This window comes from Paenibacillus sp. JJ1722, assembly GCF_048282685.1.
Classification (GTDB): Bacteria; Bacillota; Bacilli; order Paenibacillales; family Paenibacillaceae; genus Paenibacillus; species Paenibacillus polymyxa_B.
In genome coordinates this window covers 2,358,327-2,415,997 of record NZ_CP182500.1, presented here as the reverse complement: position 1 = coordinate 2,415,997, position 57,671 = coordinate 2,358,327, and the positions used below count along the sequence as shown (strand labels likewise).

Here is a 57,671-nt window from a genome sequence, read left to right as displayed (position 1 = left end):
AGGAGCCGACCTTGTTGTCGATTGCTTGATCAAGCAAGGGGTTACCCATATTTTTGGCATTCCAGGTGCCAAGATCGATTCTGTTTTTGATGTTCTTCAAGATCGGGGGCCCGAATTGATCGTATGTCGTCATGAACAAAATGCCGCCTTTATGGCAGCGGCAGTCGGTCGATTAACCGGTAAACCGGGCGTATGCATTGTTACCTCAGGTCCAGGCGCATCTAACTTGGCGACAGGACTTGTCACCGCTAATGCAGAAAGTGATCCTGTCGTCGCCATTGCGGGTGCAGTCCCAAGATCCGAACGCTTGAAACGCACGCACCAATCTATGGATAACGCCGGACTATTCGAACCCATCACCAAATACAGTGTAGAAGTAGAACATCCTGATAATGTACCGGAAGCAATTGCTAATGCATTTCGAATTGCGACCTCAGCCCAGCCTGGAGCCACATTCGTCAGCCTGCCGCAGGACGTGTTGACTTCGTCATCTGAAGTAACAGTCATTGAGAAGGTTTCTCTTCCCCAACTCGGAACCGCACCCGCCGGACTCATCAAACAAGTCGCAGAGCAAATCAAAAAAGCCAAGCTGCCCGTACTTCTTCTCGGCATGAAAGCCAGCACGCCTGAAGCCACCGCAGCTATCCGTGCTCTCATCCGAGATACAGATCTGCCTGTTGTCGAAACCTTCCAGGCCGCTGGAGCCATCTCCCGTGAACTAGAAGACCACTATTTTGGAAGAGTGGGTCTGTTCCACAATCAACCGGGTGATATGCTTCTTGGAGCCGCAGATTTGGTACTGACGATTGGCTATGATCCTATCGAATACGATCCAAAAAACTGGAACATTCCGGCAAACCGAACACTCATTCATCTGGATGACCATCAAGCCGATATTGATCATGATTATCAACCGGACTACGAGCTAATCGGAAATATAGCCCTGATTGTGGGTAGCCTTGCAGAAGAATTACCTACCTTAAAGCTACCTAAATCCTCCTGCGACCAATTGAATCGTCTGCGCCATGATCTAAACGAGCAAGCGGCTGTTCCCGCACACAAGCATGATTTTCTGATTCATCCATTGCAATTTATTCGTACACTGCGCAGCCTGATTGATGATAACGTCACAGTCACCTGTGATGTCGGTTCACACTATATTTGGATGGCACGATATTTCCGTTCGTATGAACCGCGGCGCCTTCTATTCAGCAACGGAATGCAGACGCTAGGCGTAGCGCTGCCTTGGGGGATTGCTGCCACGCTCGTCAATCCCGGTCACAAAGTCGTTTCTATTTCTGGAGACGGAGGATTTCTTTTTTCATCCATGGAGCTCGAAACCGCCGTACGTCTTAACTCACCGTTGGTGCATATCGTATGGAGAGATGGTTCCTATGACATGGTCGCTTTTCAACAACAGATTAAATACGGAAGAACGTCTGGTGTAAAATTTGGAGATGTTGATGTAGTGAAATATGCTGAAAGCTTCGGCGCCACTGGATTACGCGTGCACTCTCCTGAAGAACTAGAAAGTGTATTGCAGCAGGCACTTCATACCGATGGTCCTGTGGTCGTCGATATTCCGATTGATTATCAGGATAACATCCAGTTGGGACGTAAACTGCTGCCTAACCAATTAAACTAACCTTAACCATGCCTCAGTCGTGACGGCTTTATGACAATTATGGAGTATAACGTTTTTTTAATGATTTTTTTGAGTTATTCATGTTATTTACTGAAATTTTACGTTTATTATTGAAAAAGAAAGAAAATAAATGCATACAATTATAAAAGGAAGTGTATTGCCATGACCGTTGCGCAATTGGAAACCAAGCAAGAAGCTGATCATGATATTTACCAAACATCCACTATGCTTGCTCTATTAGATGGTCTTTATGACGGAGTTGTTGCCTTTGAGGAGTTGCAAAAGCACGGGGATTTCGGAATTGGTACCTTTGATCAACTGAATGGCGAGATGATCGCGTTCGATGGTGAATTTTATCACTTGCTTCCAGACGGTACGGCCCATCTCGTAAAACCGGAAGAAACTACACCTTTTTCCACTGTCACCTTTTTCCAGGAAGATTTCACATATACTATTGACCGCCCTATGCATCGTGAAGAGCTGGAAGCTCTGCTGTTAACGTTGTTTCCAAGCCGTAATCTGTTCTATGCCTTCCGTATGGATGGCACTTTTCATGAAGTAAAGACACGGACCGTGCCTCACCAAGTTAAACCATACAAACCTTTTATCGAAGCGACCAAATCACAGCCTACCTTCACTTTTAATGAGGCTTCCGGCGTGATTACAGGTTTTTGGACACCTGCCTATGCTCAAGGTATTGGGGTAGCCGGATTTCATCTGCATTTTATTAACGATGAACGCACCGGAGGCGGGCATGTCTTTGATTTTATCGTCGAAAAGTGTACCATCCGCATTTGTCAAAAATCCAATCTGCACCTGGTCCTGCCCGATACGCCGGATTACTTGAAGGCCAACCTGTCCAGAGAAAACCTGGAGAAAGAAATTGCCGTTACTGAAGGTGCGCAGTAATCACAGTTATTTAACTCATCAAGTTACGGACCCTATAGCTAAACAATAAACAGTAAAAGATCACAGTCAGGGAAGAGAATTACTGCTCTCTGACTGTGATCTTTTTATGTACGAGCGTATATACACGTTACTGCTTATGCTCTCACTCCGGTTCACCTATGCCTCGATCTGATCCAGTTTATCTGCATAATATTGAATGGCACGTGAGTACTCCTGTGTAGATAAATCCGAGGTCGTCTCAGCCACCTCCATTAGCAGCTTCTGCATGGCTTTCCCGTATTCCCCCAGATTATACAACACCATCGCGTAAAATACCCGAAACGGTCTGTAATCCGGAAATTCGTTCATTCCTGTTTCCAACCACGCTTTCGCCTTGGCGTAATCTCCCAATACACGATATGTACTGCTTAGTCCCAGGATGGCTCCTTTTCTTGATTCTGCGGATAACGCCATACCTAGGCTTTTTTCATAATAGGCAACCGCTTCCCTCTCTAAGCCCAATGAATCATGCGTCCAAGCTGTCTGATACCACAATTCTGCATCATTTTGCTGCTGTTCTAATGCCTTTAAAAGAAGCTTACGTGCTTTCTCTGCTTGCCCTGTTCGTCTAAGCTCGTCAGCTTGCGCCATGATATCGTTCATATTCTCCTCCACTTCTGACTCATGCCTATCTTTGAGATATATGTTACCCGACATTTGAATGCAATGTAAATGGAGTTTTTCCTAAGATTTGAAATCCAAAAAAACGACCCTCCCTTTAGGAGAGCCGCTATATTTCCCAATTGAAGTTACGGTTTATTTAACCTTCAATGATCCTACAGTTAGTATTCCCGCTACACGCTGCGCGTCGAAAATACGAGAAAGCTCCTCCACTGCCGTCAAGTACAGTAGACCGTTGCCCTCCAGCTTAGGAGAATTGCCCAGTGGAATCGTGCGTTTGATGAGTTGTGCGTATAATTCCGGTTCGGTGAGATCACGCTCAAAGCTCGCATTCGCCAGCTGCTTAATCAACGCCAATGCACCTGCTACGTGCGGTGTAGCCATCGAAGTTCCGCTAAAGGTCGCATATTTGCCGCCCGGAACGGTGGACAAAATATCTTCTCCCGGTGCAACCAAATCCACCTCATTATTAGAATTACTAAATTCTGAGGTGTGCCTGTCAAAATTGATAGCACCTACGCTAATCACTTCATTATAACAGCCGGGGTAGCCAAGCTCGTCCGTTCTGTCGTCACCGTCTCCCTCATTTCCAGCTGCACAGATGACTAAGATTTGGCTAGCTACAGCCTTTTTTACTGCTTCATGAAGCTCTGGCACATCCTCAGGACCGCCAAGTGACATCGATATGATATCTGCCTTTTGCTCAATCGCATAATAGATGCCTTGAATAATCCAGTCATATTGACCGGAGCCCTGCTTGTTTAGCACTTTGATGATGAGTAGGTCTGCCTCTGGAGCAACACCCACGACACCATCCGCATTTTCTGCTGCCGCAATGGTTCCTGCCACATGCGTACCATGACCGTTGTAATCCTTGAAAATTTCCGGATCACCTTGATCATCATCCGTGAAATTCCGGCCGCCAATAATGCGCGCCTTCAAATCAGGATGGTCCGAATCACAGCCCGTGTCCAGCACCGCCACCTTCACGCCTCGGCCTCGAGTCTGGTTCCATACCGCAGGAGCCTGAATCAGCTCTACACCTCGCGGTATTTCATTCACTTGTTGCTCCTGCTTGATCACTTGGTAAGGAATGATATGCACTTTACGTTCCATCTTATTCCCTCCTTCATGGATTCAATCGGAAACCATCCGTCTTTGAAACTTTGAAAACCTCTACTACATTCGAGGTTACTATATTCTAGCAATTTTTGAAAAGTTTGAACATCCCCATTTTGCTTATTTTTGTAAAAAAAACAGACATCCTCCAATTCGCTTGAAGAATGTCTGTTGTAGAATCTCTTTCAGCCTTAGGCTGATTCCGCCTGAAGTTCAGCCTTAGATAACAGCGATTTGTGCTGCCATTTCCGCCCCTTCCAGCGTAAATAGTGGAAAATGCCTCGTACCCACTCATCGCAGGCATGTGCAATCCACACTCCCAGCACACCATATCCCATATGAATGCCCAGCACATATGCTAGCGGGATTTTAATCCCCCACATTGAAATAATGGCCATCATCAACGGGAACTGAACATCTCCCGCCGCTCGCAAGGAGTTAATGACAACATGATTAAACACTCGGCCCGGCTCCAGCAATATACAGAAGAGCAAAATTGCTGCCCCTAATTGAATGATCGCCGGCTCATCTGTAAAGATCGCCATCACTTCATATCGGAAAAAGGATACTACCACGATCACAGCAATCGTAATGACCAAAGACCATTTCAGGCTCCGTAAAAGTTGATGATAGGCCTTTTCCTTGTCTCCTGCTCCAATTAGGCGGGCAACAATAATTTCTGTCCCCTCACCTACAGCCATTCCAAATACCATAAAAAAGTACACAATTGTATTCGTATAAAAATGGGTTGCGATCGCCGTTGTACCCATAAAGCTGACAAACCGGGTCACCATCATTTGGCTAAGCTGATAAGACAACCATTCCAGCCCGGCAGGAATACCAATCTTCAGGATGGATACCAGCTTACTCCATTGAAGCTGTACATAATACCGGATGCGAATCGGCGCACTTACACGCTTGTACAGCAGTAGAAAAATCCAGACACACGCTACAGCACGGCTAATAACTGTTGAAATCGCTGCTCCCGCCACTCCCATCTGCGGCAGACCAAACCAGCCATAAATGAGCAACGCATTCCCCACGATATGCAATATATTCATACCAATGCCCACGATCATCGTATCTTTAGTAAAACCATGCGAGCGAATAACCGGACCTGCGGTTAGCATGAGCGCTTCCAGAAACAGCGAACCCCCTGCCAGCATCATATAGATTTCTGCATTTTCCTTAATCGTCGGGGTAATATGATAAAAGGATAGTAAAAAATCCCGGCTCACAATAAACATCAAACTCAGCGCCAGACCAAACACCAGATTAAAGGTTAGTGCCGAAGCCGTAACACGGCTTGCATCCACATGCTTTTGCGCCCCCAATAGCTGAGCAATGATCACACCTACACCAAGACCAAGCAGATTGAAAAGTATAATCGTAAATTCAATCAACTGTCTTGATACACCTACAGCCGATACAACCTCATCAGAAACATGGCTTAGCATGAACGTATCCACGCTACCCATCAAAATGTGAAACAACATCTCTATAAAGATCGGCCAAGTGATGGCAAAAACCGTCATCGTTTTAACGGCTTGTGCTTGCTTGGAACCGTTTTCCTGAGACAGTGACATCCTTCCGTATTCCTCCTAAATGCGACCCAATTATTACTAAATACCTACACGTCAATATCGATAACACTTACTCAATCATAAAAAGTCATATGCTTTTTATCGTTTCTATAATAGTCCAAGCGGTCCTGCAATTGTCCTGTGTGGAATTCAAACTTATGTCCGTCTGGATCTGTAAAATAGACCGACCTTTTGTCCTGTTCATTCCGCTCTCTTCCGGGCAAAATGGTGACATTAAAAGTTCTCAGCTTGTTAAGCATGCTCTCAAAATCCGCTTCCGCTACCGAAAATGCAATATGCGTATAGGATTGATGAATTTCATTTCTTGGGATATCCTCCTCCACATTGAGGGCCAGCCACATTCCCAAGCAGTCCAGGTAAGCCAACTTACGTCCTTTAACGAGCAGTTTTCCATCTAGTATATTCTGATAGAAATGTATAGACTTCTCCAAATCAGACACCGAAAAGCAAATATGATTCCACCCTTGTATGCTCATGTTCCCTATTCCTTTCAGCAAATCCTGTCTAGCCAATAGGTCCACGCTTCTATATATTGATCTAGATCTCCCGGATGATGCCGAATGCAGGTAGCAATACGAAAGTATAATCCTTGTAGTACCTCCCTGTTCAGCTCGTATTCCCCTGTCATCTCCGGCCCAAGCTTCTCTAAGGCAGGCAAAATAGTATCGACGGTCAGCCTATCGGGTGAAGAACAAAAGGCGTATATCAGATCATACAGAGGCTCTCCCACGACTGGGTCAGGATCAATAATGCCTGTCAACGTACCATTTTCGGCAAACACAAAATTATGTACTCCACAGTCACCATGAAGCAAATATTTAATATTCCGTTGCGGCGATCCGGCCACAAGGGTATGGACGAACCGATGATCCTCTGGGGGTAAAACGTCTTGTATGATCTTTTCAGATTCCTTCGTTCTGTGCAGCAGAAAATCTCTCCATTCCACAAACGGGTGGTCCGGATAACCATAACGACGTTCCTCACCAAAAGGCTTATAGTGCGAGATCACCTCCGTCGCCAGACGAAGTAACAAATCGCTTTTGTTTCGTCCATGATACTGTGTGAGCCCTGACCTAAACGTGTACACCAAATAACGGTGCAACGGATCTACATAAACCAAACGCGATAGCTTCTCAACCTGTACATAGGTATGTAAGAATTCTGCCTCGGCTTCTACGACAGCGGGATCATTTTGCTTAATCACGTATCGCGGCTTAGTTCCGTCCATGACAACAACCACTTTGCTCGAAGTTCCGCCGGTCAGCGGTTTGAGATTTCGCATATGGCTTTCAAGCACGCCCGTTTCGTGAAGCTCATTCAGGATCAGTTGAACATCCATCTTACGCCCTCCCCCCATGCGTCTGATCAACAATGCGGCTGGCGATTTGGATATTTCATTAAGATCCAACACGTTCGCCAGCCGCTCTTCTTTTAAAAATAAATCTTTTCATGCTCCGCATAGATTTCAAGCGCCCGCTCCATCTTATGCACATAGGTCTCATCCTGACTAGAACATAGAAATGTAATGTGTCCCTCCTGCGATGGACCGGATTTTGGCGAAGGCTCCAGCAAATTACGCTCAGACAACACCTGTTTCAACCGTCTAACTGTTCCCTGGCTCCCGTCAATTAACTGAATATGAGAAGGCAGTAGTTCCCTTAGAATCTCCTTATAAAAAGGATAATGAGTACACCCCAATACCACCGTACCGTATATGTCGAGATTGAACGAAGACAGCTCCCGGTTAAAATATTCGGACATTTCTGCCCGGTCAAAATTCAACTGTTCGCAATACTGTACTAACTCCGGCAGAGGTAGTGAGTCCACGCTCCCATGATCGTCAACTCTGGATACCAGCGCTGCATAACAGGATTGTTTCAAGGTCAATGGTGTGGCTAACACCAGAACTCTTTTACCATTGGATCGGTTCATCTCGACCGCTGGCTTCACTGCTGGCTCCATACCAATAATCGGAATAGGATATTCTTTCCTTAGCTCCGCAACCGCGATACTTGTAGCCGTATTGCAGGCAATTACCAATGCCTTAACATCTTCTTTTAGAATCGTTTGTACTGAAGCCTTGACATAACCAAGCACCTCTTGGGGAGTTTTCGTCCCGTAAGGCACATGAAGGGTATCCGCCATGTATACAAAATTTTCGTTTGGCAAACGTCTTAGTGCCTCGGACAATACTGTAATTCCACCCAATCCTGAATCAAAAAAACCTATCTTCAAGCTACTCACCTTTTTTCGTTCAACTATTGTGCTATATCTTGCTGGCACCATGTTCATTTTCTTCTTCGCCTACTCAAACCATTCTCTTCATTAAACTTTACATTTAAATTTTACCGCAAAACTGATATTTTGCAAAAGAAACACGTAAAATTTTCAGTGTAAAAAATAAAGTAGCTTTTCAAAGTAAATTTAATATAAAAGTGTTGACAGATATTATCTTTATATTGTAATATTACTTGGTAACTTACTAACTTAACTTACTTATTCAACTTACTTAGGGGGAAATAAATCATGTCTAAAGTATTATTTGTCAAAGCTAATGATCGTACAGCTGAAGAATCTGCAACAGTTAAATTGTATAACGCCTTCGTAGAAAGCTACAAGTCTTCCCACCCAACTGATGAAATCACTGAGCTGGACCTGTTCTCCGTCGAGCTTCCTTATTTGAACGCTAACATGATCAACGGCACGTTCAAATCCGCTAGAGGCATGGAGCTGAACGCAGAAGAAGCTCGCCTGGCAAACATTGCTAATGGCTACCTGGATCAATTCCTGGCAGCAGACAAAGTCGTATTTGCTTTCCCGCTCTGGAACATGACGATTCCAGCTGTACTGCATACGTACATTGACTATCTGAACCAAGCTGGTAAAACATTCAAATACACTGCTGAAGGTCCTGTTGGTCTCGTAACTGAAACTAAAGTAGCCCTGCTGAATGCAAGAGGCGGCGTTTATTCCGAAGGACCAGCTGCTGCAGCTGAAATGTCTTTGAACTTCATGAACAACATCTTATCCTTCTTCGGAGTGAAAGACATCGTGAAAGTTGTTCTGGAAGGACATAATCAATCTCCAGATCAAGCACAAGAAATCGTTGCTTCTGCTGTACAACGTGCAGTAGACACAGCAAAATCGTTCTAATCATATATTATGAAGAGAAGAGGATATCCGCGCCCTATATGGGCTGGATATCCTCTTTTTTTGTTATAAAGTATAAAAAAACACGTGCTCCCCTGATCTATAATCAAGTGAAAGCACGTGTTTGTGAAATGAGATTACTTCTATTTTAAGGAATGAATTGCTGCACGATTTTTATAACTTTACCCTCACGAAGCGTAATATGGTATGGAAATTGACTGAGGTCCAGAACGTCCTTTTTAGCAAAATCTTTCTCAAACTGTGCCAGAGGAATCGATTCGTTCCATTGCACGTCTGTATCTTCTATGTTACCCGTGTGATCATAAATCTGCACCTCTACTGAAGCATCTGGTGCAACCTGATACACGTCATTTTGCACGGAATTGTTTACGATGTAGTAGCCATCCGGAGCTCCATCCAATCCTGTATTTCCTTCATGCTCCACAAATGCTTTGTCAGCTGCCGCGCCTTCATACCATTCAATCGGGTCTGCCGACAAATAAATTTGTCCTTCACGAATCTCCATTTGGTTTATATATACGGTCTCCTGATTTTCAGCAGCTGCTACAGGCGTGTAGCCTTGCGCTGTTGCCCCTGCCGTCGTAATCAGCATCATCATTAAAGCCAATACGGTCCATTTCGAAGCTAGTTTCATCATGTCTGATCTCTCCTTGCCGTTTGGGTATGTACACGGTGTCTGTAAGCTTCATTACCCTTGTGTACTTATCATAAACGTTGCACGGTTAAAAAGTGTATCAGATACATAAAAAAGAAGTTACGATTTTTTAAGACTTGGTCTTAAAACTTGATAACATGTCCTATTTGTCTTTGCTATCTTAATAATCCGACCTGACGTGCCTGTTCTTCGGTGAGAATAAACTCTTCATTTTGCCATACTTCGTCCTCTTTGGTCACAGCAAACATCCCCATGATCTCTGTCCATATTCCTTTGTCGACGGCTTCCTTTTGCGTAATGATAATTTTCATTTCGTTTCCTCCTTTATATACTCTTATCGGTCTGTGAGGCCCACTTCGCGATCAGATGGTTTCTCCGATCGCTATATATTTTAATGGTTAAAATCAAGTTCCAAAGGCGAACGCTATCGCTTCTCCGAAATCCATCTGCCCGCTTCGTTACTCAGTTTATCCTTGCCATTGCTCATTTTTCATGAGTTTGCCTCTAAAAAAGCCAACGACCTAAACTAATACTTAGGCCAAATATAATACTTTTATTTTAAGCCTCTAACCCTTATATGGAACTCACAATGCTTGTCCTAGATTTGCATTATCGGATTGAGAGATTCTTGTCCCGCTTATAACATATGTACCCTTTTCCTGCCGAGATTATTCGTATCTTATTTGTAACCATAAAATTTTATATTATTTTTGTAGGTAGTGACTTCTTTTGAAATGACTAAGCCCTAAAATAAAAACGGCTGTAGGTTATCCTACGAGCCGTTTTCACTAAAAAATTTTCTATGCTTGGTTAATCTATCAGTACCATCAACATATACGTATTCATTTATTGTTTCTGCATAAAAAAATGGTCGCCAAAAGCACTAAAGCAGCGGAGAGGACGGAATTGTTCTGAAGAAGCGGAGCGTTCGCCTTTGTCCCCGGATTTCTACCCTTGAACATACAATCGAGAAATCCGGGGGCAACAGCGACCGGAAGAATGATCCGTTCTCGTAGCGGTCACAAGCCGCATACCGTTACTTAGTTACCCCTAATGTTTTCCTAATTTTTACACGGAAAAGTAAAAAGGCTGTACGCATACTGGCTTGGACACGGTTACTTGTTGCCCAGTGTAGGTCAAGCGTCCACTTGCCTTGTCCACTTTGAACGTAACAATGTTGTTGGTGTCGCGGTTGGCCACGAGCATATGGTCACCATTTGGAGTCAAAGCAAAATGGCGTGGATGCTCTCCTTCGGCAGATACATGCTCGACCAAGCTCAACTTGCCAGTTGCTCCGTCTACAGCGTATACCACAATGCTGTCATGCCCGCGGTTGGAACCGTACAGATAAGCTCCATCCCCCGAAATCGCAATTTCAGCAGTTGTGTTTTCACCTGTAAAGTCAGACGGCAATGTCGGTACGCTCTCAAGCTCAGTGAGCTTGCCAGCCTCTGCATCGTATGCAAAAGAAGTAATGGAAGAATCCACTTCGTTAATGACAAAAGCAAATTTACCATTCGGGTGGAACGTCAAATGACGTGGACCTGCACCTGCATGGGTTTTCGTTTCACCATGAAGCACCAGTTGTCCTTTGCTGTCATCAATGGTGTAAACGCGGATCAGATCCAGACCGAGATCTTGTACGAACAGGAAGCGGCCATCCGGACTAAAGAAACTGGAATGTGGATGTGGACGATCCTGACGTTCAGGATGTGCCCCTTTGCCCTCATGCTGTTTAACATCCAGCAACTCACCGATACGTCCGTCCTCGGTCAGAGATACCAGTCCCACCATACCTCCGTGGTAGCTGACTACAATAAGGTAACGATCAGATGGATCACGCTGAATGTGGCAAGTTGTTGCACCCACGTTTTCCGCACGATTCAGCAATGTAAATGTTCCTTTAACTGGGTCAATTTCGAAAGCAGAGGCTTCGCCTACTTTCGCTCCTGCAGCAGAAGTCGTCTCTCCAATGGAATACAGCTTCCGATTTTTGACGTCCACATTCAGGAATGTAGGATTTTTCAAGCCGGAGAACTCATCCTGTAGTGTAAGTGCTCCTGTCTGTTCATTAAAAGTGTACGAATAAACTCCGTTACCTTCCAATTCGGCGTAAGAGCCTGCGAATACGAGCAATTTTTGTTGTGCTGTCATGGTTGTGTCCTCCTTGGATTAAAAAAATGATGGGCAATTGGAATGATTGCTCCTGTTACAAATATCGCTTTAAGAGGCGCGCTCCACCACGGGCTCTGTGGACAACGCCACATTTCCCGCTACGGCACGCGAGATCATGCATGAGGTTTCTGCCTGCTCTGCCAGTCGCAATGCTTGTTCGATCTGCGATTCTGTCGCATCGGCGGCCAATTGAACCTGCGGACGATGCACAATTCGGCGATATGTAAAAATATTGTTCGTTACATCGACAATCCCTTCGGATTCCAGCGCCAGTGATGCCACCGGGAGACTCGCGCGCTCCATCATAGCCGCCAAAGTAATCAAATAGCAGGTAGCAGCGGCACCGAGCAGCATTTCATCTGGATTGGTGCCCACGCCAGGGCCCCCCATCTCAGCTGGGATCGAAATTGCAGTCCGCAACTGTCCAGCCTCAATACGGCCGTCGCTGTTGCGCCCCCCGTTCCAGTCTGCCTTGAGCAGAAAGGTATGCTCCATTTCAGGTCACTCCTCTCTCTTATATTATGAATCTTTACACAGGTGAATGTAAAGGTTAGTCAATCTCCTGGTTTTTGGTTTCCGTACCCAGCAACCATACAGCCGCTGCTCCGATCAAGATAGCTACGAAGAAAATCACAAAGATAGATGGTAACGCTACGCCTTGTCCTACGAGTATACCGACCGCAAAAGGCCCGATAACGCCTCCAATACGGCCAAACGCAGCCGCCATACCCACACCGGTAGAACGGACCGCTGTCGGGTACAATTCCGGAGTATAAGCGTACATGGCTCCCCAAGCACCGAGATTAAAAAAGGACAAGCAGATACCAGCAGCTAGCAGCATTCCCGCCGTTTCCGAGGTGCCGAACCAAAGGGCGGACACTGCTGTGAGCAGCAAGTAGATGATCAGTACGAATTTGCGCCCCAGCTTTTCAATTAGATAGGCGGCGGTAAAGTAACCTGGTAGTTGCGCAAGCGTCATGATCAGTACATATTCAAAGCTTTTAACCAGTTCGAAACCTTTCATAAACATAATGCTCGGTAGCCACAGGAACATGCCGTAGTATGAAAATACAACTGTGAACCATAAAATCCACAGCATCAGCGTAGACTTGCGATTGGGTCCCGACCAAATCGAAGCCAATCGTGCACGCAGCGGAAGTTTAACGCTTTGCTGCTTGTAACGCGGTGAATCATCAATAGCTCTGCGCAGATAAAGAGCGTACAGCGCAGGTACTGCGCCGAGAATAAATGCCATTTGCCAACCATACTTCGGAATAACAAAATAAGCAATAAGAGCCGAAAGGATCCAGCCTGCCGCCCAGAAGCTTTCCAGCAGGACAACCGCTCTTCCTCGTTCTTTTACAGGCACTGATTCTGACACCAGCGTCGAAGCAACAGGCAATTCCCCGCCCAAGCCTGCACCAGCAATAAAACGCAGCACCAGCAGCATTCCGAGTCCTGTTGCCAAAGCTGATAAGCCGCTGGCAATAGAAAAGATCAACAATGTCCACACTAATATGGCGCGTCTGCCGTAACGATCCGCCAAAATCCCCGCCAAAGCGGCTCCGAACACCATTCCTATCGAATTCATTGCAGTCAGCAGTCCAATTTGCTCAGATCCCAGATGCCACTCCTTTGCCAACGCTGCGACTATAAATGAAAGCAGCCCCACATCCATAGCATCAAACAACCAGCTGAGCCCTGCGCTAAACAGCAATTTTCTTTTTTTGGCTGGTGGTAATGAAGTTAATTCACTCATGATTCGCTCTCCCTTAAAAATATATCGTATGTAGACGTATATTCAGGTGTCTTGTCACCTGTAGCCTAGCATCTATTGTACCGTAAGCTTCCTTAATCTGCGAGCTTTTTAACACAGAAAAAAACGGAAGATTGCCTACGGCAATTCTCCCGCCTTCTGGAACCTGCCACTTACCGGTTTTGGACCAGACCGATGATCGTCACCATGAGCACTAGCAGCTGGATGAGTGTATCGTTACTCATTCCAATCGCCTCCATCCCACATGAGATACTCCTTCGGCCGTTTCCCCTCTCCCCGGATCATGACGCTTGTTCCCCAATACATACCTATGCAGGTGGCGGGAAGCTTATGATCAATCATGGATGAAAATCTCCATACGTTTAAGGTTTAATCCAGGACCACTGCAAATCCATTTCCTGAATACATTCACGGTTATCATGTTCATCATTGGCCACCAGTGGGGTCACTGGATAGATACTCATGTCTCCTTGCTCATACGTGCGCAGTAGAGGCAACAGCTCATCTATGTTCTGGACAGACGGGTCCAACCATGAATCTATATGATCAGCTTCCAAAATAGCCGGCATACGGGTATCGAATTCACGTATATCCGTATTGGCATGAACTGTCATCATCGTACAGGTGCGTAAAGGCTCCTTACGACTATCCTGCCATACTTCATATAGCCCCGCGACCGCAAACATCTTCTGTTCCGGCAGTACCACCCGTACAGCACACATGCGTTTACCCAATTTGCGCCAATAATAAAATCCATTGCATGGAATGATACAACGTCGGGTTTCCGCCATCTTGCGATAACTCGGATTTACCCGAACCGTATTCAAGTCTGCATTGACACAATCCTTGCCCCAGTAGGGAATAAATCCCCAGCGAAATTCATCAAGTACCCGTTCTCCATCCTGATGCAGCACAATTGGAACATGCTGAGTGGGACTCATGTTATAGCGTGTTTTGTAATAATACATCACCCGTTGTATACCAAAATGATCCCTAACCTCATTCAAATCAGCCGATAACGAAAACCTTTTGCACATATGCTATTCACCCTTCCGCCTTTTTCATCTATTGTGCGGATATACAAGGAAAAATATGCATATGCAGGTTTTGCAAACATCCAATAAACGACAAAACATATAGCAATATCCCCGCAGTTGTGAAGCTACGGGGATAGATACTAGCTTATATCGTTATTACTTCTTTTCTACCGCGTGACCGCCAAATTCATTGCGCAGCGCAGCAACCACTTTCCCGTTGAACGTGTCCGCATCAAGAGAACGGTAGCGCATCAGCAGGGACAAAGCAATGACTGGAGTTGCAGCCTGAATGTCCAGCGCTTCCTCAACCGTCCATTTTCCTTCACCAGAAGAGTGCATAACCCCACGGATTTCGTCCAGGTTTGCATCTTTGGAGAATGCCCGTTCAGTCAAGCCCATCAACCAAGAGCGAATAACAGAACCGTTGTTCCACACACGCGCTACTTGTTCATAATCAAAGTCAAAGCTGCTTTTTTCCAGCACTTCAAATCCTTCACCAATGGAAGCCATCATGCCGTATTCCACACCGTTATGAACCATTTTCAGAAAATGTCCGCTTCCGGATTTACCTGCATACAGATATCCGTTTTCCACTGCTGTGTCGCGGAAAATAGGCTCAACAACCGCCCAAGCTTCCGGATCGCCACCGATCATGTAACAAGCGCCATTGCGTGCGCCTTCCATCCCGCCTGAGGTTCCAGCATCCATGAAGCTGATACCATATTCTTGAAGACGGGCATGGCGAGCAATAGACTCTTTGTAATGAGAATTACCACCTTCAATAATGATGTCTCCTTTGGACAACATCGGTTGAAGCTGATCCAGCACAGAATCCACAATTTGGTGAGGAACCATAATCCACAATACTCTAGGGGATTGAGTTGCCTGTACAAGCTCTTCCAATGTGGAAGCACCTGTAGCTCCATAATCCTTCATTTCTTGGATGGCGGCTGCATTGACGTCGTAAGCCACAAGTTCATGCTTATGATCGATCAAATTTTTCCCGAGATTTAAGCCCATTTTTCCCAAACCAATTAATCCTACTTGCATTGTAAAGGCCTCCTGCCGTAGCAAACATATTTTGTATATACTTTCTTATTGATGTTAAGAACGAACGACTGCTTTTTCAGTGCTTTCGGACTTTTCGTCCAGCCACCATGTAAAGCCTTGCTCTTCCAACAATTGATCTGAAGCTTCTGGACCGTAAGAGCCTGCTGCATACGTATGAAGTGGAACCTCACCACGAGCAAAAGCTTCCAGTACAGGTTGAACCCACACCCATGAAAGCTCAACTTCGTTCCAATGAGCAAAAAAGGTGGAATCGCCGCGCAACGCATCAAAGATGAGGCGCTCATAGGCTTCTGGTACATCCTTGGCCTCGGAATGATAATTCATCAGAACCGTTTCCAGTTGACCAGCGTTTAACGGGTCTCTGCTATTCAGACGCAGCGTTACCTTTTCATCCGGGTTAACATGGATGATCAGCAAGTTCGGGTCAGTGGGTTGCCCTTGAGCGGCATAAGGATCTGTGCTGTCCTTTTTGAATTCCACAACGATACGAGTAGATTTTTCTTTCATGCGTTTGCCAGTACGAATATAGAAAGGTACACCCGACCATTGTTCGTTGTCAATCCATAGGCGAGCTGAAATGAAAGTATCATTTTGTGAATCAGGACCGATGTCCGGCTCTTCATTATAGGAAGGAACTGCTTTTCCGTTGATCTCACCGTTGGTATATTGGCCTCTAACCACGTTGGAAGCAATATCGGAAGGATCAAGTGCACGAAGCGCGTCCATCACCTTGCTTTTTTCATCACGCACCTGGTCAGCCGTGACATGTCCCGGCTTGTTCATAGCCGTCATCATCAACACCTGTAGCATGTGATTTTGTACCATATCACGAATAGCGCCAGAATGATCATAGTATCCTGCTCGCTCCTCCACCCCTACAGTCTCGGATGCGGTAATTTGCACATTGGCGATGTATTGATTGTTCCATATCCCTTGAAGCAATGGATTAGCAAATTTTAAGGCTTCCAGGTTTTGTACCATGGGCTTACCTAAGTAATGGTCAATACGATAAATCTCATCCTCAGCAAATGTTCTGCTCAGGCGATCATTCAGCTCACGTGCTGATTCCAGATCATGTCCAAATGGTTTTTCGATAATGAGCCGTTTCCAACCCTTTGTTTCAGCTAAACCACTCTCCCGAATATTGAGGGCAATCACATCAAAAAATTCCGGTGCCACCGATAAGTAAAACATGCGGTTCCCCGGAATTCCCAAGTCATTTTCACGTTGCTCAGCAAGCTGCAGCAGCTTTTTATAATCTTCCGGGTGGTTGACGTTCAATGCGCTGTAACGGAAAGCACTTAAGAACTGATCCATCTGTGCACGGTCTTCATTCACGTGTCTGGAAAAATCCTTAATGGATTGCTCTACATTACTTTGAAATTGCTCGTCCGCCACTTCACGACGCCCCATCCCAATTACAGAAAAGGAAGCCGGAATTTTACCTTCTACAAACAAATTATACAAGGCAGGGTAAATTTTGCGTTTCGCCAAATCCCCTGTCGCTCCAAATAAGACAAATGTCATTGAATCCATGAAATATTCCTTCTTCCCATTATAAAGATGAGGTTATTAAAAGTTACCTGAGGAATTAACGTAACCCATAATACACCCAAAATAAGGGGCAAGTCAATCAAATTTTAGCGAAATCGTGAACATTCGATATATCCTGTAATGATAACGTTTTCTGTGGTATGATTGACGAAAGGAAAGAGAAAAAACTGTTAAATATGTCACAGTTGATACAAAGCGTTATAGTTACTATTGGTATACAGAGTTACTTTTAGTATACTGTTTAAAACAACAATGAAATTGAGGGGATTCAGATGAGCGACGACAGGCAGCCTAAGCTTTTGTGCGGTAAGGTGGAACAGTCCTTTCAGATCATCAGCAAAAAATGGACCGCTCTCATCATTCATACTTTGATGGAACATCCCAAACGATTTAGTGAAATTCACGTCTCCATACCTGATCTTAGTAAACGCATGCTGAACGAACGCATCAAGGAACTAGAGCTTTCCGGCCTGATCCTTCGCAATGTCATCACAGAGCGGCCTGTGCGTACCGAGTATTCGCTGACACGCAAGGGTAAAGAGCTAGGTGATGCATTAAATGGTGTGGAGAGCTGGGCCGAGAGATGGCTTTAACCGCTAACAGGAGGTCGTCACACAGGGTCTCCTGTTATTGTGTTACCCCATGTGGATCATAATACAAACTATAGTACGAAAATAATGGAACAACCGCGCAACAGCTCATGATTTCAGAATGAGCCAAGGAAGGATGAGAACGATGGCATTTGGCATTACCCGGCAGGAGCTTATGGCCTGGAAAAGAGAGGTCAGTCGTGGTGAAATTGCTTTCCTGACACATTACTGGCTGGATGATCGCTTTCCAGGCATTACAACCGTCACCAAGGTGGGATGTTCTGATTTGGACAAGCTGCGCTTATGGTGCAACCATAACGGATTGAACCCCCAATATATTCATCAGCGTCAGCCCTATCCGCATTTTGATCTTATCGGCAACAAACAGACGGAAATTTTACGTAAGTACGGCATGAGCGATCAATTAAAACGCTTCGAACTTCAACTCCCAACGAGTACACACCCATCGTTCTAAACCGCAGCTCTCAGAGCTGCGGTTCTTTTGTTTTCATACCAGTTAATACCTTGTGTATCCAAATCGCTGACATAGCTCCTTCTCCCATCGCCACAGTCGCTTGCTCGGCATGAGCTCCTAAGTCCCCGGCTACCCATACATTTTCCACATTTGTCATTTTGCTGCGAGGATGAGTCTCAATATGCTTATTATGCAGCAGATGTACACCCAGTTGCTCCGCCAGCTCTGAATGAACGTGATTGCTGCCAAAGGCTAAAAAGCCCCGCTCTGCTCGAACCACATGTCCATCAGCCAGCCGCACTCCTTCAAAACAGCCCCATTCTCCGGTTATAATCTCTGAAATGGCTGCTTCCTTATAGCCAATCCCTTTTTCCCGCAGCTTTACGATCAGCTCGTCCGGCACCTCTGAACGCTCATGATTGACATAAACAAGTTGATCGGTGCGCGCTGATAAAGTCAGAGCCATGGAAGCTCCTGCTTTGCCTGCCCCCATAACGACCGTGCTGCGATCCTGAACCTCATAACCGTCACAATCCGGGCACACATATACACTGTTGCCCAAGCAGGCTTGTAACCCATCCAGCTTTGGAAAACGGTCCGTTAGCCCTGTCGCCAACAGCAGCGTTTTTGACGAATAGACGGATCCTGCATCCACTTGAATGTCAAAAAGCTCATCTCTTTTGGCGGCTTTTGCCGCCTTCCCTTCAACAAATTCAGTACCTAGTTTCGTGGCTTCACTACGTCCAAGCCGTCGCAGCTCTTCACCAGAAATTCCGTCAGGAAAGCCCAAAATATTATGATACTGGTGGCACAGCGTAGATCGACCATAGCCCGAATCTATCACTAGAACTCGATGACTGCTGTATCTCCCCAATTGAATCGCTGCTTGCAATCCGGCAATTCCCCCACCAACAATAATGCAATCATAGTTCATCACTTTTCCTCCTTTGAATGCGCGTTATCCTAGACATCTGCATAAAACCGCAATAACACCAATGTAAACTTCTCATCCAATTTTAAACATAATATCACCCACTAACGGATGAATTAACCCCTGTGTCCGTACATATCAAAGCTTATATGCCTTAAAAATGGAATGACAAAAAGCACTGTGGATACCCACAGTGCTTTACCAAGTCGAGCCTGAATCGTCATTTTATCGTGAAAATTATAATTATTTAAATGTTTTTACTCGTTCTTCAACAGGCTGGAATTCTTTTTCACCTGGTTGGAATGTCGGTTTACCAAATGGCATTTCAGCAATCAGTTTCCAATGCTCAGGAATGTTCCATTCGTTTTTCACTTTTTCATCAATCAATGGGTTGTAATGCTGAAGGGATGCCCCCAGTCCTTCTTGCTCCAGAGCCGTCCATACTACCAATTGCAACATACCATTAGATTGGTTGGACCAGATTGGGAAATTGTCCGCATAGGCTTCAAATTGTTGCTGCAGACCAGCTACCACGTTATTGTCTTCAAAGAACAAGACTGTTCCGTATCCGCTGCGGAAACCGTTCATTTTCTCGGCAGTAGACTTGAATTGCTCCTCATTGCCTACAACCTCACGCAAAATATCTTCTGTAATATTCCACAGTTTATCATGATGCTCTCCGAGCAACACTACAGCACGTGAAGTTTGGGAGTTGAAAGAGGTAGGTGTATACTTAACAGCTTCCTCTACAATCTCTTGAATCCGTTGGTCAGAAATGACCTGTTCTTTGCTAATACCATAATAGGAGCGTCTGTCTTTCAGAGCTGTGAAGAAGTCTTTAGCCATTTTGTTACCTCCTGAGAAAAATTAATTACTTTTCGTAACTTAATATACATTACATATATCTTAAAGTCAAGAGATTTCTTTTTAAATATTACCAGTTAGTTGATGATTATACGCCACCATTATATTTTTTCTCACTGGAAGAGGTGTGCTTGGTTGCATCCTTGTCTCTCTCCTCCTGCCTTTCCATCTTCAAATCCTCTACGGGAATGGCGTCTACCGTCTGCTCAATCTCAAAACGGTCAAACAAGCTTTCCTGCTCTGTCGGATACTGCTCTGCATGATCTCGATTGATCGACTGTTCCTGATGTTTAGACTCCGTTGTTCCTTTCCCCGTCTGTCCTTTCTGCTCATTCTGATCGTGCAGGTTATCTTCAAATGGGGCCATTTTACTTCCCTCCCTATCGGATTGGTGTTCACAGTATACTTTTACCTTTCACATCGAGGATTAAACGCAAAAAAGAGAAAATCTCCGCAAAGATTTTCTCTACTCATGTTCTTATAAATGGTTGATTGGATTATTCCGAGCTGGATTTACCTGTACACTCATGAAAAAGATGAGGTTCCAGCTTCTCTCCCGTTACGAGCTTCTGCACCAGTTGAGTCCCCGAGTCGGGGGTCATTTGACCATACCAGTCCCCTTGAGGATATACGATCACAACCGCAGCATCATGACAACGCCCATTACAGCGAGTTCTGGTCGTGTGAATATATGCTTCTGCATTTTGTTTACGAATTTCATCCCGAATTGCCTGTGTAACTTCTTCACCCTCATGTCGCATACATGTGCCTCCATTGCAGATCAACACATGATGCTTCATTGGTTCTAATTCAAAAATGGCCATAGCTTCCCCTTTAATCAACAGTTGTTGGTTTTAAATCAATGTTTATCTGGATAAAGAACAAGCTGTGCTTCCATCTGACCAGCTTCAATCGTCAGCACGATAAATGAATATTCGTCTTCGCCGCGTTTGTCCGTCGGAGACCCCGGATTAAGGACAAGCTGACCGTCAATCGTTTTGACCACCGGAATATGCGAATGTCCATAAATCAGGCAATCCAGCGTTTCTCCCTTAAACGTATTCAATGCGATATTTTCTGTCGTTCCTCGCCAGCCGTGACCGTGAACCATACCGATCCGCTTGCCTTCAACTTCAACGATTCGCTGATAGCCTAAACGCTCCACGATGTCCATTCCATCATTGTTTCCGGCAATGCCTTGCACAGGCGCAAATTCAGCTAGACATTCATATACGAACCAATCCGTCCAGTCTCCGGCATGGAGAATGAGGTCACTGCCTTTTAACTCCTGTACAAGCCGACTAGGCAACGCTTTGCTTCTATGCGGCATATGAGTGTCTGAAAGTACGATGATTTTCATATAAATTCTCCTTACCAGCGTCTTTACACGGATGAACTTTGTTGCCCCACGCGCTGCTGAAGTGCCTGCTCCAGATCTCGCAGCGTAACGGTCTCGAAAAACGCCTGTATTTTCTGCTCTGCCACGGTATATAAACCATCCAATAATGCGTCTATGTTCCTGCCTACCTCACAATTATGATTGCTGTCGGTATGGATGGCGAACAACGGACCTTCATCCTTGGTCGCCTCATAGATCATTTTCAGATTGATGTTTGAACTGGACATGCTTAGACGAAAGCCGCGTGCTCCAGGCGACGAATCCACCAAACCCGCTTGTTTGAGTCGGCTCATAATCCTTCTCACAACTACTGGGTTTGTATTGATGCTGGAAGCAATAAGTGACGATGTCATTCGCTCCGGTGCCCCTTCAGCCAGAAGAAGCAGACAATGGATACTAACGGAAAAATGGGTACTCATGTTAACCACCTTTATGTGTGTGCCTCATTAAATGTTTGGAAAAATGCTTGTTTCCATCATACCACAATAGAGGCACCAACACAGTGCTTACTGCACCTTACTCCGGAAAATAGTCATTTTCAGGACGTACTCGCACTTTTAATTGGCGTACACTATATTCCAACTGCTTAACGATATCCTCCAGTTGACGACGGTCCAGTCCATTAAGGTCGGCCGCAGGCTTGGGTGCATTTTTCAAATCACGTATGGTTGCCTGCTGCTCCTGCCACTTGTCCATCAGGTCGGCTATATTCGCATAAAAGCGTTCATAATCCTTGATCACTTCATCCAGAAAGGCATCCACCTCGTCCGGATCATAGCCGCGCATTTTATTCTTAAACTGTTTCTCATGAATGGAGAGCGCGTCCAGCTGAATGCCCAGTTGTTTAAACAACTGCTTTTGTTTATCCAGACGACGCTTCATATGTTCATCCATCGGTTATTCCCTCCTTAACACACTATTCTTTTTATATCACATTCTAGGCTGGGAATAAAAGTCTCTGCTGATTGCCCGGCCCTATGAACGGGTATAAAAGAGCATACGTGTCACTTATACAGACCACGAAGGGGAGAGATGATCATGAACCATTTGAACGATTCGCAGCTTGCAGAGCTGAAACATATGTTGCTGGAGCAGAAAAAGGATTTAGAAAAGCATTTTGAACAAAACGGTCAGGAAAACGCTCAATTGGGAGAAACACTGACAGATTCCACAGGTGAGCTCTCGTCCTATGATAACCACCCCGCTGATATAGGGACAGAAACCTTTGAACGGTCCCGTGATCTGGCGATTAATGATTCGCTGCAAGACGAGCTGGAGCAAGTCAATGCAGCACTTCAACGGATGAAGGATGGGACGTACGGAATATGTGTGGCGAGCGGGGAAGAAATTCCTTTTGAACGGTTGCAAGCCATTCCATATACAGCCTATACAGTCGAGCACACGCCAACTCGAGAATTATCGAATGACCGTCCTGTAGAGGAACAGGTCATGACTCCGCCGCCCAAGGGTGCAGGTGAGGTTCGCCAACGGAATGCAGAACGATTTGACGATGCGGGCGCATGGGACGCCATGGAGAAATACGGTACATCGAACTCGCCTGCAACTGCCGCCAAGCGTGATGTCACTGATTATGATGAAAATATGTAATGCTATATGCTTATGTATTCGTTCATCTAAAAAAGCAGCTTGTCCTTTGGACAGGCTGCTTTTTATGTCTTTACGGGAATACAGTGATCCCGTTATCCAATTTCTATCCGTTTCCGACTGCGAGCTGACTCAATACAAGCATCGATTACCTTCATATTGCTCACCGCATCTTCTGGCTCATACGGCAACGGGACACCGTCAAGCACCGCTTTAGCAAAAGCATCCGCTTGCAGTTCAAAGGAATTAAAACCTTTCAGACGTTCCTCACGCGTGACCGAACCGACGTGGACGAAAATTTGCGGTACAACAGACGTTCTTTCCCAACCGAACATTTTGGGCATCGCAATCGTACCCTTGCTACCGAGAATTTCCATGTTGGAACGATTAGCTGCCCACATGCCACAATCGAAAGTAAGGTTGACTCCACCCGGAAATTCCAGCAAACCGGAAGCCATCATATCGACGTTGTCATGCTCTGGGGAAAATAAGGCATGTACCGTCACTGCCTCCGGTTCCCGATCCAAATACATACGAGCGGCTGATATCGGATAGACGCCCACATCATATAGCGAGCCGCCGCCCATGTTTTTATTAAAGCGCACATTATCTGCCTGATCGGTATTGTTAAACGTAAACGTGCAATGAATGCCGCGAATGTCACCAATTTCCCCACTATTGATAATTTCCTTAATTCTTCGATGTTTGGGATGATAGCGATACATAAAAGCCTCTGCAAAGATCACTCCTGCATGTTGACATGCTTCGATCATGCGACTTGTCCCGGCCGAGCTAAGAGAAGATGGTTTTTCACACAAAACGTGCTTCCCAGCCTCCGCTGCCCGAATGGTCCACTCTTCATGCAGATGGTTCGGCAACGGAATGTACACCGCTCCGATTTCGGGATCAGCCAACAGTTCATCATAGCTTCCATAACTTTTCGGAATATCGAACTCCCGGGCGGCCTCAGCGGCTTTATCCGCATTACGACTAGCAATCCCAAGCACTTCTCCGCGTTCGGATTGCTGAATTGCCGGAATTACAGCGATTTGGGCGATCTCCGCAGTGCCTAAAATTCCCCATTTCAGCTTTCTACCCATCATTCTCATCCTTTCGTGGTTAGGAATAGTTGTCTTGTTCCGCTTTATGCAGCATACCTAAGCAACGGTCCAAATCGGCTTTGACCTGCTTCTTGTACAATCGGGCTTTCTCCTCCCCATCATCTGTAAAGTGATAGAGTACAATCTCCTGAAAATCCACGCGCGGGTCTGTTCCTTTCAATCGCTTGGTACGGTAAAAAACACCTTCCTGTACCAGCTCATGCAGCGCCCGGTAAACCTCGCTCTGAGGCGGAACATACCCAAAGCCACTAAACTCATCTTTCATCGATTCGAGCATCTGATATCCATAACCGCGATGCCTCTCCACCATTGTGATCAGATAAATTTTGATAAAAGCCCGCTGGGATATCATAAACGCCATTTCACAGCCTCCTCCACACCTTATTCGTGCACCTTATCTTCCATTATAAACCACTCTGCGTCCATACACTATTTCCTTTGATGATATGAGAGCGTATGAGAACCCTTCATCTCTTGTGACCTGTTTTAAGATGGCGAGAGATATAGAATGAGGCGATATAGAGTAGTGTGCGAAGCGCTGAGAAATGATTTTATTGTTTTTGCTATTATGAATTTTTCATATGTTGAAATAATATAACTAAAGCTAAAAAAATAGAGTTACAGATTACGAAGACTGGATTAATTGTTTTAAGGCCTCCGTATCGTTACTTGTCAAAACAGGAATATATTCTGTTATTTTTTGGATGTCCCAGTCCCACCATTTCAGGGTTTGGAGCATAGCTATAGTTTCCTCATCAAACCGATAACGAATTAACTTCGCAGGATTTCCTCCTACAATGGAATATGGCCGAACATCTTTAGTCACCACGGCGTTTGACGCAATGATCGCGCCATCACCAATTTGAACTCCGGGCATAATGGTAGCGTTGTAACCAATCCAAACATCATTTCCAACCACAGTGTCCCCTTTGTAGCCCCCACTTAAATTGGGTAAACCAACTTCCCAATCTCCGCCAAACGCTCCAAAAGGAAAAGTCGTAAATGCATTTGTATTATGATTAGCACCATTCATAATAAATTTGGCTTTGGCTGCAATCGCACAAAACTTACCAATCTTTAATTTGTCCCCTATAAAATCAAAATGATAAAGGACATTTTTCTCAAAATCCAAAGGGTTATCATTATCGTCATAATAGGTATAATCCCCGATTTCGATATATGGATTAACCACTACATTGTTCAAAAAACACAGACTTCTAATATTTTTCATCGGAAAAACGCTTCTTGTATCTGGACCACTCATTTTGCGACCCTCCCATATGGATGTTCCTTCACCTTACTGGTAAAGGAACATCCAGTCTATCAGTATGCATACTATTAAACAAATGTAGATAGAAAAGTATCCCTTGGCCTTAGTTCTTGGCTTTGGGATACTCTTGTGAACATATATGATTGGGTTATCAAATCAGGCTTGCTTTTGTAAGGCTGGCGGACCTCCAGTCGGGCGAGGACGAACCCGAAGCCCCACGATCCATTTGCCCAGAGGCAAGCGTGCCAGTAGCCATGTTCCGGCAACGGAAAAGATCATACAGAGAACGAACGAAGCCAGCGTACGAAGAACGTGGCTCCAGTCTGCAAAAAACGTCTCGTCAAAATAATAGGTCACACGCAGCATAAAGGCATGCATGAGATACGCTCCATAGGACAACGTTCCGATGGCCGTCAGCATACTCGCCGCACGTCCCCCCTTATGAGCAATCCACGTCGCTACCCGATAAGCTACAAAAATAGACGCGACGCAATATACAGCCATGACCGGACGCAGCAAAGACAAATAGTTAAAGGAAAGAACTGTACCTCGCGGCGTCTGGAACTGACCGATCATCTCGTACAGTAAGTAGCCTGTAATCACGATAAACAACGGCCAGTATATCATCTGTGCTTTGGTTACCCAAGCATTCCAACGCTTGACGTTCATCCCGGCTGCCGCTCCTAACACAAAATAAAAGAAAAAGTAGATCACATTCCGGTCAGCGTACAGGGTAAACCAAGAGGTAATGACCGGAAGCTGGAGCTTATCCATCGCTTGGTATACGGGTCCAACGGCGAACATGAGCAAAATATATAGCACGCCGAATCCAGCCAATGCAGCTGGTCGCCATTTTGACGGCAGTAGCGCAGACAAATGACGGACCGCATAACGAAACACGGGAAATAACACATAACATTGGATAATCATAACGATGTACCATAGATGATAGCTGCTTTTCCCGTTCAATAGCTTCTGGAAAAAATCCAGCGGGTGAATATATCCACCACTTTGGGCAAGCTGATTTCCCAATTCGTATAAAAGAGACCATATGATATACGGAACAATGATGTCCATGAATCTTTTACGTAAAAACGTTCCGTACTTTAAGACCCCATCATAATTGTAAAATAGCACCATGCCCGTGATAAACACAAACACCGGAACTGCAAATTTGGAACACAGCAGTAAAAGTGTCATCAAAACCCCGTCCTGGATGCGCGCCCCCTGCGCAACCGCATAATGTGCGACGGAATGCTGAAGAACAACGGCGGCAAAAGCCAACCCTCTTAGCAAAGCGACTTCGGAAATTCTCTCTTTTTGACTCATGTCACTCTCCTGTTACATCTAGCAATTTATAAATCCATGATTTTTCAAAATCCTCAAATCTATTATAACGACAATTCTGTAAAAATATATAGAAGGATAAACGTGCCAACAGCAAGCAAAGCATCATTTATCTCAGGTTTATTCTATGTTTCACTAACATGTAAAAGCAGCAGTCTTCCCTCTCGGGGAGACTGCTGCTGTAGAAACAACCTATATACAAAGGAGATAGGAAAGCCTGTTAAATCACGTTCTCAACTAGCCGTTAGTTGTTTACAGGTTCCTTCTAGTATCTGTGTACGCATCTGTCCGCGTATCCGCCACCGTATCATCATACGTTCTGTAACGATCCGCATTCAGCGAACGGTTGGTGCGGAAAATATCATAAACATCCCTGTGATGGTCAGCTGAATCCACCAGCACTAAAATCTTGCCCTGATCGACGTATGTCTCGTATTGACGTGCATCATCTTCTGGAATACCTAGCCCGACCAGTCCACCGACCAAGCCACCTGCTCCCGCACCGACAGCTGCTCCGGTAAGAGTAGCCGCGATAGGTCCAGCAGCGAGGATCGGTCCGATACCCGGAATAGCCAAGGCCCCGATGCCTGCCAGCAAGCCAGCAACGCCGCCTACAATACCGCCGGTAGCCGCACCTGTGGCCACACCCTCCGGTGCTTTGGTGCCTGTCTCTTCACTAATCGTCCTTAGCTCGTCACGGTCACGGGTGATCACAGAAATTTCACTGCTTGGGATTCCTTTGCTCTGCAATTGTCCTATCGCACGAGATGCTTCCTGCTCTGTATCAAAAACACCAACAATTTTCTTTTCATTATAATCGTTTAAGTTATTAGCCATAATAGTTACCTCCCAATATTTTGGTGTTGAGTGGTTCGTCTTTCATTACCCCGCTATTATGACGTTTAAACGATTTTACGAAAATTCAAAAGTCGATACCCTTCAATTTGAACCCATTCTATAAAAGTTACATATGGAGCCACTGCGCAGTCAGATGGTGCTTCCCATCGCTGTTGTCCCCAGATTTCCTGAATGAACGTGCAAGAGTAGAAACCTGGAGACAAAGGCGACCGCTTCCGCTTGTACAGCACCATTCTGCCTACTCCGTTTTTATGTGAATTTTTTGAATTCAGCTTACTACTTCTCACACCGTTCTGTCGCATAATAAGACAGCTACTGGTCAACGCTTTGGCTTTGCTCTGTTGGTCGCCACAGCTTCCAGTGGATCATCCGGCCAATAATGCTTGGGATATCTGCCCTTCAGGTCCTTTTTGACTTCAAAGTAAGCCTCGCTCCAGAAGCTGGACAAGTCGGACGTCACTTGGACAGGTCGCTGGGCAGGTGACAGTAAATGCAATACAATGGGTACGCGTCCGCGTCCAATACGAGGCGTATCCCTCATACCGAACAACTCTTGTAGTCGTACGGCCAGCGCTGGTGCCTCAGGATTCGAATAATCGACAGGAATGCGGGAACCGCTGGGTACGCGGATATGCGTCGGCGCTTCCTGATCAAGCTGCTGCCGCTGTTCCCAATCCAGCCTGCCAAGCAGCAATGCAGCACTGTCCAGCCGTTGCAAATCGGATACATTTTTGGCTCCTAGAGCAAAAGGCAACAGCCACGATTCCAATGAATCCAGCAATGCCGATTCCGTGCAGTCCGGCCAGTCCTCAGGCGCCGAGAAGTGCATAAAAATCAAACGAGCCTGCAACTGGAGGGTTTGCCGATTCCATGACAGTAGCTTCAGACCTCGTTCACGGACACCCTGCATCAAGGCGGCAGCTACTTCCTCTGCCGGAGGTCGCTCATAGGACGTTTCCTTTAAGACGAGTGAGCCCAGCCGCAGTACCTTGCGGGCTCTCACTGCTGAGGCGGAGCTATCCCAGTATACGCTGGCTTGTTCCAGCAGCAAATCGCTGCAATGCTGGATCAGCTCTTGCAGTTCAACCGGTGCCGCCAACTGAATGGCGCCATCTGCTCCCTCGTCGTCCACTTCGGCGGCGACGAGATAGGACGAACGCGACATCCACTCCACTTGTCGGAGTCGCGCCCCCCGACCGCCGCTAAGCAAAAAGCGGCCGTCCCCTCGGCCCTGCGCGATCCGATCCGGATACGCAAAGCCCAGCAGCAGCCCACAAGCCGCGGAGCCGTCAGGCTCGTCCTGCGCTGCGGCTGCTGTCGGCAGCGTGGCTAGCAGCTGCCGGCTCTCCTGCACGATACGGCGAATCACCGTATCGTCTACTGCCCGCAGCAGGCTGTGCGTACTGCGGGCATGGGCCGCCTCGCGCAGGGCATCCAGCCGCGGGCGCAAATCCGTTCCGCCATGTGCGCGGAACGGGTCCCGCTCTTGCAGCAGCGCAGCCAGACGGCTGGCAGTCGGGGCCAGGCCAAGGGCGGCTGCGCGCAACAGCATGTGCCCAAGGCGCGGGTGCGTGCCTAGGGCGGACACCTCGCGCCCATGCGCGGTGATGCCGCCTGTAGTGCCGTCGGCTGCTTCATCCAGGCAGCCGAGCTGGTGCAGCAGACCTGTGGCCTGGCGGTACGCGGCCTCAGGCGGGGCATCCAGCCAGGCCAGCTCGGCGGGCTCGCGCACGCCCCAGGCCGCCAGCTCCAGCGCGAGCGGGGCCAGATCCGCCGCGGCGATTTCCGGGCGACTGGCATCGGGGAGCGCGGCATGCTCCTGTGCGCTCCACAGCCGGTAGCATACGCCCGGCTGGAGACGGCCCGCCCGTCCGCGCCGCTGGTCGGCGGAGGCCTTGGACACCTTGACGGTGGTCAAACGGCTCATACCGGTTCGCGCGGAAAATACCGATTCCCGCGACAGTCCGCTATCGATCACCACCGTGATCCCGGCGATGGTCAAGCTGGACTCGGCAATCGAGGTGGCCAATACCACTTTTCGGCTGCCCAAAGCCGACGGGCGTATTGCCTCATCCTGCTGCTCCAGCTTCATGCTGCCGTACAACGGAATTACCTTGACGTGTGCTGGTAAATGCTTTGAAGCCAATTCTCGTTCCGTTCTATGAATTTCTCTAGCCCCTGGTAAAAACACCAGCAGATCGCCATCATGAGCATGAAGTGCCTTTTCTACCGTCTCAGCCGTAAAGGACTCTAATGAAGTTGACGAAGGTTTGGACATATGAAAGGTTTCTACCGGAAATACGGTGCCTGGACATTCCAGCAATGGCGCATCCCCTAATAGTCTGCATACAGGCTCTGCCTCCAGGGTGGCAGACATGATCAATATCTTCAAATCTGGTCGCAGCAGCGCCTGGCTTTGCAGGGTAAGTGCCAATCCCAAGTCTGCATGCAGGCTGCGTTCATGAAACTCATCAAACATAATCAGCCCGACTCCCTCCAATGCCTGATCATATTGCAGCATCCGGGTCAGTACGCCCTCCGTAACCACTTCAATCCGCGTGTTTGGTCCTACTTTTGTATCCATACGAACCCGATAACCCACGGTCTTCCCGGTGGGCTCTCCCAGCGCTTTCGCCATTTGCGCTGCTGCTGCACGTGCTGCCAAACGCCTCGGCTCCAGCATAATCATCTTTTGCCCTGCCAGCCACGGCTCATGCAGCAGCTCCAGCGGTGTTACCGTCGTTTTCCCCGCTCCCGGCTGTGCAATCAGTACCGCCGCCGAATGGGATTGCAGTGTATGTTTAAGCTCGGGGATCACTTGCATAATAGGCAGTTGTTTATCTGTCAATGAAATCTCTCCAATGATACGCTTGATGCGTAGAATCTAAGTTTTAATTCCTTTATTATTGTGAATTTTTCATTACCTGTAATTATTGAATATTGAATTAAAAATGTTAAGCTGCACTCTGGGACTTCTCTTCGGTCTGTCGTGCATAATTCTTCTAAATCTATTATACAGATATTTAAATTTCCCGTCTGGCCATCGCGGCTATGTATGCTTCGTGTTTAGCTTCTATACCTGTCGAGATGCACTCGCGGCAAGTTCGTTTTATAATATGGTTGATATGGATTGCTGAAGGACGGAATATAGAATCGAGGTCACTTTCGTATGGAATTACAGGCCCAACCCATCAGAGGGCGATTTGCCCCAACACCATCGGGATGGATACACTTAGGAAACGCTCGCACCGCCTTATTATCCTGGCTGCACGTTCGCTCCCTGGGTGGAACCTATATTTTGCGCATGGAAGATATCGATATGACGCGAGCTCGCAGCCAGTTGGCGCAAGGGATTATGGAAGATTTGCGCTGGATCGGGCTGGAATGGGACGAAGGACCCGACGTAGGCGGTCCCTACGGTCCCTACACTCAAAGCCAGCGGCTGGAACGCTTCCAATCTGCATTGGAGATACTACAGGAGCAAGATTTGCTGTATCCTTGTTTTTGTAGTCGGGCCGACATTGTGGCTGCCGCCCATGCTCCACATGGACTGTCTGGTGAAGGACCCGCATATTCAGGTGCATGTCGTAACCTTAGCTCTCAAGATGTCGTAGCCAAAGCACAACATAAACTCCCTTCACTTCGCTTTAAAGTACCGCAAAATCCAGATGCCTTTATTTCGTTTCATGATCAGGTAGCAGGCCATGTGACCTTCGGTGCGGCAGAGGGCGGCGATTTTATCGTCAAACGGGCGGACGGCATGTTTTCCTATCAGCTGGCTGTCGTTGTCGATGATGCAGATATGTATATGACCGACGTACTACGTGGGTATGATCTTCTCGATTCGACTCCCCGTCAGCTATTGCTGTACCAAGCTTTGGGGTTGCAGTCGCCACGTTTCGCACACGTTCCCCTTGTCCTGGGCCCTGATGGGCGAAGGCTGGCCAAACGACATGGTGGCGTAGCACTCCGAGCTATGCGCCGACAAGGTATCACACCGGAAGCAGTCATTGGCTGGCTCGCCTATTTTTCCGGGCTGCTGGATTCACCTGAGCCTGTGAAGGCTGTGGATTTAATCGATGACTTTCATTTGGACAAACTGCCCAAAGAACCCGTCATCCTGACGAAACAATGCCTCATGAGATTATCTGCACTGCAACATTAGTATTTCACCTAATCTAGAGTAAAACCCATCAACCAAAACGATTTCATCATCAGACATATGAAGAGAGCAAATTATTTGTATCTCTTCATAGACGATTAATACTAATCTTTTTCTTTGATGCGTCATCTTGAATACAATTCCGTGTTGCAAAAGAATTACATTGGATTTTTTAAACATTATATACACAACTTGACTTCTTTGATTGTTTTGTTTATCATTACATTTAGAAAATTTTCTAATTGTTTAAGGATTATCCAGAGGAGGCGTAATCACAGTGGCTGATTTATTCAAAGTAATATCCGATCAGTCCCGAAGAGAAATTCTTGCACTACTGAAAAATGGAAGAATGAGTGCTGGAGATATCTATTCACATTTTGAAATGACATCAGCCACAGTTTCTCATCACCTGTCTCTTCTGAAAGAGTCTGATCTTGTACGAACTGAAAAAGTAGGGAAATTTATTTTATACGAACTTAATTGCAGTGTACTGGACGAATTACTTTTGTGGATATTATCTCTCAAGGAGGGTAAATAATGAGAAACAAAGTTACTTTTTTCACATATTTATCTCTGCTAACCTCACTAATCCCATTTGGTATGTATTTATATTACTATAAACAAATCCCTGAAATAATACCAGTACATTTTAATGCATCTAATATAGCAGACCGTTTTGTTAATAAATCAAGTTTAGAGGTCATTTTAATCTGCAATTTAGGGTTGATTGGTTTTTTATTTATGTGGCTACTTGGAAAATGGATTGAACGAATGTCTGTTAAGGAACGTGAAGCAAATAGAGCAACAACTCATAAAATAATGAGTATTTCTACTTTCTTATTAACAATTTTATTTGATGGTATAAGTATTTACTATCTATTAGTCCTAACTGATACGATTACTTTTAAATCCATAGACATAGCTCGATTAGGGATGATTGTGGCAGGGCTTGTGTTTATTATTTCAGGAAATTATGTTCCTAAATTGAGACAAAATAAAATCTCTGGGGTCAGAACGAAAACAACGCTAAATAATGAAGAAGCTTGGTTTAAGGGACAACGCTATGCTTCAAAGGTATGGATTGTTGGTGGATTTCTACTTGTTTTTTCATCGTTTATTCCTAATAACTATTTATTTTTCATATTAAGTTTAATTATCTTCTGCTTGATGATAATATTACCTTTCTCATACTCAAGAAAACTGTAATTATATAAACCTTGCTTTATCGACCCTATGAAAGAATTTTTAAAAAGGCTTTTGAGGCTCAATTTTAAACTAACCCCAGAAAGTGAGAGACAGACAGACTTAAACTGCTACAGAGGACTTAATATGGTACAGTATTCTACCGGCTATAGTCCTCTGTGCTTTTGTTTCGTCTTCGATGGTTACAATAGTGTATAACCCTTGAATAAAATCCTCAATGAATTCAAATTCTTGTATATACAGAAGTTCCGTCTTTAGGATCTCAAAAAGATTCTCTATTACAAAGTTGTCCAAGTAGTTCCCTTTGCATGCCTCCTATCTCAGAGAAAATGTACTTCCCTCTGGCCTAGAGTGTAAAATTAGAATATGCTGCTTCAATAGCTTATTTAAGACTTTTTCCAGCATCTCTATGACCGTAGAATAGGTGAGGCTACTGATTATTGTGCAGTTGACAATTCCACGATTATACATCATGTTTCTTTCTATAATATAAAATAATGTAACCTAATTAAAAAATCCATTGTTTTGAAATTATTGCTCTATTTGACCATAAAGAAAATCCAACACTCTTCTTTTAAATGATTATATCATGTGTCTAAGGTTCGGGGCAGTCCAAATTGGTCATCAGCGCCAAGTATCATTGTTATCAAACAATAAGCTATTTTTATTAGCGCTGGCTCGTGTAGTTATCCTACACTGGCTGCATAAAATTCAATTTTTCTATAAGGAAGGCTCGCTTGAAAAATCATTATCAATATTTATTACATAATCAGCTGAACTAATTAATTCATTACTATGAGTAATAATGATTAAAATCTTATCTTTCTTTAACACTGATAAAAGCTCAATGATATCCGTCACAGTTATACTATCAATAGCTGATGTTGGTTCATCCATAATAATCACATCTGGCTCATTAAGTATAACTCTAAACAAAGCTATTCTTTGTTTTTCGCCTCCTGAGATATTATTACCATTTTCATTAACAACAGTGTGCAAGGTATTAGGAAGACGATCTACAAAACGCATAATTGTTAATTCTTCAAACATTTTATTTATTTTTTCAGCATTAATTGAGTTTAAATTATACGTCACATTGTTATAGATAGTATCATTAAATAACCTGGGCTCTTGTTCAACAATCATAATACGGCTATGTAAAGAGGATATTTCAAAATCATTTATATCAATATCATTGAAAAAAATAGTATCTTTTTCTACAGGATATACTCTCAATAATAAATTTGCTAAGGTAGTTTTGCCCCCTCCGCTTTTACCGGTAATTGCGTAAATATTATTTTTTTTGAATTTGAAACTAAACTTATTAATTAACACCCTATCATTAAAACCAAACTGTACTTCATTGAGCCGAATTGTGTTAATTTCATTTAGAACTAATCGTCCATTTTTCTCCTCTACAATTTCAAGAATTTCCTGCATTCTGAAAAGTGAAGCTGCACTTTCTTGATAATTTCCAGAAATAGTAGAAAAATGATAAATAGGATTAATGATATACTGCATACTAAGGTTAATAGCTACTAATCCACCTATTGTTAGCTTGCTATTACTTATTTCATAAATGCCCATAATAAGAACTATAATAGATGAAAGAAATGTAACCGAACTTGATATTGAAGTAAAAAAAGAGAAGGTTTTTATATATTTTAAATATTGCTCCCAGTAAAACTGAAAATTTTCATAGAACTTATTAATCTCCTTGATTTTCCATGAATTTTTCTTAATCAAATCAATTTTATTAAGACTTTCATTTGTCTTACTGTATAATTTATTAGTCGCTTCTTTTAAATCCAAACTAGAACTGTATATTTTTTTTTTGAAAATTTGATATAATAGAAAACTAAATGGCACGAGAAATAAAATGACATAACTAATTTTTGGACTCAGACTAAATAAAATAGCCACTCCAATCAAGAAAATTGCAATATCTTGAAGTGCATTGAATAAAATTCCTAATATAAATCCAACTAACTGATCCGAATCAGCAAAAATACGATTTAGAATATATGAAGAGTTAAATCCCTCCATTTTCTCAAGAGGGATATTAAATATTTTTTTTAATGTTTGATTTCTTAGGTTAAATAGTGTTAGTTGAATAAGCTTGTTATAAGAAATATTATAAAATATATTTATCAGAATCTGTAATATTCCAATTAATAATATTGCAATACTCAAAAAAGGTAAAGATCGGCTCTTGCCTATTATTAAGATGTTATCAATAATATATTGTTGTATAAGTGGCATAGGGAATGTAATTACTAATTTTAATAGCAACACAGCGTAACAAATTACCATTTTTCTTTTGATAATATTACTAAACACTAAGATGAACATCTTCTTAAAAGAATCCATTTCAACACCTCATTTTCAAGGAAAAAACCATGATATATATTATGGTTTTTTCCTTGAAATTAGTAAAATTTTTAATGAAAGCTATGACCAGTTTACATTAGTTGTGACATTGGCATTCGCAACAGCGTTAGCATTCGCAACTGCAGCAGCATTAGCAGCAGCTGCCCCATTAGCAACATACACTGCATTTGCAGCTAATACTACATTTGCCATAACAACAGGAGCAACTGCAAAAGGAACAGCAGCTCCTTCAGTGTGAACATCGCCACTATATACTGCGGGCTTAATGTAGGGTTTGGCTTCCAACTAAATCACCTCCTTTCTTTATAGCGCCTGTAAGATTCCTTTAGATTCAAGGATATTACAAGTAGCTAAAATTTGATCAGGGTTAAGGTTTTCATTAGTATTCTTTTCGACAATCTTCTTTATTTCTTCTATCGTCTTTTCCCCATCACAAAGTTGTAAAAATCTCTTTGCTTCCTCATCAATTAATACCGCCAATTCTTCTCCTATAAAAACATTCCATTTTTCTTTCTGTAGTTCATATCTAAGGGGATATGTCATTTTAGGGGTATGGTTTATTGTCCACTTGTTAAATAGATTGATTACTTCCAACCCTCCGCTTTCAGAATCGAGCTTCTTGGTTTTCAAGGAGAAGGTGTAGTAATAAGTAGCATTTAGTTTTCTATAGTTTTCTCTCCATATATTCTCAATTTCGGGAGACATAACCTTCGGATTCTTTCTCAAAAGAGTATTTAACGAGGAGACCGTTTTAATTTGTGATTCAATATGAATACGTCCAGATAGGAATAGCTTTGTATCAAAACATTTTCCTAATTCTTCTTCTAATAGTCTCGTTAAAAAAGGACCTTGTTCATTACCAATTGCCTCACCAATCATTACTCCATAACCATTAACATTTAAGTGTAATTTGTACCCCTTAATAATTTCTTTTACAATATTCAGCCCATCATTTCCACCATCACCAGCTAATGAAAACTCCAGATTGTCAGGGACGGGGATAAAGGGAGGGTTAGAAGTAATTAAGTCAAATGTCATTCCCTTTAGAGGTTCATATAAATTCCCTTCTTTAATTTCAATTTTTTCTTCCAAATCGTTTAACATAACATTTAGGCGAGTAACTGGTACTGCCAGAGGGTTTATTTCTACTCCTACAGATTTCCTAGAAAAGTTTGCTCCTAAAATAGCCTGTATTCCGCTTCCAGAACAGAGATCAACCATAGACTCGACACTTTTGGAAGGAATGATTCTGGATAATTTATAAGTGTCGGGACCAATGTAAACATCTGGATCCTTATTAATGCAAGTAGGGTAGTAATAAGGTAATCCGACAAACAAGTATCTATCGCAGATTGACAGTAATGAATATCCATCTGTTTGAATTGTTCCATCTTCTTCTCTCTTTAAAACTCCAATATCAAGTAAATCATCTTTTATTTTCACACCGAGACAAATATCAGATTCTTCTTCCGATATATTCTCTCCTAAAAGCAATAACTTATAAACATCTGATCTAGTTTTATTCTCTAGCGTGCTTAAACCGTATTTCAAAGTTTCGAATGTTTGCCAAGGATTAAAAAAATAGTTACTTTCTCCACTCAAGAATTGATAAGTAATATCATAGCAAAAGTCATCTAAAAAACGTCTAAATCTTCTGATTTTATTTTTATCTAATTTGATCATGATTACATCTCCTTATTGTATTATCTTTTTGTATATCAATAGATCTGATCCGTTTACCTCTTTCTCTAAATTAGCTTCAAATTCATAGCCTATAGCACAAAATAATTCAATGAGCCCCTCGTTAAAGTTATTAGCGATAAGATTTAGTTTAATTTTTTTCTTTTCATTATTTTTCAATAGTTCCTCGATGCCTAACAAATTAATTTTCAAATATTCCATGTTTATTTTTTCACAAATAACTACGCCTATATTAACTGTTTGTAGGGAAGAATCAAAACCAATGATACTAACTAATGACGTAATCTGATTGTTTTTTTTTGTAAAAAAATGAATTTCATTAAGATTAAATTGTCTTGTTCTTAAAGAAATATCTGTATAGTAGGACTTATTTCCAATAGGAATATTAACTAAATAATTATTATTCAGATTATTTTTATAATTTCTTAGTATATACTTACTTATCATGGAGTAATCCCGTTCTCCCGCTACTTCTACAGCTAGAGATGAAACCGAAGTGTTTGTGTTCATTTCTGATCCATCCTTCCAATTAATAAATTTCATAGTTTTTAGGGAATACAAACAATTTAATGTGTCATTAGTCAAAGTCATATCATCAACTGTTGGATAAATCGATTTCATATGTTCAACTATATCTTCAAAGGTATTAATTCCATTTATATTTTCAAAAATATAGCCGGAAACAGAATTTAAAAATCTCAATCCACTACGATCAGAATAAAGTGTGGTCAGATCGTTATTTTCAATTCTAATAAATACTTTTTTTGTTTTATAAGGAATAAAATTCACATAAATCCTCCTCTATAAATTTAAAATATCTATAGAAAAATGTTGATCAGTCCATGTTTTAAGTTGCATTTCTTTAAAATCATATAACGTTCGAATTTTCTTAGCTATCTTTTTGACAGCATCATGATCCCAAATACGGTTATAACCTCCATCCCAGTAGTCTTTAAGAGTTGCTTTACGGATGTTTCCAACTACAATTGGCAGATAGATAGATACCCCTAAGTCCCCATTAGCCCTAATTTCCATTTGAATTGGAGTTGCGCGTTTATACTCAAGAGCTAGATAAATGTGTTCCAATGGGTCTCCCCATTCTATAATCATTCCTCTACTTGAATATTGTGATCTCTTTTTTTGAATAGAGACGCAAAATTTGAAATATTCCTCCTTCGTAGGTTCTAATTCATGGAAATTGTTCAAACCTCTTCCCATTGGAAGTAATGGCATCATTCGGATATGCTTACAACCAGCATTGAATACAAAATCAACATATTCTTCAAAATCATTTATTGCAAATTTATTTGGAACAAACGAAGCAGCAGTTTTAACCCCAGCGTTCTTCAATAGTGTCAAAGCATTAAGAGCTTTTTCAAATGAACCTTGCTTATTTCTGAATCTATCATGATCTTCTGCCCTTAAACCATCTAAGGAGACTTGAACAAAGCTAACTCCAGCATTATACAGTTCATTTGCCTTCTTCTCATCCAAAAAGTACCCATTAGTCACCATATTTACGATAATATTAGCTTTTGATAGTTTACTTATTATTTTAATCAAATCTTTTCTTAAAAGCGTCTCTCCTCCACATATACACATTGTATAAGGTCTTAAATCTATAATTTGATTTACAACCTCCATTGCTTCATCCTCAGATAATTCATCACAAAAATTATGGACAGAACCTTCAGCACTATTGTTAAAGCAGTGCAAACATTTCAAATTGCATCTGTTAGTAACATCCCAAGAAATCATTAAAGGTCCATTTAATGATTTCAAAATATTCGAATTAAAGCTTTGTTGCGGAAGAGCGGACAAATTAATTTCGTCAAAATTGGAATATAAGGCTTGTTCCATTCTTTTTCCTCCCTTTTGTTTTTTGTCCTATTTTTGTAACAATAAGTATTATACTTCCATGGAAATAGTATGTGCCGACTAATAAAACTATAATATAACTTTTATCACTTTTTTATATAATATGATTCGACAATTCCTTACAATGAATATACTAGACTGGACCACAATTAGTTAGAGAAGAGATTGTCCTTCGTCAAACTGAAAAAAAGCGAAAGGCAAAGGGCATCCGCCCTTTGCTCCTCTCGCTTCTATTGCTCCAGTCGCTTACGCATAGCGGACTCATATTCATAAAATACAGACGACGTATTCAGCCCTCTTTCCTCCAGCAGCATACGGAGACGAAGTGATTTTTCAGTCAGCCTGCGACTGATCCGTTGTTGCTCTCCTGCCTCATGACAAGCGTGAAGCAAATCACGTAGCTGGACACATTCCTTTTGTAATTGAAGCTCTTCCGGTAAAATGCCTGCATTCCTCAACAGCTTGTACGACATCCGCAGCTCCTCTGGAACATGTGACAAATCCTCGATGACCAGTGGCTTGCCCGCTCCCGGTAAATGATCAAACTCACCTTTGGCCATCGCCTCAGCAATCTTCTGCTCTGCCATTCTGGAGAACATCCCCATCACTCCTTTCCACTCCTTGTAATAAACATCCTATGTACAATCTATATTAAAGAAACCTGGAGTCCTTTGTCACTGTAGCTTATATATCATTAGGATGCCCTGTTTCCATAAAGGAGAGAGGGGGTTATTCTTCGATCCCAAGCAATTGACATACTTGCACTCTATATTTTTTGGCCTTACGTGTTCCATGAATGAGATTGGACAAGCGGCTAGCAGGAATATGGTAGGTATCACAAAATGTTCTCTGATCCATTTGCCTCTCGACTAGCTTTTCTTTGATTTTCCAACCAAAAGGGGTTACAGGATTTCGTTTGTTCAACAACGTTACCACCTCTTCATAAGTATAGGATTTAGAATTTTGATTGGGGTTTGGAGATTGGAGATTGGATTTCACACTCTTCCTTTAGCAACATGTCATGAACTCATTTGTTAAGATTTCATTTTGTATATTTGGTATTGATTCAATAGTTCATCCAGTTTCATGGATTGTTCAATCACTTTGGGATGCGTTAAAAATCCGTATTTCTTCTGGACTTGGTACAGTCTTTTTCTGGCCCGTTCGACACGAAGTAAAGTCACACCTGGATTCATCAGCATGATTCCCCCTTCTGTGTCATATCCTAATGCAAAACGTAAATTTTTGGATTTTTTTAAAATACGCTTAACAAAAAAAAGTGCTTCTGGAATATTCCAGAGGCACTTTTTGTCGGTATATGTTTATTTAAACTTGGAATCACAATGCCCAAGAAATGTGAAGTAACCAATCGTTACTCCTTAACTTCCCTGATTAAGCACCTCCTATTGTTTCCTGAAGATGGATAATCTGGTTATGTGATTGAACAGGTACATACACGATAAACAAGAAGCTAGTTACGAAAATCAATAGAACCATTTTTTTTAACATTTTCTAACCACACTTTCTCAATAAAATTGTAAAATCCTGCTTTGATTTCAGGGACAGCGTAAGTCTTAAAATGTACGAATAGCCCCAAACAATTTTTAAAGCAAGTCACATTATTTAGTGTATTCGAGTTTTCCAATGAACAGAGCAAATGTTTAAAACCATCACTATACATACCTCGGTGCAAATAATAATAAGCTAGCTCATATCCAAAACGTGCATACTGATCCGGCACGACTCGCTGTGTGTACATATCAGTAGAAGCTTGCTGTTGAGCAAAAGAATTAATCTGTCTTTCAAAGCGCAAAAATATATCATTCACATCTAGCTGGAATTGATTAGCCGCAATTACAACGTTCATCAACTTAGCTATCATTTCCTTTTCTGATGTTTCCGATGAAGTGCAAATATACTCTAGGTAATAAGGAAGTAAGCTTACTTCCCCTGATAAAAGCTTATACACGTAAGTATTACCTTCTGCCCAATCTTGAAACTGTTTAATCCAATGCAGAGTATCCTCGTCCGTCTCTTTGACCCAATCTAAATTAGTGTAGGCGTATGTATATTGTAATGCCTGCTCATAATCGCCTTTGGCCTCATATACACTGGCACACAGTAAATCAGAATAGGTGATGTACACAAACAATGGACGGCTCAGCCTCTTTTCAAGTTCCGCTGGCTTTCGTTTTTTCTGCTGATGCTCTAATGTATATTGAATTTCCGCTCTAACTCTCATTTTTCGAGCGGTCACATCAAGCCTGTCCCATAAGCGTAAAGAACGAAACACATTCGCCAAATCTTTTAGCGCATCAAGTTGGTCTATTTCATCTAGACGTTCCACGAAGGGTTCAAATAGCGTTGCTGCCTTGAGATTACGGCTCTGATCGTCTCCAACTTGAATCGAGAATATACGATATTGACAGATGGCCAAGCGTTCAGAATGCTGATATTTCTCCACTTCTGCGACATTCTCATAGAGAGGCAACGCAGCAGCATGTCGTCCCTGTTCAAATAATGCTTCTGCAACATCAAATAGCCTTGACGCATACAGCGGATTATCCATGATATGTCCAATCATTCGACGGATTGCATCCAGCTTGTCCAGCTCCGCACAACGATACAATAATGGCTCGATTCGCCTAAAATTCGGGGAAAGGTCAATAATGTAATTTTCTATGTAAAGATCGTAAAAATAGCCCTCTGGCAAATCCATAGCCTCAGTAATTCGGTCTAGCTGCTGTACGGAAACAGGACGATGCTGAGTAATCCAATTACTAAGCGTTCTTTGATGAACCCCTGAATATTCGGCAAATTGACTCAATGTCATTTCATTTTGTTTTAGATAATCCTCAAACTCCGCTGAAATCGTAGGTGTATGCTTCAAGTCATAACCACCCTTCACATAAAAATTCCATTATTTTAAAAATCACCCTCTATTCTTCTTCATAATTAACCATCTGTCAATAAATTATGCAACTAATGTTTATAACGAAAATTCAGCATAACTTACACACAAGGGAAGATTGTGAAAATGAATAACAAAAGTGAAATTGGATTGCCGAAATAAAAGGTTTCACAGAGTTGACATGACTATTTCATTTCTCCATATTCTTTACTATTAGTAAATGATATAGAGTTCCCAGGTAATAACTCTGTTGAACCTTTTAATCAAATGAAAAATCCCCTGATTTTGATGTAATCAAGGGATACATAGGTTCATTTCTCTCGCTTTGATAATGCCAAGTTGATTATTTCTCCAGTCACAATTCCTGTCAGAATTGCATAGATTCCCATAGCGCTCATCTGATATCCCAAAGCGTAAAATACCCCTATAACTATTGCGTAGTTCAATAGAATCGTTGCATAACGCTTTAGAAACTTACTCATGGAAATCCCCATAAGCAGCAACTCCCACCTTAATTTATACTTCAACCATTGTAAATGTTAAGTAATTGTTGCATAAAAGTAAGGGGAAATTTGTCGAATGAGAAATCCGTTAAGAAGAAATTTGCACCTATTCACTGCTGGGCAGGCCACGAAACAAGCCTTCTTTTTCATACCATCCACGCACTCACATGGAGTGCGACACAGGTAGTGCTGGAACACTTAGCCCCATTGCGAGAATTTCAATCCACGCACTCACATGGAGTGCGACAGCGAAAATGCAGTAATTGATACCCTAATGATATCAATTCTACACATTGTCGCAAAAACTGATGTCAAATAAGCTTGGATCAACTATTGACTTTACGGATAAATAGCAATTTTAATACTTTTCGACAAATTTCGAGGTGCGAAGGACCCGGGGTTTTTATGTGAGCTTCACATTCGCACCTTATAAAATCAGTGGGCTTTCCATATTGTAAGCTTCCTTAGCCCCTATATGCTCTACTTTCTTTTTATAGCTATCTCCAAAGTTGTAGAAACGCAGGCTGTCTTCTTTTTTTGTCTATCAATTCTTCTAATTCATATTTTAAATCGGCGGAACTGGGGCGAATCCAAAATGCACTCAAACACGGAATTTTACACCCTTTGTCCGTGATCTACGCACCTTTTCACAACCTTTTCCAGTCTTTTTCTGCCTTCTCTATCTAATGTACTTACATCATACGTAATTTGTATTAACAAGATCAACCTACTTCCACAAAAATGGAGGGCACTCGTCCAGATCTCCACGAATATATCTAGCTAAGAGCAAAGCCCGTGAATAGGACACCAGCCCCCAAGACATTTTCTCATTCAAATAAGGATGAATCATTTTTTCATCATGACAGCCTCGTTTTCTTTTTTGTAAAATCCTTTGCCATGAATCATTTTTTGTTAATAATGTAAGAACAAAACGATCGGCATATACTCCTCTAAGCTCTTCCATCACATCCAGTGCCAATGAGGCTCGCCCTGGACGATCTCTATGCAGAAAACCTACATAAGCATCCAGGTCGACAGCTTCCAATGCCGATTTCATATCGTTGGACAGCATTGTATAGGCAAAAGATAATAGGGCATTCACATTATCTAACGGCGGGCGCTTATGGCGTCCATGAAAGTAAAATCATCTTTTTGCTGCAAGATCAGTTCATCCCACACGGAATTGTACTGAACCACCGCCGTCCCTCCAAACCGCGTAAAATCTCCAACTCCTCACTTCACGGACCTCTTCATGATTTCGGATAAAGAGGCGCTCTCCACTCGTACGACCAAGTGGCGGCTGCTCCGTCATGATCCACGCACTCATATAGAGTGCGACTTTGTTCCAACATACGATCAACCTTTAACTTGGTAAATTCAATCCACGCACTCATATAGAGTGCGACAGCGAAAATGGGTCAAATGCCTCCTATTTAAGTACCATTCTAGCGTTATTTTGGCAAAAACGCATCTAATATTACCTCATCCTCTTGCGATCGTTTAAAACTTGTTCACATTCGATGTAATTCGACAAAATCTGAGGTGCGAATCTCTCGGAGAATTCATGTGAGCTTCACATTCGCACCTGGACAGACTCGCTTTTTGGCTTAGCAACAAATACCTGCCTGGACTTATTTCACCTCTGCCAGTTCTGCCACCTGTGAAGGAGTAAGCGCACATTCGAATATATTTAATTCATCGATAGCGCATTTAAAAGCAGGGCTCCACCAGTTAACACCAAAGCTGAACGTTCTGGCTTTGGGTAAATACATCCGGAAATATCGACTACATTGATCAGAAAAATACCTTTATGTTTTCGAAAATCATAAAGGTATTTGTAAAATATTTTATGAAGACGTTCGGCAAAAGTTGAGTTATTAACCCTGTTCATCATACCGGCTGCATTACCTGCATAAACCTTCCCATCCGTTCCAGCGCCTTCTCCAAATCGACGAGCGAGGCTGCATATGAGCAGCGAATAAAGCCCTCTCCGCCTGATCCGAATACATGTCCCGGTACGACCGCCACCTTCGCTTCCTTCAGCATACGAAGTGCAAACTGCTCAGATGACATGCCAGTAGAAGTAATTGAAGGGAAGGCATAGAAAGCCCCCTCAGGCTCATGACAAGCAAGCCCGATTGCATTCAAGCCGGCCACAAATAGCTTGCGACGTTCATTGTAGCTCGCCATCATCTCATCCTTGGCAGCCAAGCCATGGCGCAATGATTCCAGCGCGGCAATCTGTGCAATGGTGGGCGCACACATGGCTGTGTACTGGTGGATTTTCAGCATGCTGGCAATCAGCTCATGCGGACCGCACGCATAGCCTACCCGCCAGCCTGTCATCGCAAATGCTTTGGAAAAACCACTGATGACAATCGTACGCTCCTTCATGCCCGGCAAAGAGGCGATACTGACATGCTTTCTCCCGTAAGTCAGTTCGGCATACACTTCATCCGAAATGACGACCAGATTATGTTTGATAATGAGCTCTGTCATCGGCAGCCAATCCTGCTCCGTCATAACTGTTCCAGTCGGATTACAGGGATAATTGATCATTAAAACCTTTGAATGAGGTGTAATTGCCGCTTGCAGCGCTTGCGGGGTCAGCTTGAATTGCTCCTCTGCCGTAGCCGCCACCTCTACAATTTTACCGCCATGCAGATGGGTAATGGGTTCATAGGCAATATAGCTTGGTGCCGGAATTAGCACCTCGTCACCTGGATCGATCACTGCTCGCAGCGCCAGGTCGACGGCTTCACTGCTCCCCACCGTCACAATCAATTCGTGCTCAGGATCATAGGAAAGCGCGAAGCTGCCGGAAAAATAAGCAGAGATCTCCTCCCGCAGCTCCATCAAGCCGGCATTCGAAGTATATTTCGTCTGTCCTTCACGCAATGCCTGAATGCAAGCTTCACGTACCTTTTCCGGTGTAACGAAATCAGGCTCTCCGACCCCAAGGGCGATTGTACCTCCGCCTGCTGCATTCAGATCAAAAAAAGCGCGAATTCCCGATGGCCGAATATCCCGTACACGCGAGGATACAAACCGCCCTGTCCCCTTTTCACTAAACATATTACGCCATCCCCCATTCCTGTTTCCGCTCATGGAGCGAGCTGGCAATAATATGGTCCAGTAGCTGTGTAAAGGTTATACCCGCAGCTGCCGCACTCTTCGGAAGCAGGCTGTTGGCGGTCATTCCCGGTAATGTGTTCACTTCCAGCACGTAAGGTCTATCCTGACACAAAATCATATCGACCCTTGCATAGACCTTACATTGCAGCAGCCGGTAGCTGGCCAGTGCCGCCTCGCGCACACGCTGCTCAATAACGGGGGGAAGCTCGACCACCTTCTCCTCAGCGCCGCCGACCTCGTATTTTGCTTTGTAGTCGAACCACTTCGAATGAGCGGAGCTAATGCTAATAATCGGGAATACCTCGCCATCCAAGATCGAGCAGGTAATCTCCGTCCCTTTATAAAAGGGCTCAATCAAGATCGCTTGATCCAAGCTGCAAGCCTCCTGAACAGCTGGTAGCAGCTCCTTCTCATTTTGTACAAGCTGGATGCCAATGCTGGATCCCCCCGTATTCGGCTTCACAATTACCGGGTAGCCCAAACGCTCCACCACCTGCGGATCATAATCGTCCATCCCCTGGCAGTAAAGACCTGAAGGCGTATGCACACCCGCTGCCTTCAACAGCATCTTGGACAACTGCTTATTCATGCATAAGCTGCTTGCCAGGACACCGCTGCCTGTGTAGGGAATGCCCAGCGTCTCCAGCGCTCCCTGCACCGTGCCGTCCTCGCCATACTGACCATGCAGTGCCAACAGCGCGATATCGATGCCTGTCTGCTGGACCTGCGCGATTAAATCCGCTCGCTGCTCGATCACCATTGGAACCACTTCATAACGGCTGCGATCCAAATGATTGATCATCTCTTGACCTGTCTGCAGAGAAATCTCACGCTCAGAGGAAATACCGCCCATAATAACGCCAATTTTCATCATGACACCTCATTTTTCTTCAAAATCTTTATGTGGCTACGGATGTTCATCCGATCGCTATTGCTTCTTCAGAACAATATTCCGTCTCTATAGCTCTTTTCTTAATCCTTATGCCTTAAGAAAGTTACACGTCTGTTTACCGATTATTTGAATACCCCGTTCGATATTTTCATCTGTTACTCGTGAAAACCCAAGCCGCAATGTATTCGTCCCTTCTCCTTCTTGAATAAAAAACTTGTCTCCCGGTGTGAAAATGACGCCCTGTTCTGTGCAAGCTTCTAGCAGCTGGCGTGTATTTACACCTGTCGGGAAGGTAAGGAACAAATGCAAGCCCCCGTCACCAGTTACCTGCGCCTCAGGAAGATGTACTTCACAGCATGTCTTTGTCAGCTCATATTTGCGCTTATACTCTGTACGTGCTTTTTTTACATGTTTATCGAAATTTCCGTTAAGCATATATTGGTATAAAATCGATTGATCGATTGTTGAGGTATGAATGGTGCGCGCACGCTTAATGCTTTCCAGAGTGTCAATCAGTGCTCGGTCTCCAAGCACCCAGCCTACACGCAAGCCAGGGAACAGCACCTTGGAGAAGCTGCCAATATAGATTACTCCGTTCCCTTGGCCTGCTGTCGCTATTAAGGGCGCAATATGCGCTCCCGAGTAACGCAGCTCCTCATTGAATCCATCCTCGATCACCGGAATCTGATGGCGTGCCATTAATTTCATAACAGCGCTGCGCTTTGCCGGCGACATGACGATGCCTGTCGGATTATGATAGGAAGGAGTCAAATAGGCCAAATCGAAGCTATTGTTCTGCAGTACCTCCTCTAGCCGCTCTACATCAATACCGTCACACTCCATCGGAATGCCGGTAATCTCAAATCCTTGCAACTTCAAATTTTTGATCGCTGTGTGATGGGTCGGATTTTCACAAATTGCCGCTCCACGGCGTGCAGAAGGGCGTAAAGCCGACAGCACAATGTCAAAGCCTTCTGTAAACCCGCCTGTAATCAGCATATCCTTGCCAATTATATCAACGCCTTTGTTCTCCATATAATGCATCAGATAATCAATCAGCGGCTTGTAGCCCTTGGCATAGCCGTAGTTGAGCAGCACCTGCCCTTCGATTGCCATCCGATCCATAAAAGCTCGCCTTACATCCCCCAGATCAAACAGCTGCTCATCCGGAGCGATGCTTGTGAACGAGATAGTTCCCTTTTGGGCACGAATGCCCTGCTTCATCATATCCAGATCAACAGCCGATACAGCATACTCGTTCATTCTTGCCTTCCAATCGATCTCCCAGGTGGCAGAACCGTCAGATCCTCCGTTATCTACGGCCGACTGGCCCACCATGGCGGCCACATAACTACCCTTTCCGGGAATCGCATACGTAAATCCGTCATCCTCCAAGCCTTCATAGGCTGCAATGACTGTATTGCGGCTCACCTTAAGCAGAACGCTCATTTCTCGTGTGGAAGGCAGCTTCTGATCCGCCTGAAGCGCCCCTTTTATAATTAAACGATTGACGTATTCTTTTACTTGTATCGAGACCGGGCGGTCACTTACGAGCTTGAAATCCTGGAACATTCTTCATCGCCTCCCCCTATAATGATGGCATACAAGACGAGTGAAAAAAAAGAACCACCGCACTGGATTTTTCATCCTTCGGTGGTTCTTCCGCATTTTATCCCCTGTACGCCCTCATATTCTTGCCTCATTCCCCCGCATCATTGCCTCTCATCGCGCCCATTGCGAGCATTGTACATATCACAAAGATCGTTTCACTTCGATTTTATTTTCTTCCTTCTGCGGCTGAAGCCCTGAGAACTATGCAAAGTATACCAGTCAAACAAAACCATATGCCGTAACGACTGACCGTGAATCCTGCCGCATCGTCAATTGTCACATGGAGTGCGCCTATTTCTTTCTTGAGGACGTCCTCCATTCATCATATTTCAATCCACGCACTCATATAGAGTGCGACTGTTGCCCTTGTGTAATTCCAGTGTCGAAACATTTCAATCCACGCACTCATATAGAGTGCGACGTCTCATTTCAAAGCTCCTATCTTTCTCACAGATATTTCAATCCACGCACTCATATAGAGTGCGACCAGTTCATGAACGGATTGGATGAAGATGATAAGTCAATTTCAATCCACGCACTCATATAGAGTGCGACAGCGAAAATGAAGGAATTCATACCCTAATGATATCAATTCCATGCATTTTCGAAAAAAACGATGCCAAAAAAGCTTGAATCCACTATTGACTTCTAACGAAGAAAGCTAATCCGAATCCATTTCGACAAATTTCGAGGTGCGAAGGACCCGGGGTTTTTATGTGAGCTTCACATTCGCACCGTAACCAAGACAATACACTCAGGATACCACAAAACATTTCTCCGTCCCAGAGCATGCTCTATTTTCTAAAACAATAACGACTCTGCCCCATCAATTACAATTTGTGCACCAGTAATGTGACGCGAATGATCTGAGGCCAAAAATGTTACCAAATCAGCTACCTGCTCGGGTTGACCCGGCCCATCAGCCAACGGTTGCCCTCCTTCGGGAAACTTGACGGGGATGGTAATTTGCTTTAACCCTTCCGATTTCTCCGTGGTTTCATCAATATTCGTCGAAATGGCACCCGGATAGATGACATTCACACGAATACGGAACTTAGCCAGCTCCAGCGCAGCCATTTTAGCAAAACCGGTTTGACCTGCCTTTGATGTGCTGTAGGCTGACATTCCAAAGCTGGTAAAGCGCTGATTTCCATTAATGGAGCTGGTAATAATAATGCTGCCGCCACCGTTCTTTTTCAAATGTGGTATTGTATACTTCACCGTCAGGAAGGTACCATCCAGATTCGTGGACAATGTTTGCCGCCAATCCTCAATGCTCAGATCCTCGATCGGTCCGACGACCCCGTTAATCCCGGCATTAGCAAAAATGATATGCAGACCGCCAAATAATTCAACCGCTTCCAGAACTGCTTTTTCCACACGCACCGGATCAGCAATGTCCACGTCAAATGCCCGAGCTGATCCTTCACGTATGGCATTAATTTCTCTTTCCGTCTCCAAAATGCGCTCATTACTTACGTCAAAAAGAGCGACATTCGCTCCTTCTCTAGCCATTTGAATGGCCGTTGCCTTGCCAATGCCAGAACCAGCCCCCGTGATCAGAGCCGTTTTGCCTTCAAAGCGTGCGCCTCCTGCATATGTGTAGCTCATATGTATCGCTCCCTTTCAGTAATCTGTATAATCACAAGATTACCCAAAAGGATATACTTTATAATCACCATTTTTGCGCATTTTTTGCTATTCCTTTGCGATATTTGAGAAAAGGACGAATATTACGCGCATTAGCGCGTATTTCCTTCTCCTCCTCGTTACATTCTATAAATATCTTAACGAATCGTATTTTTCTATGTATTCATCAAAAAAAGGACGTTATACAACCATGGATATGGATGCATACGTCCTTTTGCTTATTCATTTACCACTGAAGCTCAATAAATGCAGCATCATCATCAAGTCCCCCGGTATGGGATGCGTCCAATAATACCTGTATCTGCTCATCAGGGACAGGCTCGCGAATGGGGTCCAAATCGGATAAACCGTCCGTATACACCTGTAATCTCATCGGCATATCTGCGGGTATACTTCTTTCGTACCAATGAGGCTTCCCACCAATCGGCCCACGACTTGTTGACCAGCGCTCCGCTGTAGAAAAAGTATGATCGAACAGCTCGCTAATTTCCTCGGCACCGTTCCATAGTCGCAAACGTGAATCCCCTTGCCAGGCAAGTCGGAGACGGCCACGGCTACCACGCTTCGGCAGTTCGATTTTACCGCAAATATACATGGACTGGCTTCCCTGACGACGTTTATCTTCCAATACCGAGCGCATTAAGCCTGATTCATGATCCAAAGGCTGCCGATCCAGTTCCTCTGCCGCTGTACCTGCCAAACGTTCAAGATACCCCCTCAACTGATCAGCAGACAGATCTTGTCCCCGTTCCATCCAATCCAGTAAAGAGGAACCCAGATAGCGGGCTGCAAAATCTCCTCGGTAACTGAGCCCGACACCATCACACAAGACAAAACAACAGACGGATTTATGAATACGTACTGCGGCGAAATCCTGTCCGCTTTCCCCCATACTGGCAGATTCGGCAGATCTTCCATAGCCATAACGACACATAAAACGACTGTGATGAGATGATAAAGGCTGATCGCCTGTCTGAGAGCTTATGTAAGCAAATTGCTGAGTCAGCCTTGCATTCATTCCCTTTTTTTTGCTCGCGGGGAGCAGGGACAGCAGTGGATTCATGCTTTTACCTCCTTACCGTACAGGCGTTGCAGCCGACATTTGGAACCCAATGGACACCAGTTCCGCACAGGTTCCGGGCAGCATCATAATGGCTCCTTCACCTAACTGATAATCTGCTTCAAACAGCATTTCCCGATAACTTTCAGGCAGTACAGAAGACATATCACGCAATTTCACTGCATGTTCATCCTGCAACGGCGTATTATGCGTCAGACCTTTCCAGCGACGGGGGTCCTGAATAGGCGTTTCCAGCAACCTGTCGGATAAAAATATATTCTCCACCAGTACATTACCGTCCGGTACACTCATGCTCATAATGCGCTTCGCAATCGGTTCCGGATCATCGCCTGTGGAAACCCCATCTGTCATATGACAGACCAAAGGTGCAGGACAGTCCTGCATCCCTGGTAATTCTGCCTGCAAAATACGCTCAGCTTGCAGGAAGGCTTTTGCTGAATCTGAAAATCGTTTGGGTGTCAAATCGGGCAACGAACCAATGGCCGCGATTTCATCAATTCCCTTGACACCATTCAGCAGGTCATACACGTCGTCACTATAAGCTAAAATCGCAATCCGATAGCGTGCTGTCAGCCGATTTCCTTTGGTTGATCGGAAAACCATCTGCCGGATCGCCAACGATATAGCTTCATATACAACGTCAATACGCCGCCGCCCCTCCATCAGCATGTTCATCGACGCGCTGATGTCAATCAGGTAAATGATCAGGGCGGGAGTGCGTTGTGAAGCCTGTATTGTATAATTCATGGTTTGTACATGCTCCCCTCAGTTACCTTCTATCTTCATCTGTTTTGTAGCTATCATTCCGTCCATATATAAACATATGAAATATTAAATTTTAGGCAGTCTAAAATTCGTATCGCCTAAAAAATTATAGATCGAGGAAGCCCGATATCCCACTTCGCCTACCGAACGATAATAAGAAGGATTACTATCATATAGTGTTCTAAAACGCTTCGCAAAGCTCTTTGCCTTCGCAGCGCTTCCACCTTCCTGAGAGGCATACGCCTTGTTGTATAGGGAAATAAGCTGAAGAACGTTCTCCTTGTTTCGTGCATGCATGGACTCTTTTAGCTTTTGTTCCGCCTCGGCTGCTGCCTTACGAGCTGTCTCTTCCTGGGCGGCACGGGCTTCCTGCTCCTTTTTCAAAGCCAAGTATTTTTCATACTTTGCCTGTTGATCATACATTTTTTGCTTCGCCAACTTGGCAGCCGCCTGCTTATTTTGTTCCTTTTGGGCGAGATAAGCTTCATATTTAACCTGTTGATCGATAAGGGCTTGCTGTCTCTTCTGCTCTTCCTGTTGCTTTTGAGCGGCAAGTACCTGCTGTTTGGCCTGCTGTTCCGCTTCCTGGCGTTGTTTCTCCGTCAGCAATTTTTGAGCGGCTTCCTGCTCGGCTGCCAGCTTTTCCTCGGCCGCCTTTGCAGCCTTCGCTGCCTCTTCCTGCTTGGCCGCCTCGATTTGCCGCTGATTGGACTGATCTGCAAGAATATTCACGGCTGGGATTCCAGCTGCCAACAGAACGACTGCGGCCGCAGTTGTCATGATAAACGCTTTGGAGCGATACCAGGCTTTTGATTTTTCAGGTTGCTCCGGCGTCTTGGGATTCAACTGCTCCTCTAGCCCTGTGATCGCAGCCGACACCTCCACATGCAGAGGACTGCCGTCTTCTACAAAATGATACAACGACCGGTATACTTCCAGCGCTGCAGCAGGTTTGTTCTGCTGCTCCAAATCACGTGCCTGTCGGAACAGCTTGTCCGTTACCCCACGCTCTCCCTGCTCCAGGGCAGCCTGATTTAGCAGTGCAGCCTGTTCAGTCTTGAGCGGTGCAGGTGCTGACAAAGAAGATGCAGCTTCACTGGAAAGGCCACTCACCGCTGCCGATTCTATTGTTTCTGTCGCAGCAGGCTCCGGTTCTATAGCCTCAACTGGAATTTCCTGCTCAGTAACTGCATTAAGTACAACCAACCATTCGCCAAAAGTAGGGCAACTGCTTAAATCCTGACTATCCCAGGCGCGGCTGAACAATTCTACCACCTTGCTGCCCCAACGGGATTCAAGTGATTTTCGTAAAATAAAATAACGTTCGCAAGGCGTCTGCATTTCATGCTGATCAAAATAACTTTCGCCCCACGCTTTGTCGACTACAACACGGTCAGACCAGCCTAGCATTTCTCCTATAATAATTGCCCCTGCAAAACGGTCTGCATACGCACTCCATAAACCGCTGTGGACGGTACGATGGGCGGCATACCCTGGCGAACCTGCCAATAGAGCGTCTGGACGATCCATTTTAGTACTATACATTTGTTCCACGTCCACCAATTCCACAGCTGACGTGCCTTGAGGCAGTTCCACTTCAGAAAAAAACGGAAGCATCACATTCGGCGCCGATAAATCACAGTGCGCCAATCCTTTTTGCTCCATAGCTGAACCGATCCCTGCCAATGCTCTGGCTAAAGCCAGACTATCGGAAGCCTCAAGCTGACGCTGATCTGTGAGACAATCGAACCATGTCATACCGTGAACCCATGGCATCAGCACCGCATACAGCAAATCAGGCTGCTCGGCGATCAGACTTCCGTTTCTTTCTGGAGTGAGCACATCACGCTTGCATACCTGCAAACCGGGAATATCCCCGTATGCTTCCATATGCTCAGATTGATAAACCATAGCCGGGATGCGGAACTTCGGAAAAAACACTTTAAGGGCTTTTGCCTCATGCGGTGCTCCGTTTTTGGCATTCAGTTGGTATACAATTCCCTGCCGCCCTGCTTGAGCATAGGCTAAACCGGGTGCAGCGGGATGTCGTCCAACCACATAAGCTGTGCCGTTTATGATCAATTCGTCTCCCGGATTCGGTTGAAAAGACATGAAACATCCCTCTCCTTACATCATTCAGTATGCTAGTTTTCCTCACCTTATTATATACATCTATGGATGGCAAGAAAACCGGGTATCCGAAGATCGCCCGGTTTTTCCTGAACATCCTGTGCCAAACCGTGAGGAATGGCTCACATATTGCTTCTTATAGAGTGGTATATGACAAGTTAATGCCTATCAGGCAAGGCAACTTATTTCGTTTGGTCAACCGTACGGAATTTGTTAGCGATAGCTGTCAATTCTTGGCTGATGCTGTTCAAAGTCGTTACGAAAGCTTGCATTTGTTTGCTAGCTTCCTGAAACTCTTGGAAGAAGCGTTGTTTAGTCATACCTTCCCATTGACCTTCCATACCTGAGATGGACTGTGTCAAACTGGAAACGATCTGTTGGCTTTGCTCACCACTTTGTTTAAATTGGTTAGCCACCTGATCAACCTGTTCTGGGGTAATTAAAATGCGTCCTGCCATTTTTTGCGTCCTCCTTGATGATAAAAATGTTTTTGTTTTATCTAGTTCAAATTGTACTATGGCTATTTAATTCCCTACAAAAGGCAAAGGACCTAATTGTAACAATCCCACTTTTTAACTATAAAACAGCATCTAACAGTATAATATTAACAAAACAACCACCTAATAAGTCCCATAAAGTCGGGAATTGTGAAACGAATCAAGTGAATTTTGCAGTCGATCCAGATTGTCCCGGAACGCGATCCCAACTAAGCGACAGGCTGATCTCTTGCTGTAGACGGATCAGTAAAATACCAATCCTGCGGACTGCTAGAAGACGCCTGCATCAGAATATCCTGATGCAACGTTTCTACATCCGAAGACTGTACACCAGCAATGGCATGTACGACAGACTGCGGGTTTGAAATCAGACTGCCTGTTTCCGAAGCTTGCCCAGGCAGAATAGACGGTGATTGCTGATTCGACCAATCGAGCATTGTGACGGGTCGTCCCAATGGTTGGCTGGCAAATGACAGAATCGTTTGATAGTTGTGATCAACAGACTGAAACTGCTCTGCCTTTCGGTTCAGTTGTGTACCTGATGTATGGAGGTAAGCATGAATCTGTTCTGACATCCGCTTGGCCTGCATCCAATGATTCAAGATCGCCTCGCGTGCAGATACATCCCAATCCAGCGATTGTAACGCCTGCTCCAAACCTGCTGTTAACTGTTGAATTTGCTCCGCCGCATGCTGTAGCTGCCCGCTAAGCCCCCGAAGCACATCCGGTTCAACTCGAATGCGCATATCCATCACCCTTCTTCTGTCACTTCTTCATTCACTGCCGACTGTTTCAACCAATTTAATAATAAATCCACAAACTGATCCCTTGAAGCCATAGCTGCAATCAGCCAGTCTCCGTTACCACTTGAGCTCATCCGAAATATCCAGTTCATTGCAGGACACAGGACAAAGGCTGCCCGTTGTGATTCCCACTCCCTGCCGTTCCATACCAGCAATTGCAGTTCTCCTTCGGCTACACGAGAACTCAAAGACTGAGCCAGTCTTGCAGCCCCCTCTGCATCTCCGCTAGCCTCGGTCAGTTTACTGCTGATCAGAGACACACTTTCTCCTGCCGATTGCTCGTAAATTTTATTAAATGCCTGCTTGGAGAACATAAGTGCGGGGGATTCAGGCACAAGTCGATCTACCCAACCCATTTTATCAATCAATGTCTCGCAAGCCTTTTCCACATTTCCCAGATCGTACAGTCGATACTCATCGGGTTCATCAGCGGATTTCACGAGTTCCACTACACGCTCGTTCGTGCAATGGAGATAGCCTTCAAACCGCTTACCTCCCCGCACATAGCGTATACGGCAAGCCCTGTTGGATAATCCCGCGATAGCGACTCTTGAAAAAACGGTAGGAGGCATTGCTAGCTCTTTGCCCTTATCTACCCGCTTTAGATACCCCTTTTCCAAAAGAGTAGCTTTTACCTGCTCCCACTCTTCCGCCAACTCCTCTGCTAGATAGCCCTTAAACGGATCTTCCACCCCAAGCAGTCTGTCAGAACCCAGTACGCCTGCCAGAAAAAACAGTTCCTTCGCCTTGAGGGTTATTAACTTCTGCTTGGAAGCTTGAAACGTTAACATTATGAGCCACCTCCCTTCAAACTACAACATGCCATCGGTCACGAATTTTCGTTATCCAATCCTCACAGCTCACTTGCTCTGAGAAGGGAATTGCCGCTTTTATCCTGGTAAATTTGCGCCGTACGTAGTATCCCTGCCCAGGTGGCAGGACTTTTAGGCCACCAGCAGCGGCGTTCGCCTCCGAATAAGGGATACGAAAGAACGATAGATCATTCGAATCTAGTGTTCCAAATAGCATACCGCTTTGGCTTGCCTTGACATCATTAAACCAGTCCACACCAAAGGTAGGGAAATCAGATGGCACACCCGATAGCACGACATGCACATTGCGATCACGTCCCAACCGTACAATGGCGGAGAGCTGATCCTTTATCATAAAATCGTTCAGTTGCTTACTTAACATATCCGCATCATCAATGACCAGGAGCAATTCGGGATCATTCCCCTCCTTGTTCCGCTGTTGAACGATATCATACACTTTCTGTACCAGAGGTCCCATTTCTTCCTCGCTTTCGGCAGCAGCCTTAACATGAGGAAGATGCCGTAATCTAGATAGTCCTCCGCCTCCATAGCGTGTATCGATCGTATAGACTTCCAATTGATCGGGTGATGTGTAATAAGCAAGCGATATAATCCAGCTCATTAGAAAAGAGGTTTTTCCACCCTCCATTGGACTACCCACTATAAAATTGGGCCCTTCTTTCAGATTCAGGAGAAAAGGCTCAAGATCGTCACTCTGTAGACCTACAGGTACTTCATAAGGAAGTGCACCCGATGGTCCACTTGTTCGATCCCACTGCTGAAGCAGTTCCGACAGTGGAATCCGCTCAGGTAATGGGAGGATGGCTGGTGCGTGCTTGCCTTTCCATTCCTGCACAATGCCAGCAATATTGCGGCGTAACCGTGCTGATCGCTCCGCCTCATCTTCTCCTGGTGAAGGCAATGCCGTCTGGAACTCCAGCGGAGGAACATGCCCTTTAACCAGAGCGCGGCCTGGAATTAACGGTCCTGGCGTTTTGGCTGGTCGTCCTACCGCATAGTAATAGTCACTCGGGTCGGACATTTCAAAAGAAACAGCATTCGGTATGTTACTGCGGAATTTCTCAAACACATCGGTAATCCGGTTCGCTGTAATGATAAACGTAATACCTAGACTGCCTCCTTCTCGCAAAAGAGATTCCAGCAGTTCATTTTCATCTGGATAAGCATTACGGAAATTAAGATATCCATCAATAACTACGACAATTTGCGGAATATCCTCAACAGCAGAACGTCGATAAGAGCTTATTGTTTTGACACCAGCCTCGGAAAGCATTTCCTTGCGTACGGCCACCATCTTGAACAGATAACGGAACAATCGCTTGATCCGGTCATCCTCCTCAGCCATCATAACAGCCCCGATTTGGGGAAGTTCCCCAAAGTCGCGCATCGTTCGACCCATATCAATGATATACCCGTTCCAATGATTCGCTGCAAAACGCTGAGCCGTGGACATCAGCAATGTATGCAAAAAGGTCGTTTTTCCCATGCCCGGCATGCCATACACAGCCCAATGACCATGATCCAGCGATGCATAAATTGGCTCCTGCCGCTGATTCGGCAAATCATCCACCAGACCAATAAGAGCCTTCAGCTCCAAAGGTGATGATGTACTATCTATTTCGGTGCATACCGACAGATTTGTTAAATCCAGCAATTCAGGCAGCGGTGGAAGCCACGGTCCCTGAAGT

58 protein-coding genes and 2 pseudogenes (2 of these 60 cut by a window edge) are annotated in these 57,671 nt (G+C 44.4%); 9 read left to right on the top strand and 51 right to left on the bottom strand.

The features are described 5' to 3' along the window. Both alsS and budA read left to right on the top strand, forming a co-directional pair. Positions 1–1,645: the 3' portion of an acetolactate synthase AlsS gene (gene alsS, locus ACM1ND_RS11030; RefSeq protein WP_172828313.1), read on the top strand. 59 nt of this gene lie to the left of the window's left edge; only the last 1,645 of its 1,704 coding nucleotides appear in the window; its start codon lies off the left edge, out of view; it ends in the stop codon at positions 1,643–1,645. Between the two features lie 162 nt (positions 1,646–1,807). Beyond that, positions 1,808–2,554, top strand: a complete 747-nt coding sequence (gene budA / locus ACM1ND_RS11025) for an acetolactate decarboxylase (RefSeq protein WP_071558826.1) — start codon at positions 1,808–1,810, stop codon at positions 2,552–2,554. Between the two features lie 156 nt (positions 2,555–2,710). On the opposite strand, the gene ACM1ND_RS11020 is transcribed toward budA, so the two are convergent. From ACM1ND_RS11020 to murI, 6 genes are all read right to left on the bottom strand, one after another. After that, complete coding sequence (locus tag ACM1ND_RS11020) at positions 2,711–3,196, bottom strand: tetratricopeptide repeat protein (RefSeq protein WP_028542401.1); 486 nt, start codon at positions 3,194–3,196, stop codon at positions 2,711–2,713. A gap of 153 nt (positions 3,197–3,349) precedes the next feature. Then, the gene (locus tag ACM1ND_RS11015; RefSeq protein ID WP_028542402.1) at positions 3,350–4,330 is read right to left on the bottom strand and encodes a S8 family peptidase; all 981 of its coding nucleotides are present in this window, start codon (positions 4,328–4,330) and stop codon (positions 3,350–3,352) included. Between the two features lie 194 nt (positions 4,331–4,524). Continuing rightward, complete coding sequence (locus ACM1ND_RS11010) at positions 4,525–5,919, bottom strand: MATE family efflux transporter (RefSeq protein ID WP_071558827.1); 1,395 nt, start codon at positions 5,917–5,919, stop codon at positions 4,525–4,527. Positions 5,920–5,990: 71 nt separating this feature from the next. Then, a complete protein-coding gene (gene fosB, locus ACM1ND_RS11005; RefSeq protein ID WP_023988314.1) occupies positions 5,991–6,413 on the bottom strand; it encodes a metallothiol transferase FosB in 423 nt (140 codons plus the stop codon). A gap of 14 nt (positions 6,414–6,427) precedes the next feature. Beyond that, a complete protein-coding gene (locus ACM1ND_RS11000) occupies positions 6,428–7,276 on the bottom strand; it encodes a phosphotransferase (protein ID WP_071558828.1) in 849 nt (282 codons plus the stop codon). A 92-nt stretch (positions 7,277–7,368) separates the two neighbouring features. Continuing rightward, positions 7,369–8,223 carry a glutamate racemase gene (gene murI, locus ACM1ND_RS10995; RefSeq protein ID WP_053325296.1) on the bottom strand — a complete coding sequence of 285 codons (855 nt, stop codon included), beginning with the start codon at positions 8,221–8,223 and terminating at the stop codon, positions 7,369–7,371. A gap of 240 nt (positions 8,224–8,463) precedes the next feature. Here murI and ACM1ND_RS10990 point away from each other — a divergent pair, with 240 nt between their 5' ends. Beyond that, positions 8,464–9,090, top strand: coding sequence for an FMN-dependent NADH-azoreductase (locus ACM1ND_RS10990; protein ID WP_025723667.1), 627 nt, complete (start codon positions 8,464–8,466; stop codon positions 9,088–9,090). Positions 9,091–9,235: 145 nt separating this feature from the next. Here ACM1ND_RS10990 and ACM1ND_RS10985 read toward each other — a convergent pair whose 3' ends face one another. The 9 genes from ACM1ND_RS10985 to zwf all read right to left on the bottom strand — a co-directional run bounded on the left by ACM1ND_RS10985 (position 9,236) and on the right by zwf (position 17,359). Beyond that, the gene (locus ACM1ND_RS10985; RefSeq protein ID WP_071558829.1) at positions 9,236–9,745 is read right to left on the bottom strand and encodes a hypothetical protein; all 510 of its coding nucleotides are present in this window, start codon (positions 9,743–9,745) and stop codon (positions 9,236–9,238) included. A gap of 173 nt (positions 9,746–9,918) precedes the next feature. Beyond that, complete coding sequence (locus ACM1ND_RS10980) at positions 9,919–10,074, bottom strand: hypothetical protein (RefSeq protein WP_023988309.1); 156 nt, start codon at positions 10,072–10,074, stop codon at positions 9,919–9,921. A 757-nt stretch (positions 10,075–10,831) separates the two neighbouring features. After that, positions 10,832–11,917 carry a lactonase family protein gene (locus ACM1ND_RS10975; RefSeq protein WP_025723669.1) on the bottom strand — a complete coding sequence of 362 codons (1,086 nt, stop codon included), beginning with the start codon at positions 11,915–11,917 and terminating at the stop codon, positions 10,832–10,834. A 69-nt stretch (positions 11,918–11,986) separates the two neighbouring features. Continuing rightward, the gene (locus ACM1ND_RS10970) at positions 11,987–12,433 is read right to left on the bottom strand and encodes an OsmC family protein (protein WP_013310026.1); all 447 of its coding nucleotides are present in this window, start codon (positions 12,431–12,433) and stop codon (positions 11,987–11,989) included. A gap of 55 nt (positions 12,434–12,488) precedes the next feature. Then, the gene (locus ACM1ND_RS10965) at positions 12,489–13,697 is read right to left on the bottom strand and encodes an MFS transporter (protein ID WP_071558830.1); all 1,209 of its coding nucleotides are present in this window, start codon (positions 13,695–13,697) and stop codon (positions 12,489–12,491) included. 234 nt (positions 13,698–13,931) lie between these two features. Continuing rightward, the gene (locus ACM1ND_RS10960; RefSeq protein ID WP_256703523.1) at positions 13,932–14,057 is read right to left on the bottom strand and encodes a hypothetical protein; all 126 of its coding nucleotides are present in this window, start codon (positions 14,055–14,057) and stop codon (positions 13,932–13,934) included. Positions 14,058–14,077: 20 nt separating this feature from the next. Continuing rightward, entirely contained in the window at positions 14,078–14,752 is a 675-nt protein-coding gene (locus ACM1ND_RS10955; RefSeq protein WP_071558831.1) for an SOS response-associated peptidase, read from the bottom strand. Between the two features lie 156 nt (positions 14,753–14,908). Beyond that, entirely contained in the window at positions 14,909–15,802 is an 894-nt protein-coding gene (gene gnd / locus ACM1ND_RS10950; protein ID WP_053325295.1) for a phosphogluconate dehydrogenase (NAD(+)-dependent, decarboxylating), read from the bottom strand. A 54-nt stretch (positions 15,803–15,856) separates the two neighbouring features. Continuing rightward, positions 15,857–17,359, bottom strand: coding sequence for a glucose-6-phosphate dehydrogenase (gene zwf, locus ACM1ND_RS10945; RefSeq protein WP_023988303.1), 1,503 nt, complete (start codon positions 17,357–17,359; stop codon positions 15,857–15,859). Positions 17,360–17,649: 290 nt separating this feature from the next. Here zwf and ACM1ND_RS10940 point away from each other — a divergent pair, with 290 nt between their 5' ends. After that, a complete protein-coding gene (locus ACM1ND_RS10940) occupies positions 17,650–17,970 on the top strand; it encodes a winged helix-turn-helix transcriptional regulator (protein ID WP_007430161.1) in 321 nt (106 codons plus the stop codon). 142 nt (positions 17,971–18,112) lie between these two features. Beyond that, positions 18,113–18,442: a hypothetical protein gene (locus ACM1ND_RS10935; RefSeq protein ID WP_023988302.1), complete on the top strand. Its 330-nt coding sequence runs from the start codon at positions 18,113–18,115 to the stop codon at positions 18,440–18,442. Between the two features lie 10 nt (positions 18,443–18,452). Here the strand turns inward: ACM1ND_RS10935 and ACM1ND_RS10930 are convergent, their stop codons facing one another. From ACM1ND_RS10930 to ACM1ND_RS10900, 7 genes are all read right to left on the bottom strand, one after another. Beyond that, positions 18,453–19,376 (bottom strand): NAD(P)/FAD-dependent oxidoreductase, encoded by a 924-nt coding sequence (locus ACM1ND_RS10930; RefSeq protein ID WP_071558832.1) that lies wholly within the window; start codon positions 19,374–19,376, stop codon positions 18,453–18,455. 240 nt (positions 19,377–19,616) lie between these two features. Then, a complete protein-coding gene (locus ACM1ND_RS10925; RefSeq protein WP_025722870.1) occupies positions 19,617–20,219 on the bottom strand; it encodes a nitroreductase family protein in 603 nt (200 codons plus the stop codon). Between the two features lie 106 nt (positions 20,220–20,325). Beyond that, positions 20,326–20,604 carry a hypothetical protein gene (locus ACM1ND_RS10920; RefSeq protein ID WP_013310018.1) on the bottom strand — a complete coding sequence of 93 codons (279 nt, stop codon included), beginning with the start codon at positions 20,602–20,604 and terminating at the stop codon, positions 20,326–20,328. A gap of 130 nt (positions 20,605–20,734) precedes the next feature. Continuing rightward, on the bottom strand, positions 20,735–21,061 hold the full coding sequence (locus ACM1ND_RS10915) for a (2Fe-2S) ferredoxin domain-containing protein (protein WP_023988299.1): 327 nt from the start codon (positions 21,059–21,061) through the stop codon (positions 20,735–20,737). A 35-nt stretch (positions 21,062–21,096) separates the two neighbouring features. Next, positions 21,097–21,597 (bottom strand): metallophosphoesterase family protein, encoded by a 501-nt coding sequence (locus tag ACM1ND_RS10910; protein WP_023988298.1) that lies wholly within the window; start codon positions 21,595–21,597, stop codon positions 21,097–21,099. 23 nt (positions 21,598–21,620) lie between these two features. Then, a complete protein-coding gene (locus ACM1ND_RS10905) occupies positions 21,621–22,055 on the bottom strand; it encodes an Rrf2 family transcriptional regulator (RefSeq protein ID WP_013310015.1) in 435 nt (144 codons plus the stop codon). Between the two features lie 97 nt (positions 22,056–22,152). Beyond that, positions 22,153–22,530, bottom strand: a complete 378-nt coding sequence (locus ACM1ND_RS10900) for a DivIVA domain-containing protein (protein ID WP_023988297.1) — start codon at positions 22,528–22,530, stop codon at positions 22,153–22,155. A gap of 144 nt (positions 22,531–22,674) precedes the next feature. On the opposite strand from ACM1ND_RS10900, the gene ACM1ND_RS10895 reads away from it, so the two are divergent. Continuing rightward, complete coding sequence (locus ACM1ND_RS10895) at positions 22,675–23,244, top strand: TraR/DksA C4-type zinc finger protein (protein WP_418027689.1); 570 nt, start codon at positions 22,675–22,677, stop codon at positions 23,242–23,244. Between the two features lie 92 nt (positions 23,245–23,336). On the opposite strand, the gene ACM1ND_RS10890 is transcribed toward ACM1ND_RS10895, so the two are convergent. The 6 genes from ACM1ND_RS10890 to hrpB form a co-directional block, all read right to left on the bottom strand. After that, positions 23,337–24,341: a Gfo/Idh/MocA family protein gene (locus ACM1ND_RS10890; protein ID WP_053325292.1), complete on the bottom strand. Its 1,005-nt coding sequence runs from the start codon at positions 24,339–24,341 to the stop codon at positions 23,337–23,339. Positions 24,342–24,360: 19 nt separating this feature from the next. Beyond that, entirely contained in the window at positions 24,361–24,723 is a 363-nt protein-coding gene (locus ACM1ND_RS10885; protein WP_013310011.1) for a helix-turn-helix transcriptional regulator, read from the bottom strand. Positions 24,724–24,987: 264 nt separating this feature from the next. After that, a complete protein-coding gene (locus tag ACM1ND_RS10880) occupies positions 24,988–25,626 on the bottom strand; it encodes a CatB-related O-acetyltransferase (protein ID WP_053325291.1) in 639 nt (212 codons plus the stop codon). A 162-nt stretch (positions 25,627–25,788) separates the two neighbouring features. Further along, a complete protein-coding gene (locus ACM1ND_RS10875) occupies positions 25,789–26,961 on the bottom strand; it encodes an acyltransferase (protein ID WP_023988293.1) in 1,173 nt (390 codons plus the stop codon). 270 nt (positions 26,962–27,231) lie between these two features. Then, the gene (locus ACM1ND_RS10870; protein ID WP_028542417.1) at positions 27,232–27,816 is read right to left on the bottom strand and encodes a general stress protein; all 585 of its coding nucleotides are present in this window, start codon (positions 27,814–27,816) and stop codon (positions 27,232–27,234) included. Between the two features lie 340 nt (positions 27,817–28,156). Continuing rightward, positions 28,157–30,685 carry an ATP-dependent helicase HrpB gene (gene hrpB, locus ACM1ND_RS10865; RefSeq protein WP_418027686.1) on the bottom strand — a complete coding sequence of 843 codons (2,529 nt, stop codon included), beginning with the start codon at positions 30,683–30,685 and terminating at the stop codon, positions 28,157–28,159. A 321-nt stretch (positions 30,686–31,006) separates the two neighbouring features. Between hrpB and gluQRS the strand changes: the two genes are divergently transcribed. The 3 genes from gluQRS (at position 31,007) to ACM1ND_RS10850 (ending at position 33,205) form a co-directional block, all read left to right on the top strand. Next, entirely contained in the window at positions 31,007–32,002 is a 996-nt protein-coding gene (gene gluQRS / locus ACM1ND_RS10860; RefSeq protein ID WP_418027684.1) for a tRNA glutamyl-Q(34) synthetase GluQRS, read from the top strand. A 274-nt stretch (positions 32,003–32,276) separates the two neighbouring features. Beyond that, complete coding sequence (locus tag ACM1ND_RS10855; protein ID WP_418027682.1) at positions 32,277–32,537, top strand: autorepressor SdpR family transcription factor; 261 nt, start codon at positions 32,277–32,279, stop codon at positions 32,535–32,537. Beyond that, positions 32,537–33,205, top strand: a complete 669-nt coding sequence (locus ACM1ND_RS10850) for an SdpI family protein (protein WP_418027680.1) — start codon at positions 32,537–32,539, stop codon at positions 33,203–33,205. Before ACM1ND_RS10855 ends, ACM1ND_RS10850 begins: the two co-directional genes overlap by 1 nt. Before the next feature lie 717 nt (positions 33,206–33,922). Here ACM1ND_RS10850 and ACM1ND_RS10845 read toward each other — a convergent pair. The 23 genes and pseudogenes from ACM1ND_RS10845 to essC form a co-directional block, all read right to left on the bottom strand. After that, a complete protein-coding gene (locus tag ACM1ND_RS10845; protein WP_418027678.1) occupies positions 33,923–35,572 on the bottom strand; it encodes an ABC transporter ATP-binding protein in 1,650 nt (549 codons plus the stop codon). Between the two features lie 81 nt (positions 35,573–35,653). Next, the gene (locus tag ACM1ND_RS10840) at positions 35,654–35,878 is read right to left on the bottom strand and encodes a hypothetical protein (RefSeq protein ID WP_418027676.1); all 225 of its coding nucleotides are present in this window, start codon (positions 35,876–35,878) and stop codon (positions 35,654–35,656) included. Between the two features lie 18 nt (positions 35,879–35,896). Then, positions 35,897–37,276 (bottom strand): methyltransferase, encoded by a 1,380-nt coding sequence (locus tag ACM1ND_RS10835; RefSeq protein WP_418027674.1) that lies wholly within the window; start codon positions 37,274–37,276, stop codon positions 35,897–35,899. A gap of 12 nt (positions 37,277–37,288) precedes the next feature. Next, positions 37,289–38,083: a hypothetical protein gene (locus ACM1ND_RS10830; protein WP_418027672.1), complete on the bottom strand. Its 795-nt coding sequence runs from the start codon at positions 38,081–38,083 to the stop codon at positions 37,289–37,291. Positions 38,084–38,095: 12 nt separating this feature from the next. Further along, entirely contained in the window at positions 38,096–39,154 is a 1,059-nt protein-coding gene (locus ACM1ND_RS10825) for a radical SAM protein (RefSeq protein ID WP_418027670.1), read from the bottom strand. 248 nt (positions 39,155–39,402) lie between these two features. Then, positions 39,403–39,777, bottom strand: a complete 375-nt coding sequence (locus ACM1ND_RS10820; protein WP_418028026.1) for a DnaJ family domain-containing protein — start codon at positions 39,775–39,777, stop codon at positions 39,403–39,405. A 124-nt stretch (positions 39,778–39,901) separates the two neighbouring features. Next, positions 39,902–40,096, bottom strand: coding sequence for a Rha family transcriptional regulator (locus tag ACM1ND_RS10815; protein ID WP_053326560.1), 195 nt, complete (start codon positions 40,094–40,096; stop codon positions 39,902–39,904). A 110-nt stretch (positions 40,097–40,206) separates the two neighbouring features. Continuing rightward, complete coding sequence (locus ACM1ND_RS10810) at positions 40,207–40,374, bottom strand: aspartyl-phosphate phosphatase Spo0E family protein (protein WP_071558834.1); 168 nt, start codon at positions 40,372–40,374, stop codon at positions 40,207–40,209. Between the two features lie 269 nt (positions 40,375–40,643). Continuing rightward, positions 40,644–42,062: a helix-turn-helix domain-containing protein gene (locus ACM1ND_RS10805; protein WP_418027668.1), complete on the bottom strand. Its 1,419-nt coding sequence runs from the start codon at positions 42,060–42,062 to the stop codon at positions 40,644–40,646. 332 nt (positions 42,063–42,394) lie between these two features. After that, positions 42,395–42,577 (bottom strand): hypothetical protein, encoded by a 183-nt coding sequence (locus ACM1ND_RS10800; protein WP_418027666.1) that lies wholly within the window; start codon positions 42,575–42,577, stop codon positions 42,395–42,397. A 436-nt stretch (positions 42,578–43,013) separates the two neighbouring features. Then, positions 43,014–43,306 (bottom strand): annotated as a pseudogene (cas2, locus tag ACM1ND_RS10795) (CRISPR-associated endonuclease Cas2). A gap of 7 nt (positions 43,307–43,313) precedes the next feature. After that, a pseudogene (gene cas1 / locus ACM1ND_RS10790) lies at positions 43,314–43,821 on the bottom strand (CRISPR-associated endonuclease Cas1); the annotation flags it as partial. Between the two features lie 655 nt (positions 43,822–44,476). After that, positions 44,477–45,661, bottom strand: coding sequence for an aminotransferase class I/II-fold pyridoxal phosphate-dependent enzyme (locus tag ACM1ND_RS10785; protein WP_028542671.1), 1,185 nt, complete (start codon positions 45,659–45,661; stop codon positions 44,477–44,479). Between the two features lies 1 nt (position 45,662). Further along, complete coding sequence (locus ACM1ND_RS10780; protein WP_069081267.1) at positions 45,663–46,592, bottom strand: D-alanine--D-alanine ligase; 930 nt, start codon at positions 46,590–46,592, stop codon at positions 45,663–45,665. 108 nt (positions 46,593–46,700) lie between these two features. Beyond that, entirely contained in the window at positions 46,701–48,185 is a 1,485-nt protein-coding gene (locus tag ACM1ND_RS10775) for a PLP-dependent aminotransferase family protein (protein WP_418027664.1), read from the bottom strand. A gap of 840 nt (positions 48,186–49,025) precedes the next feature. Beyond that, on the bottom strand, positions 49,026–49,835 hold the full coding sequence (locus tag ACM1ND_RS10770) for an SDR family oxidoreductase (RefSeq protein WP_023988269.1): 810 nt from the start codon (positions 49,833–49,835) through the stop codon (positions 49,026–49,028). A 265-nt stretch (positions 49,836–50,100) separates the two neighbouring features. After that, complete coding sequence (locus ACM1ND_RS10765) at positions 50,101–50,937, bottom strand: hypothetical protein (protein WP_023988268.1); 837 nt, start codon at positions 50,935–50,937, stop codon at positions 50,101–50,103. 12 nt (positions 50,938–50,949) lie between these two features. Beyond that, positions 50,950–51,702: a vWA domain-containing protein gene (locus ACM1ND_RS10760; protein ID WP_013309992.1), complete on the bottom strand. Its 753-nt coding sequence runs from the start codon at positions 51,700–51,702 to the stop codon at positions 50,950–50,952. Positions 51,703–51,786: 84 nt separating this feature from the next. Next, positions 51,787–53,832, bottom strand: a complete 2,046-nt coding sequence (locus ACM1ND_RS10755) for a hypothetical protein (protein WP_418027661.1) — start codon at positions 53,830–53,832, stop codon at positions 51,787–51,789. 200 nt (positions 53,833–54,032) lie between these two features. Next, entirely contained in the window at positions 54,033–54,308 is a 276-nt protein-coding gene (locus ACM1ND_RS10750) for a WXG100 family type VII secretion target (RefSeq protein WP_013309990.1), read from the bottom strand. Between the two features lie 248 nt (positions 54,309–54,556). Further along, positions 54,557–55,093, bottom strand: a complete 537-nt coding sequence (locus ACM1ND_RS10745; protein WP_069080956.1) for a WXG100 family type VII secretion target — start codon at positions 55,091–55,093, stop codon at positions 54,557–54,559. A gap of 5 nt (positions 55,094–55,098) precedes the next feature. Beyond that, the gene (locus ACM1ND_RS10740) at positions 55,099–55,941 is read right to left on the bottom strand and encodes a hypothetical protein (protein ID WP_068940682.1); all 843 of its coding nucleotides are present in this window, start codon (positions 55,939–55,941) and stop codon (positions 55,099–55,101) included. A 16-nt stretch (positions 55,942–55,957) separates the two neighbouring features. Continuing rightward, positions 55,958–57,671: the 3' end of a type VII secretion protein EssC gene (gene essC, locus ACM1ND_RS10735; RefSeq protein WP_076156854.1), read on the bottom strand. 2,282 nt of this gene lie beyond the right edge of the window; 1,714 of the gene's 3,996 nt are visible here — the last part of the coding sequence; the start codon falls outside the window, past its right edge — the gene reads right to left on this strand; the stop codon is at positions 55,958–55,960.

What these genes read in the sequence shown, in the direction of transcription:
- ACM1ND_RS10910 (WP_023988298.1), bottom strand. Translation starts at nt 21,597, where the DNA reads ATGAAAATCATCGTACTTTCAGACACTCATATGCCGCATAGAAGCAAA.
- ACM1ND_RS10745 (WP_069080956.1), bottom strand. Translation starts at nt 55,093, where the DNA reads ATGCGCATTCGAGTTGAACCGGATGTGCTTCGGGGGCTTAGCGGGCAG.
- ACM1ND_RS10885 (WP_013310011.1), bottom strand. Translation starts at nt 24,723, where the DNA reads ATGGCGTTTATGATATCCCAGCGGGCTTTTATCAAAATTTATCTGATC.
- zwf (WP_023988303.1), bottom strand. Translation starts at nt 17,359, where the DNA reads ATGGATTCAATGACATTTGTCTTATTTGGAGCGACAGGGGATTTGGCG.
- ACM1ND_RS10930 (WP_071558832.1), bottom strand. Translation starts at nt 19,376, where the DNA reads ATGAACTATGATTGCATTATTGTTGGTGGGGGAATTGCCGGATTGCAA.
- ACM1ND_RS10810 (WP_071558834.1), bottom strand. Translation starts at nt 40,374, where the DNA reads ATGCTGATGAATCCAGGTGTGACTTTACTTCGTGTCGAACGGGCCAGA.
- ACM1ND_RS10985 (WP_071558829.1), bottom strand. Translation starts at nt 9,745, where the DNA reads ATGATGAAACTAGCTTCGAAATGGACCGTATTGGCTTTAATGATGATG.
- ACM1ND_RS10850 (WP_418027680.1), top strand. Translation starts at nt 32,537, where the DNA reads ATGAGAAACAAAGTTACTTTTTTCACATATTTATCTCTGCTAACCTCA.
- ACM1ND_RS11020 (WP_028542401.1), bottom strand. Translation starts at nt 3,196, where the DNA reads ATGAACGATATCATGGCGCAAGCTGACGAGCTTAGACGAACAGGGCAA.
- ACM1ND_RS10825 (WP_418027670.1), bottom strand. Translation starts at nt 39,154, where the DNA reads ATGGAACAAGCCTTATATTCCAATTTTGACGAAATTAATTTGTCCGCT.
- ACM1ND_RS10740 (WP_068940682.1), bottom strand. Translation starts at nt 55,941, where the DNA reads ATGTTAACGTTTCAAGCTTCCAAGCAGAAGTTAATAACCCTCAAGGCG.
- ACM1ND_RS10870 (WP_028542417.1), bottom strand. Translation starts at nt 27,816, where the DNA reads ATGGCTAATAACTTAAACGATTATAATGAAAAGAAAATTGTTGGTGTT.
- ACM1ND_RS10965 (WP_071558830.1), bottom strand. Translation starts at nt 13,697, where the DNA reads ATGAGTGAATTAACTTCATTACCACCAGCCAAAAAAAGAAAATTGCTG.
- ACM1ND_RS10775 (WP_418027664.1), bottom strand. Translation starts at nt 48,185, where the DNA reads ATGTTCCAGGATTTCAAGCTCGTAAGTGACCGCCCGGTCTCGATACAA.
- ACM1ND_RS10780 (WP_069081267.1), bottom strand. Translation starts at nt 46,592, where the DNA reads ATGAAAATTGGCGTTATTATGGGCGGTATTTCCTCTGAGCGTGAGATT.
- ACM1ND_RS10895 (WP_418027689.1), top strand. Translation starts at nt 22,675, where the DNA reads ATGAACCATTTGAACGATTCGCAGCTTGCAGAGCTGAAACATATGTTG.
- ACM1ND_RS10900 (WP_023988297.1), bottom strand. Translation starts at nt 22,530, where the DNA reads ATGGATGAACATATGAAGCGTCGTCTGGATAAACAAAAGCAGTTGTTT.
- ACM1ND_RS10925 (WP_025722870.1), bottom strand. Translation starts at nt 20,219, where the DNA reads ATGGCTAAAGACTTCTTCACAGCTCTGAAAGACAGACGCTCCTATTAT.
- ACM1ND_RS10975 (WP_025723669.1), bottom strand. Translation starts at nt 11,917, where the DNA reads ATGACAGCACAACAAAAATTGCTCGTATTCGCAGGCTCTTACGCCGAA.
- fosB (WP_023988314.1), bottom strand. Translation starts at nt 6,413, where the DNA reads ATGAGCATACAAGGGTGGAATCATATTTGCTTTTCGGTGTCTGATTTG.
- ACM1ND_RS10960 (WP_256703523.1), bottom strand. Translation starts at nt 14,057, where the DNA reads ATGATTGATCATAAGCTTCCCGCCACCTGCATAGGTATGTATTGGGGA.
- ACM1ND_RS10890 (WP_053325292.1), bottom strand. Translation starts at nt 24,341, where the DNA reads ATGGGTAGAAAGCTGAAATGGGGAATTTTAGGCACTGCGGAGATCGCC.
- ACM1ND_RS10820 (WP_418028026.1), bottom strand. Translation starts at nt 39,777, where the DNA reads ATGGGGATGTTCTCCAGAATGGCAGAGCAGAAGATTGCTGAGGCGATG.
- ACM1ND_RS10750 (WP_013309990.1), bottom strand. Translation starts at nt 54,308, where the DNA reads ATGGCAGGACGCATTTTAATTACCCCAGAACAGGTTGATCAGGTGGCT.
- murI (WP_053325296.1), bottom strand. Translation starts at nt 8,223, where the DNA reads ATGGTGCCAGCAAGATATAGCACAATAGTTGAACGAAAAAAGGTGAGT.
- gnd (WP_053325295.1), bottom strand. Translation starts at nt 15,802, where the DNA reads ATGCAAGTAGGATTAATTGGTTTGGGAAAAATGGGCTTAAATCTCGGG.
- ACM1ND_RS10970 (WP_013310026.1), bottom strand. Translation starts at nt 12,433, where the DNA reads ATGGAGCATACCTTTCTGCTCAAGGCAGACTGGAACGGGGGGCGCAAC.
- ACM1ND_RS10760 (WP_013309992.1), bottom strand. Translation starts at nt 51,702, where the DNA reads ATGAATTATACAATACAGGCTTCACAACGCACTCCCGCCCTGATCATT.
- ACM1ND_RS11010 (WP_071558827.1), bottom strand. Translation starts at nt 5,919, where the DNA reads ATGTCACTGTCTCAGGAAAACGGTTCCAAGCAAGCACAAGCCGTTAAA.
- budA (WP_071558826.1), top strand. Translation starts at nt 1,808, where the DNA reads ATGACCGTTGCGCAATTGGAAACCAAGCAAGAAGCTGATCATGATATT.
- ACM1ND_RS10980 (WP_023988309.1), bottom strand. Translation starts at nt 10,074, where the DNA reads ATGAAAATTATCATTACGCAAAAGGAAGCCGTCGACAAAGGAATATGG.
- ACM1ND_RS10800 (WP_418027666.1), bottom strand. Translation starts at nt 42,577, where the DNA reads ATGGGGATTTCCATGAGTAAGTTTCTAAAGCGTTATGCAACGATTCTA.
- ACM1ND_RS11015 (WP_028542402.1), bottom strand. Translation starts at nt 4,330, where the DNA reads ATGGAACGTAAAGTGCATATCATTCCTTACCAAGTGATCAAGCAGGAG.
- ACM1ND_RS10905 (WP_013310015.1), bottom strand. Translation starts at nt 22,055, where the DNA reads ATGAGTACCCATTTTTCCGTTAGTATCCATTGTCTGCTTCTTCTGGCT.
- ACM1ND_RS10770 (WP_023988269.1), bottom strand. Translation starts at nt 49,835, where the DNA reads ATGAGCTACACATATGCAGGAGGCGCACGCTTTGAAGGCAAAACGGCT.
- ACM1ND_RS10755 (WP_418027661.1), bottom strand. Translation starts at nt 53,832, where the DNA reads ATGTCTTTTCAACCGAATCCGGGAGACGAATTGATCATAAACGGCACA.
- ACM1ND_RS10955 (WP_071558831.1), bottom strand. Translation starts at nt 14,752, where the DNA reads ATGTGCAAAAGGTTTTCGTTATCGGCTGATTTGAATGAGGTTAGGGAT.
- ACM1ND_RS10940 (WP_007430161.1), top strand. Translation starts at nt 17,650, where the DNA reads ATGAGCGACGACAGGCAGCCTAAGCTTTTGTGCGGTAAGGTGGAACAG.
- ACM1ND_RS10915 (WP_023988299.1), bottom strand. Translation starts at nt 21,061, where the DNA reads ATGGCCATTTTTGAATTAGAACCAATGAAGCATCATGTGTTGATCTGC.
- ACM1ND_RS10765 (WP_023988268.1), bottom strand. Translation starts at nt 50,937, where the DNA reads ATGAATCCACTGCTGTCCCTGCTCCCCGCGAGCAAAAAAAAGGGAATG.
- ACM1ND_RS10835 (WP_418027674.1), bottom strand. Translation starts at nt 37,276, where the DNA reads ATGATCAAATTAGATAAAAATAAAATCAGAAGATTTAGACGTTTTTTA.
- ACM1ND_RS10875 (WP_023988293.1), bottom strand. Translation starts at nt 26,961, where the DNA reads ATGAGTCAAAAAGAGAGAATTTCCGAAGTCGCTTTGCTAAGAGGGTTG.
- ACM1ND_RS10920 (WP_013310018.1), bottom strand. Translation starts at nt 20,604, where the DNA reads ATGGCCCCATTTGAAGATAACCTGCACGATCAGAATGAGCAGAAAGGA.
- ACM1ND_RS11000 (WP_071558828.1), bottom strand. Translation starts at nt 7,276, where the DNA reads ATGGATGTTCAACTGATCCTGAATGAGCTTCACGAAACGGGCGTGCTT.
- ACM1ND_RS10880 (WP_053325291.1), bottom strand. Translation starts at nt 25,626, where the DNA reads ATGAGTGGTCCAGATACAAGAAGCGTTTTTCCGATGAAAAATATTAGA.
- gluQRS (WP_418027684.1), top strand. Translation starts at nt 31,007, where the DNA reads ATGGAATTACAGGCCCAACCCATCAGAGGGCGATTTGCCCCAACACCA.
- ACM1ND_RS10845 (WP_418027678.1), bottom strand. Translation starts at nt 35,572, where the DNA reads ATGGATTCTTTTAAGAAGATGTTCATCTTAGTGTTTAGTAATATTATC.
- ACM1ND_RS10935 (WP_023988302.1), top strand. Translation starts at nt 18,113, where the DNA reads ATGGCATTTGGCATTACCCGGCAGGAGCTTATGGCCTGGAAAAGAGAG.
- ACM1ND_RS10990 (WP_025723667.1), top strand. Translation starts at nt 8,464, where the DNA reads ATGTCTAAAGTATTATTTGTCAAAGCTAATGATCGTACAGCTGAAGAA.
- ACM1ND_RS10785 (WP_028542671.1), bottom strand. Translation starts at nt 45,661, where the DNA reads ATGTTTAGTGAAAAGGGGACAGGGCGGTTTGTATCCTCGCGTGTACGG.